The 57,671-nt window shown below is 63.2% G+C and carries 50 protein-coding genes, 1 pseudogene and 1 riboswitch (2 of these 52 only partly in view); of the genes and pseudogenes, 25 read left to right on the forward strand and 26 right to left on the reverse strand.

The genetic code is table 11. From position 1 onward, the window contains the following. The 3 genes from glmS to NLY33_RS22260 form a co-directional block, all read right to left on the reverse strand. On the reverse strand, positions 1–103 hold the start of the coding sequence (gene glmS / locus NLY33_RS22250; protein ID WP_023704552.1) for a glutamine--fructose-6-phosphate transaminase (isomerizing). It extends 1,721 nt beyond the left edge of the window; the window shows 103 of its 1,824 coding nt (coding positions 1–103); it begins with the start codon at positions 101–103; the stop codon falls past the left edge of the window. 195 nt (positions 104–298) lie between these two features. Beyond that, positions 299–1,672, reverse strand: coding sequence for a bifunctional UDP-N-acetylglucosamine diphosphorylase/glucosamine-1-phosphate N-acetyltransferase GlmU (gene glmU / locus NLY33_RS22255; protein WP_023704551.1), 1,374 nt, complete (start codon positions 1,670–1,672; stop codon positions 299–301). A gap of 122 nt (positions 1,673–1,794) precedes the next feature. After that, positions 1,795–2,544 (reverse strand): cytochrome c biogenesis CcdA family protein, encoded by a 750-nt coding sequence (locus NLY33_RS22260; protein WP_023704550.1) that lies wholly within the window; start codon positions 2,542–2,544, stop codon positions 1,795–1,797. A 218-nt stretch (positions 2,545–2,762) separates the two neighbouring features. Here NLY33_RS22260 and NLY33_RS22265 point away from each other — a divergent pair, with 218 nt between their 5' ends. From NLY33_RS22265 to rpmG, 8 genes are all read left to right on the forward strand, one after another. Continuing rightward, positions 2,763–3,140, forward strand: a complete 378-nt coding sequence (locus NLY33_RS22265) for a COG4315 family predicted lipoprotein (RefSeq protein WP_023704549.1) — start codon at positions 2,763–2,765, stop codon at positions 3,138–3,140. Between the two features lie 316 nt (positions 3,141–3,456). Further along, positions 3,457–6,123 (forward strand): type I DNA topoisomerase, encoded by a 2,667-nt coding sequence (gene topA / locus NLY33_RS22270; RefSeq protein WP_023704548.1) that lies wholly within the window; start codon positions 3,457–3,459, stop codon positions 6,121–6,123. A gap of 4 nt (positions 6,124–6,127) precedes the next feature. Beyond that, a complete protein-coding gene (gene rnr / locus NLY33_RS22275; protein ID WP_023704547.1) occupies positions 6,128–8,434 on the forward strand; it encodes a ribonuclease R in 2,307 nt (768 codons plus the stop codon). Beyond that, positions 8,434–8,886 (forward strand): DUF983 domain-containing protein, encoded by a 453-nt coding sequence (locus tag NLY33_RS22280; RefSeq protein WP_031196518.1) that lies wholly within the window; start codon positions 8,434–8,436, stop codon positions 8,884–8,886. The genes rnr and NLY33_RS22280 overlap by 1 nt, the downstream gene beginning before the upstream one ends. A gap of 87 nt (positions 8,887–8,973) precedes the next feature. Further along, a complete protein-coding gene (locus NLY33_RS22285; protein ID WP_023688314.1) occupies positions 8,974–9,714 on the forward strand; it encodes an NUDIX hydrolase in 741 nt (246 codons plus the stop codon). A 79-nt stretch (positions 9,715–9,793) separates the two neighbouring features. Then, positions 9,794–10,969 (forward strand): MFS transporter, encoded by a 1,176-nt coding sequence (locus NLY33_RS22290; protein ID WP_023704546.1) that lies wholly within the window; start codon positions 9,794–9,796, stop codon positions 10,967–10,969. Positions 10,970–11,084: 115 nt separating this feature from the next. After that, a complete protein-coding gene (locus NLY33_RS22295) occupies positions 11,085–11,540 on the forward strand; it encodes a YqfO family protein (RefSeq protein WP_023688312.1) in 456 nt (151 codons plus the stop codon). A gap of 323 nt (positions 11,541–11,863) precedes the next feature. After that, the gene (rpmG, locus tag NLY33_RS22300; protein ID WP_006201775.1) at positions 11,864–12,031 is read left to right on the forward strand and encodes a 50S ribosomal protein L33; all 168 of its coding nucleotides are present in this window, start codon (positions 11,864–11,866) and stop codon (positions 12,029–12,031) included. 409 nt (positions 12,032–12,440) lie between these two features. Here the strand turns inward: rpmG and NLY33_RS22305 are convergent, their stop codons facing one another. Beyond that, a complete protein-coding gene (locus NLY33_RS22305; RefSeq protein WP_023688311.1) occupies positions 12,441–13,814 on the reverse strand; it encodes a PleD family two-component system response regulator in 1,374 nt (457 codons plus the stop codon). A 31-nt stretch (positions 13,815–13,845) separates the two neighbouring features. Next, positions 13,846–14,217 carry a response regulator gene (locus tag NLY33_RS22310; protein WP_023667574.1) on the reverse strand — a complete coding sequence of 124 codons (372 nt, stop codon included), beginning with the start codon at positions 14,215–14,217 and terminating at the stop codon, positions 13,846–13,848. 239 nt (positions 14,218–14,456) lie between these two features. Here NLY33_RS22310 and NLY33_RS22315 point away from each other — a divergent pair, with 239 nt between their 5' ends. Both NLY33_RS22315 and NLY33_RS22320 read left to right on the forward strand, forming a co-directional pair. Continuing rightward, entirely contained in the window at positions 14,457–14,756 is a 300-nt protein-coding gene (locus NLY33_RS22315) for a DUF3572 domain-containing protein (protein WP_023688310.1), read from the forward strand. Then, positions 14,753–15,406: a hypothetical protein gene (locus tag NLY33_RS22320; RefSeq protein WP_023681574.1), complete on the forward strand. Its 654-nt coding sequence runs from the start codon at positions 14,753–14,755 to the stop codon at positions 15,404–15,406. The genes NLY33_RS22315 and NLY33_RS22320 overlap by 4 nt, the downstream gene beginning before the upstream one ends. Before the next feature lie 24 nt (positions 15,407–15,430). Here the strand turns inward: NLY33_RS22320 and NLY33_RS22325 are convergent, their stop codons facing one another. Next, positions 15,431–16,918 (reverse strand): hypothetical protein, encoded by a 1,488-nt coding sequence (locus NLY33_RS22325; RefSeq protein ID WP_023681575.1) that lies wholly within the window; start codon positions 16,916–16,918, stop codon positions 15,431–15,433. Positions 16,919–17,017: 99 nt separating this feature from the next. After that, complete coding sequence (locus tag NLY33_RS22330; RefSeq protein ID WP_023681576.1) at positions 17,018–17,593, reverse strand: GNAT family N-acetyltransferase; 576 nt, start codon at positions 17,591–17,593, stop codon at positions 17,018–17,020. Positions 17,594–17,660: 67 nt separating this feature from the next. On the opposite strand from NLY33_RS22330, the gene NLY33_RS22335 reads away from it, so the two are divergent. Further along, positions 17,661–18,989 (forward strand): DNA polymerase IV, encoded by a 1,329-nt coding sequence (locus NLY33_RS22335; protein WP_023704545.1) that lies wholly within the window; start codon positions 17,661–17,663, stop codon positions 18,987–18,989. A 6-nt stretch (positions 18,990–18,995) separates the two neighbouring features. Here the strand turns inward: NLY33_RS22335 and NLY33_RS22340 are convergent, their stop codons facing one another. After that, entirely contained in the window at positions 18,996–19,502 is a 507-nt protein-coding gene (locus NLY33_RS22340; RefSeq protein ID WP_023704544.1) for a hypothetical protein, read from the reverse strand. Positions 19,503–19,685: 183 nt separating this feature from the next. On the opposite strand from NLY33_RS22340, the gene NLY33_RS22345 reads away from it, so the two are divergent. Continuing rightward, positions 19,686–20,567 carry a DMT family transporter gene (locus tag NLY33_RS22345; RefSeq protein WP_023704543.1) on the forward strand — a complete coding sequence of 294 codons (882 nt, stop codon included), beginning with the start codon at positions 19,686–19,688 and terminating at the stop codon, positions 20,565–20,567. A 12-nt stretch (positions 20,568–20,579) separates the two neighbouring features. Here NLY33_RS22345 and NLY33_RS22350 read toward each other — a convergent pair whose 3' ends face one another. From NLY33_RS22350 to NLY33_RS22365, 4 genes are all read right to left on the reverse strand, one after another. After that, a complete protein-coding gene (locus tag NLY33_RS22350; protein ID WP_023704542.1) occupies positions 20,580–21,383 on the reverse strand; it encodes a potassium channel family protein in 804 nt (267 codons plus the stop codon). Between the two features lie 149 nt (positions 21,384–21,532). Beyond that, a complete protein-coding gene (locus NLY33_RS22355; protein ID WP_023667583.1) occupies positions 21,533–21,931 on the reverse strand; it encodes a nuclear transport factor 2 family protein in 399 nt (132 codons plus the stop codon). Between the two features lie 169 nt (positions 21,932–22,100). Continuing rightward, on the reverse strand, positions 22,101–25,628 hold the full coding sequence (dnaE, locus tag NLY33_RS22360; RefSeq protein ID WP_023704541.1) for a DNA polymerase III subunit alpha: 3,528 nt from the start codon (positions 25,626–25,628) through the stop codon (positions 22,101–22,103). 260 nt (positions 25,629–25,888) lie between these two features. Beyond that, positions 25,889–27,901, reverse strand: a complete 2,013-nt coding sequence (locus tag NLY33_RS22365) for an acetyl-CoA carboxylase biotin carboxylase subunit (protein ID WP_023704540.1) — start codon at positions 27,899–27,901, stop codon at positions 25,889–25,891. A gap of 238 nt (positions 27,902–28,139) precedes the next feature. Here NLY33_RS22365 and NLY33_RS22370 point away from each other — a divergent pair, with 238 nt between their 5' ends. From NLY33_RS22370 to NLY33_RS22395, 6 genes are all read left to right on the forward strand, one after another. Continuing rightward, positions 28,140–29,267 (forward strand): S-(hydroxymethyl)glutathione dehydrogenase/class III alcohol dehydrogenase, encoded by a 1,128-nt coding sequence (locus NLY33_RS22370; RefSeq protein WP_023704539.1) that lies wholly within the window; start codon positions 28,140–28,142, stop codon positions 29,265–29,267. Positions 29,268–29,334: 67 nt separating this feature from the next. Further along, entirely contained in the window at positions 29,335–29,904 is a 570-nt protein-coding gene (gene gfa / locus NLY33_RS22375) for an S-(hydroxymethyl)glutathione synthase (protein WP_023708465.1), read from the forward strand. Positions 29,905–29,967: 63 nt separating this feature from the next. Then, positions 29,968–30,441: a YaiI/YqxD family protein gene (locus NLY33_RS22380; protein ID WP_023695438.1), complete on the forward strand. Its 474-nt coding sequence runs from the start codon at positions 29,968–29,970 to the stop codon at positions 30,439–30,441. Between the two features lie 21 nt (positions 30,442–30,462). Further along, positions 30,463–31,155 carry a DUF1345 domain-containing protein gene (locus NLY33_RS22385; protein WP_023704537.1) on the forward strand — a complete coding sequence of 231 codons (693 nt, stop codon included), beginning with the start codon at positions 30,463–30,465 and terminating at the stop codon, positions 31,153–31,155. A 136-nt stretch (positions 31,156–31,291) separates the two neighbouring features. Continuing rightward, on the forward strand, positions 31,292–32,167 hold the full coding sequence (locus tag NLY33_RS22390; protein WP_023704536.1) for a cytochrome b/b6 domain-containing protein: 876 nt from the start codon (positions 31,292–31,294) through the stop codon (positions 32,165–32,167). Position 32,168: 1 nt separating this feature from the next. Beyond that, the gene (locus NLY33_RS22395) at positions 32,169–32,960 is read left to right on the forward strand and encodes a molybdopterin-binding protein (protein WP_023681588.1); all 792 of its coding nucleotides are present in this window, start codon (positions 32,169–32,171) and stop codon (positions 32,958–32,960) included. Positions 32,961–33,111: 151 nt separating this feature from the next. Here NLY33_RS22395 and NLY33_RS22400 read toward each other — a convergent pair whose 3' ends face one another. Continuing rightward, complete coding sequence (locus NLY33_RS22400; protein ID WP_023704535.1) at positions 33,112–34,113, reverse strand: hypothetical protein; 1,002 nt, start codon at positions 34,111–34,113, stop codon at positions 33,112–33,114. Positions 34,114–34,302: 189 nt separating this feature from the next. Next, positions 34,303–34,389, forward strand: a riboswitch (glycine riboswitch). Positions 34,390–34,538: 149 nt separating this feature from the next. Between NLY33_RS22400 and gcvT the strand changes: the two genes are divergently transcribed. Genes gcvT through gcvP form a run of 3 tightly spaced genes read left to right on the forward strand, consistent with a single transcriptional unit; the run spans position 34,539 to position 38,842 of the window. After that, positions 34,539–35,639: a glycine cleavage system aminomethyltransferase GcvT gene (gene gcvT, locus NLY33_RS22405; RefSeq protein WP_023704534.1), complete on the forward strand. Its 1,101-nt coding sequence runs from the start codon at positions 34,539–34,541 to the stop codon at positions 35,637–35,639. Between the two features lie 6 nt (positions 35,640–35,645). Further along, positions 35,646–36,014 (forward strand): glycine cleavage system protein GcvH, encoded by a 369-nt coding sequence (gcvH, locus tag NLY33_RS22410; RefSeq protein ID WP_023681591.1) that lies wholly within the window; start codon positions 35,646–35,648, stop codon positions 36,012–36,014. Positions 36,015–36,031: 17 nt separating this feature from the next. Beyond that, positions 36,032–38,842 carry an aminomethyl-transferring glycine dehydrogenase gene (gene gcvP / locus NLY33_RS22415; RefSeq protein ID WP_023708464.1) on the forward strand — a complete coding sequence of 937 codons (2,811 nt, stop codon included), beginning with the start codon at positions 36,032–36,034 and terminating at the stop codon, positions 38,840–38,842. Between the two features lie 12 nt (positions 38,843–38,854). On the opposite strand, the pseudogene NLY33_RS29545 reads toward gcvP, so the two are convergent. The 10 genes and pseudogenes from NLY33_RS29545 to cpaB all read right to left on the reverse strand — a co-directional run bounded on the left by NLY33_RS29545 (position 38,855) and on the right by cpaB (position 49,014). Next, positions 38,855–40,017: pseudogene (locus tag NLY33_RS29545) on the reverse strand (GGDEF domain-containing protein). Positions 40,018–40,178: 161 nt separating this feature from the next. Continuing rightward, positions 40,179–40,625 carry a hypothetical protein gene (locus tag NLY33_RS22425; protein ID WP_245261158.1) on the reverse strand — a complete coding sequence of 149 codons (447 nt, stop codon included), beginning with the start codon at positions 40,623–40,625 and terminating at the stop codon, positions 40,179–40,181. Positions 40,626–40,782: 157 nt separating this feature from the next. Further along, positions 40,783–41,613, reverse strand: coding sequence for a PA3715 family protein (locus NLY33_RS22430; RefSeq protein ID WP_031193122.1), 831 nt, complete (start codon positions 41,611–41,613; stop codon positions 40,783–40,785). A 131-nt stretch (positions 41,614–41,744) separates the two neighbouring features. Beyond that, a complete protein-coding gene (locus NLY33_RS22435) occupies positions 41,745–42,710 on the reverse strand; it encodes a type II secretion system F family protein (RefSeq protein WP_023681595.1) in 966 nt (321 codons plus the stop codon). 1 nt (position 42,711) lies between these two features. Beyond that, on the reverse strand, positions 42,712–43,677 hold the full coding sequence (locus NLY33_RS22440; RefSeq protein WP_023704530.1) for a type II secretion system F family protein: 966 nt from the start codon (positions 43,675–43,677) through the stop codon (positions 42,712–42,714). Positions 43,678–43,681: 4 nt separating this feature from the next. Then, positions 43,682–45,103 carry a TadA family conjugal transfer-associated ATPase gene (locus tag NLY33_RS22445; protein ID WP_023667600.1) on the reverse strand — a complete coding sequence of 474 codons (1,422 nt, stop codon included), beginning with the start codon at positions 45,101–45,103 and terminating at the stop codon, positions 43,682–43,684. Further along, positions 45,100–46,314: a CpaE/TadZ family protein gene (locus NLY33_RS22450; protein WP_023667601.1), complete on the reverse strand. Its 1,215-nt coding sequence runs from the start codon at positions 46,312–46,314 to the stop codon at positions 45,100–45,102. Before NLY33_RS22450 ends, NLY33_RS22445 begins: the two co-directional genes overlap by 4 nt. Before the next feature lie 44 nt (positions 46,315–46,358). Next, a complete protein-coding gene (locus NLY33_RS22455; protein WP_023667602.1) occupies positions 46,359–46,625 on the reverse strand; it encodes a hypothetical protein in 267 nt (88 codons plus the stop codon). 4 nt (positions 46,626–46,629) lie between these two features. Further along, complete coding sequence (locus NLY33_RS22460; RefSeq protein WP_031197419.1) at positions 46,630–48,030, reverse strand: type II and III secretion system protein family protein; 1,401 nt, start codon at positions 48,028–48,030, stop codon at positions 46,630–46,632. Between the two features lie 78 nt (positions 48,031–48,108). Continuing rightward, positions 48,109–49,014 carry a Flp pilus assembly protein CpaB gene (gene cpaB / locus NLY33_RS22465; protein WP_023688289.1) on the reverse strand — a complete coding sequence of 302 codons (906 nt, stop codon included), beginning with the start codon at positions 49,012–49,014 and terminating at the stop codon, positions 48,109–48,111. Positions 49,015–49,270: 256 nt separating this feature from the next. On the opposite strand from cpaB, the gene parE reads away from it, so the two are divergent. Then, entirely contained in the window at positions 49,271–51,325 is a 2,055-nt protein-coding gene (gene parE / locus NLY33_RS22470; protein WP_023691142.1) for a DNA topoisomerase IV subunit B, read from the forward strand. Positions 51,326–51,427: 102 nt separating this feature from the next. Beyond that, positions 51,428–53,497 carry an FUSC family protein gene (locus tag NLY33_RS22475; protein WP_023708461.1) on the forward strand — a complete coding sequence of 690 codons (2,070 nt, stop codon included), beginning with the start codon at positions 51,428–51,430 and terminating at the stop codon, positions 53,495–53,497. A 4-nt stretch (positions 53,498–53,501) separates the two neighbouring features. On the opposite strand, the gene NLY33_RS22480 is transcribed toward NLY33_RS22475, so the two are convergent. After that, positions 53,502–54,623, reverse strand: a complete 1,122-nt coding sequence (locus NLY33_RS22480) for a DUF2336 domain-containing protein (RefSeq protein ID WP_023704529.1) — start codon at positions 54,621–54,623, stop codon at positions 53,502–53,504. A gap of 80 nt (positions 54,624–54,703) precedes the next feature. On the opposite strand from NLY33_RS22480, the gene NLY33_RS22485 reads away from it, so the two are divergent. Together NLY33_RS22485 and NLY33_RS22490 are read left to right on the forward strand one after the other, a co-directional pair. Beyond that, a complete protein-coding gene (locus NLY33_RS22485) occupies positions 54,704–55,288 on the forward strand; it encodes a MaoC family dehydratase (protein WP_488505109.1) in 585 nt (194 codons plus the stop codon). Next, positions 55,288–56,163, forward strand: a complete 876-nt coding sequence (locus NLY33_RS22490) for an HpcH/HpaI aldolase/citrate lyase family protein (RefSeq protein WP_023704527.1) — start codon at positions 55,288–55,290, stop codon at positions 56,161–56,163. Before NLY33_RS22485 ends, NLY33_RS22490 begins: the two co-directional genes overlap by 1 nt. On the opposite strand, the gene NLY33_RS22495 is transcribed toward NLY33_RS22490, so the two are convergent. Next, positions 56,160–57,428 (reverse strand): CASTOR/POLLUX-related putative ion channel, encoded by a 1,269-nt coding sequence (locus NLY33_RS22495; protein ID WP_245261157.1) that lies wholly within the window; start codon positions 57,426–57,428, stop codon positions 56,160–56,162. The two genes, NLY33_RS22490 and NLY33_RS22495, sit on opposite strands and share 4 nt — an antisense overlap. A gap of 12 nt (positions 57,429–57,440) precedes the next feature. Further along, on the reverse strand, positions 57,441–57,671 hold the final stretch of the coding sequence (locus NLY33_RS29690; RefSeq protein WP_245261150.1) for a hypothetical protein. It continues 390 nt past the right edge of the window; the window shows 231 of its 621 coding nt (coding positions 391–621); the start codon falls outside the window, past its right edge — the gene reads right to left on this strand; the stop codon is at positions 57,441–57,443.

Below are 57,671 nucleotides of genomic sequence, written 5' to 3' on the forward strand. Positions count from 1 at the left end.
CGACACCGGCCGAGTCATAGCCGCGATATTCCAGCCGCTTCAGCGCATCGACGATGAGCGGCGCGACCTGGCTCTGGCCGACAATTCCGACGATACCGCACATATGCCTGCCCCCAATTCCCGCTGGAAAACCAGTCCCGATGGAAAACCAGCGCTATCTAGGGATTGCCGGCCCGCCGCGAAAGTCACTTTGCGTTTCGTCTGCTGTAACGGAACGCTTCTCAACCCGATGCACTATGACACACCGCTCTTGCAATCCGGTTACCGCAATTCCTCGGTTGTTCAATTGCTTCGGCGGTTAATGGTCGGTGCCGGCCTTTTTCTTCGCCGCTGCGGCAGACGCGAAGCGCTCGCGCAATTCCTTGCCCTTGCCGGGAATGGTCTTCTGGCGGGCGCGGCCGAAGGCCAGCGCATCGTCCGGCACGCTTTCGGTTATGACGCTACCCGAGGCGATGTAGCCGCCCTTGCCGATCGTAACCGGCGCCACCAGCGACGAGTTCGAACCGATGAAGGCGCCCTCGCCGATGTCGGTGAAAAACTTCGAGTAGCCGTCATAGTTGCAGGTAATGGTGCCGGCGCCGATATTGGCCCCCGCGCCCACACGGGCATCGCCGATATAAGTCAGATGATTGACCTTGGCGCCTTCCTCGATGACCGCCTGCTTGACCTCGCAGAAATTGCCGACCTTCGCCTTGTTGCGAAGATCGGCACCCGGCCGCAGCCGCGCGAACGGCCCGACAACGCAGTTGGAGGCAATGGTGGCGCCTTCGATGTGGCTGAAAGCGTGGATCTTGGCGCCGGTTGCAATTTTCACGCCCGGTCCGAACCAGACATTGGGCTCGACGATCGTATCGGCGCCGATTTCGGTGTCATGCGAGAAATACACGGTTTCCGGCGCGATCAGCGTTACGCCCGACCGCATGGCCTCGTAGCGCCGGCGCACCTGCCAGATGCCTTCGGCCTGCGCCAGTTCGGCTCGGTTGTTGATGCCGAGCGCACTCTCGAAGCTGGTTTCGGTGGCAACGACATCGAGCCCTTTCGCACTGGCGATCTCGACGATGTCGGTGAGATAGAACTCGCCCTTGGCGTTCTTGTTGCCAACCAGGTCGAGCAGGTCGAGCGCATGCTTGCCCGCCACCGCCATCATGCCGGCATTACAGAAGCCGATCTTCTTTTCCTCGGCGGAGCAGTCCTTCTCCTCGCGGATGGCGGTGAGCTTGCCGCCCTTTTCGATCAGCCGGCCATAGCCGGTCTGGCTGGGCGGGCGGAAGCCGATCACCACAACAGCCGCGCCATCGGCAAGCTTTTGCCGCGCGGTCACCAGGGCTTCAGCGTCGATCAGCGGCGTGTCGCCGAACATCACGAGAATATCGTCATAACCCTTTGATATCGCATCGCGCGCAGCCAGCACGGCATGCGCAGTGCCGAGCCGCTTCTCCTGCACGAAGGTCTCGGCCTTGGGCGCGAATTTCGCCGCCGCCTTGCGCATATCATCGGCGCCATGGCCGATCACCAGCGCCTGGCTGCGGGCGCCGGCGGCCTCGGCCGCTTTCACCACATGGGCGACCATCGGCAGTCCGGCGATCTGGTGCAGCACCTTCGGCATCGCGCTCTTCATGCGCGTGCCTTCGCCGGCGGCGAGAATGACGGACAAGCAGGATCTCTGGCTCATGGAAGGACAACCGTATGAATGGGATCAGGAATCGCAGAGTGGTAGCATCTGGCGCCATGCTGCACCAATGGGGTTAAATTCCGGTGAGGTGATGAGGCAGTTCACTCTCGATCAGCGGATCTCTACCCCAGCCGGCCCAGCACCGGAACATTCTCCAGCAGCCAGTAGGACACCGTCTGCACGCCGCCGGTGAGGAAGAACACGCCGGCGACGACCAGCAGCGCGCCGATGGCTTTTTCGACGCGGCCGAGATGGACGCGGAACCTGCCGAGGAAGCGCATGAAGGCGCCGGAGAACAGGGCAGCGATCAGGAACGGAATGCCGAGGCCAAGCGAATAGGCGGCGAGCAGCAGCGCCCCCTCGCCCACCGTCTCGCGGCCGCCGGCCAAGGTCAGGATCGGCCCCAGCACCGGGCCGATGCACGGCGTCCAGCCAAAGGCGAAGGCCAGCCCCATGACATAGGCGGCGACCATGCTGGCAGGCTTGCCCTGCGACTGAAAGCGCGCCTCGCGCGACAGAAGTGGTATGCGCAGGATGCCGAGGAAATTCAGCCCCATCAGGATGATCAGCACCCCGGCCGCCATCGCCAGCGGCTCCTGCCAGACGCGCAGCCAGTGGCCGATGGTCGAGGCGCCGGCGCCAAGCGCCACGAACACGGTGGAGAAACCGAGTACGAAGGCGAGCGAGGAATAGATGAGCGCGCCGCGGGCGCCGGCCTTGGCCGTGACGCCGGCATCGTCACCGCGAAAATCGTCGACCGACACGCCGGCCATGTAGCAGAGATAGGGAGGCACCAGCGGCAGCACGCAAGGCGACAGGAACGAGATCGCCCCCGCTCCGACCGCGCTGACATAGCCGATGTCCAATGGCATTCCAGAACTCCAGATTCCTTGGCGCCGGTATAGCGGTGGAAAACCGTGTTCGCCAATCACCATCGTGTGGCATTTGGCTACACATACGGTCCGGCCGGACGAATTGTTACCGACCAATCCCAAGTTGACCAAGTCGGGGAAGAAATGCCCCTCGCCGAGCGTTCACACAGCGAAGCCGCGATTTCTGCGCGCTTCGTCGGATCACCAGGGAGATTTCCATGAAAAGCATCACTGTCGGCCTGGCCGCCCTTCTGCTCAGCACCGCCGCATCCTTCGCCGCCGAAGCGTGGAAGGAAGCCGATGTCGGTGGCACCAAGATCTACACCGATGCCAATGGCATGACGCTCTATACCTATGACAAGGACGAGAAGGGCAAGACCAACTGCTACGACAAATGCGCCACCAACTGGCCGCCGCTGAAGGCCGAGGACGGCGCCAAGGCGGACGACGAATGGACCATCGTCGACCGCACCGACGGCACCAAGATGTGGGCCTATGACGGCAAGCCGGTCTACACCTTCATCAAGGACAAGAAGGCCGGTGACATCACCGGCGACGGCGTCGGCGAAGTCTGGCACATCGTCAAGGCCGACTGATCGTCCGAACCTCTATCCCGCACCCCATCGGCGGGACTCGGCTGGCCGCCGGCTCCAAGCGACCCGGCGACCAGTTCGGCATTTACGCGCAGCACGAACTAGTCGCGGCGCCTTTCCCGGTGGCTCGAAACACGAACCGTCCCAGACAGAAATTTTGTGATCTTCTCCATACACTCTAAGAGTGTATTGCGGCACACGCCTCCGCATTTTGGCCGCTTGCCCTTGACCGATCGCAAAAGCGCGGCCATGTGAGCGACCAATTGAATGCGTCACGCAGCGGAATTCTTCTGCCGCCCCACAGCTGATATGAGACCTCATGGACGTCGTCGTCGTCGAATCGCCGGCCAAGGCAAAGACAATCAACAAGTATCTCGGCAAGAACTTCAAGGTTCTGGCCTCGTTCGGCCATGTCCGCGATCTGCCGGCCAAGGATGGTTCGGTGCGTCCCGACGAGGATTTCGCCATGTCCTGGGCGGTCGACACCGCGTCCGGAAAGCGTCTCACCGACATCGCCAACGCGGTCAAGGATGCCGATGGCTTGATCCTCGCCACGGATCCGGATCGCGAGGGCGAAGCCATTTCCTGGCACGTGCTGGAGGTGCTCAAGCAGAAGCGCGTGTTGAAGGACAAGCCGGTCAGCCGCGTCGTCTTCAATGCCATAACCAAGTCGTCGGTGCTGGAAGCGATGGCCAATCCGCGCCAGATCGATGCACCATTGGTCGATGCCTATCTGGCTCGCCGCGCACTCGATTATCTCGTCGGCTTCACGCTGTCGCCGGTGCTGTGGCGCAAATTGCCGGGCGCCCGTTCGGCCGGCCGCGTCCAGTCGGTGGCGCTGCGCCTGGTCTGCGACCGCGAATCCGAGATCGAGCGCTTCATCCGCGAGGAATACTGGCAGATCGCTGCCCTCCTCGGCACGCCACGTAACGACAGCTTCGAGGCGCGGCTGACCGCGTTCGAGCGCAAGAAGCTGCAGAAGCTCGACATCGCCAGCAAGGCGCAGGCCGACGATATCAAGGGCATGCTCGAAGGCGCGACCTTCAAGGCTCTGTCGGTGGAAGCCAAACCGACAAGGCGCAATCCTGGCCCGCCCTTCACCACTTCGACGCTGCAGCAGGCGGCATCGTCGGGCCTCGGCTTTTCGGCGACGCGCACCATGCAGGTGGCGCAGCGCCTCTATGAAGGCATGGAGATCGGCGGCGAGACCACCGGCCTGATCACCTATATGCGAACCGACGGCGTGCAGATGGCGCCGGAGGCGATCGACGCCGCCCGCGACACCATCGCCAAGGAATTCGGCCCACGATACCTCCCGGAAAAGCCGCGCCAGTACACAGCCAAGGCTAAGAATGCCCAGGAAGCGCACGAGGCGGTCCGCCCGACCGATTTCATGCGCACGCCGGCTTCGGTCAGGCAGTATCTCGATTCCGACCAGCTGCGGCTTTACGAATTGATCTGGAAGCGCGCCATCGCCAGCCAGATGCAGTCGGCCGAGATCGAGCGTACCACGGTCGAAATCGAGGCGGTCAATGGCGCTCGCACCGCGGAGCTTCGCGCCGTCGGTTCCGTCGTTCGCTTCGACGGCTTCATCGCCGCCTACACCGACCAGAAGGACGACGACGCCGAAGACGAGGAAAACCGTCGTCTGCCCGAGATCCGTGCCGGCGAGCAGCTGGCCCGTCAGGCGATCAATGCCACCCAGCACACCACCGAGCCGCCGCCGCGCTACTCCGAGGCGTCGCTGATCAAGAAGCTGGAAGAGCTCGGCATCGGCCGTCCGTCGACCTACACCGCGATCCTGAAGACGTTGGAAGACCGCGACTACGTCACCATCGACAAGCGCCGGCTGGTGCCGCAGGCCAAGGGCCGGCTGCTGTCGGCTTTCCTCGAAAGCTTCTTCGAGCGCTATGTCGAATACGACTTTACGGCCTCACTCGAGGAAAAGCTTGACGAGATTTCCGACGGCAAGCTCGCCTGGAAGGACGTGCTGCGCGACTTCTGGAAAGACTTTTCCGGCGCCGTCGCCGACATCAAGGAACTGCGCGTCACCGACGTGCTCGATGCGCTGAACGAGGAACTGGCGCCGCTGGTGTTCCCCGCGCGGGAGGATGGCTCGAATCCCCGCATCTGCCCAAAATGCGGCTCCGGCAATCTGTCGCTGAAACTCGGCAAGTTCGGCGCCTTCGTCGGCTGCTCCAATTATCCGGAATGTTCCTTTACCCGCCAACTCGGCGATGCCGCCAACCCGAATGGCGAGAATGGCGGCGGCGAGGACGCCACCAAGGTGCTCGGCAACGATCCCTACACAGCAGAGGAAATCACGCTGCGCTCAGGCCGCTTCGGTCCTTATATCCAGCGCGGCGACGGCAAGGAAGCCAAGCGCTCCAGCCTGCCCAAGGGCTGGACGCCCGACTCGATCGACCATGAAAAGGCCTTGGCGCTGCTGTCGCTGCCGCGCGATATCGGCAAGCATCCTGAATCCGGCAAGATGATCTCCGCCGGGCTTGGCCGCTATGGTCCGTTCGTTTTGCATGATGGCACCTATGCCAATGTCGACAGCATAGAGGATGTGTTCTCGATCGGCCTCAACCGCGCTGTCACCGTGATCGCCGAGAAGCAGCTGAAGGGCAAGGGCGGCCGCAATGGCGGCACTGCTGCCGCGCTGAAGGAACTCGGCGACCATCCCGATGGCGGCGGCAAGATCGTCGTGCGCGATGGCAAATACGGGCCCTATGTCAACTACGGCAAGGTCAACGCGACACTGCCCAAGGGCAAGGATCCGCAGTCGGTGACCGTCGAGGACGCGGTGGCGCTGATTGCCGAGAAGGAAGCCAAGGGCGGCGGCGGCAAGAAGCCGTTCCGCAAGGCGGCAGCCGCCAAGGCCCCCGCAGCCAAGACAACCACTGGCAAGACAACCACTGGCAAGAAAACCACAGCCAAGAAATCGGCGACCAAGAAGCCGGCGGCGAAGAAAAAGGGATAGCAGCGTGGCGCGCAGGATCACCGGTAGAAGCCACGGCGATCCGCGCACCGCCGATACCCGCGCCAAGGTCAAGGACGACTATCGCCCGTCGCGTGACGAAATCCTGCGCTACATCGCCGAGAACCCCGACCGCGCGGGAAAACGCGACATCGCCAAGGCGTTTGCCTTGCGCGGCGACGACCGCATTTGGCTGAAGGACATCCTGCGCGACCTGCAGGACGAAGGCATCCTGACCAAGGAGCGCAAACGGCTGGCCCGTGTCGGCGCCTTGTCGCATGTCGCCGTACTCGACATTTTTGGCCGCGATGGCGACGGCATCCTGCTGGCGCATCCTGCCGAGCCCGTAGGCACCGGCGAACCGCCCGTCGTCTCGATCCGCGTCTCGCGCGGCGGCAATGGCCCGCAGCCGGGCATTGGCGATCGTGTGCTGGCCAAGACCTTCCCGACCGACGAGGCGACCGGGCCTGCCTATACGGGCCGCGTAATGAAGATTTTCGAGAAGCGGACAGATGCCGTGCTGGGCGTCTTCCGTATCCTGAGGGACGGCACCTTCCGAATCGAGCCGGTCGAACGTCGCCAGCCCGAACTGATCGTCGACAAGGAATTCCAGAACGGCGCCAGGAACGGCGACCTTGTCGAGGTCGAGCCGGCGCGGGCCTCCCGGTATGGTTTGCCGCGCGCAAAAGTGCTGGCGGTGCTGGGCTCGCTGACCAGCGAAAAGGCGGTCTCGATGATCGCCATCCACGCGCACGACATTCCGCATATCTTCCCGGCCGACGTCATCGCCGAATCCGAGGCTGTAAAGCCGGCGACGCTTGCTCACCGCGAGGACTGGCGCGACCTGCCGCTGGTGACCATCGACCCGGCCGACGCCAAGGACCATGACGACGCCGTCTTCGCCACGCCCGACCTCGATGAGAAGAACCCCGGCGGCGTGATCGCCACAGTGGCGATCGCCGATGTTGCGACCTATGTCCGCTATGGCACCGCACTCGATCGCGAGGCGCTGAAACGCGGCAATTCTGTCTATTTCCCCGACCGCGTCGTGCCGATGCTGCCAGAGCGCATCTCCAACGACCTGTGCTCGCTGCGCGAAGGCCAGGACCGTCCCGCGCTTGCCGTGCGCATGATTTTTGCCGCCGATGGCCGCAAGCTGCGTCACACCTTCCACCGCGTCATGATGAAATCGGCGGCAAAGCTCGCCTATCCGCAGGCCCAGGCCGCGATAGACGGCCTTCCTGACGACAAGACCGGCCCGATCCTCGATACGGTGCTGAAGCCGCTGTGGGACGCCTACGCCATCCTGAAGCGCGGCCGCGATGGCCGCCAGCCGCTCGAGCTTGATCTGCCGGAGCGCAAGATCCTGCTCAAGCCGGACGGCACCGTCGACCGCGTCATCGTCCCGGAGCGGCTCGACGCCCACAAGCTGATCGAAGAATTCATGATCCAGGCCAATGTCGCCGCCGCCGAAACGCTGGAAGCGAAGAAGCAGGCGCTGGTCTACCGGGTCCACGATGCGCCGTCGCTGGCCAAGCAGGAATCGCTGCGCGAGTTCCTGCAGACGCTCGGCCTGTCGCTGGCGCGTGGCGCGCAGATGCGACCCGCCCAGTTCAACGGCATTCTCGAGCGCGTGCGTGGCGCCGACAATGAGGGGCTGGTCAACGAAGTGGTGCTGCGCTCGCAGAGTCAGGCCGAATATTCGCCCAAGAACATCGGCCATTTCGGCCTCAACCTGAAGCGCTACGCGCATTTCACCTCGCCGATCCGCCGCTATGCCGATCTGATCGTGCATCGCGGGCTGATTGCCGCACTTGGGCTCGGCCCTGGCGGGCTGACGCAGGACGAAGAGACGCGGCTGGAAGACGTCGCGGTGCTGATCTCCGGCACCGAGCGCCGCGCCATGGCGGCCGAGCGCGACACCGTCGACCGGCTGATCGCTGCCTACCTCGCCGAGCGCATCGACGACCGCTTCGACGCCCGCATTTCGGGCGTCACCAAATCGGGACTATTTGTCCAATTGCCGCAGTTTGGCGCAGATGGCTTCATCCCGGTGTCAAGTCTGGATGGCGATTACTATATATATGACGAAACCGCGCGATCGCTGTTCGGAGAACGCACCGGCAAGGGCTATCAGCTTGCCGACCGCGTCGAGGTTCGCCTGATCGAGGTGGCGCCTATGGCCGGCGCGATGCGTTTCGAGATGCTGACCGACCCGAAGCCCCTGCCCGGCTCCAAACGGTCGTTTCACAAGGCAAAAGGCCGCGCCCGCGCGTCGCAATCGCGCCCGGGGTCGCGCGGCAGGAGACGATAATGGCAAGCGAAATGGGAATCCAGAAGCAGGTTTTCGGCGGCGAACATCATTCGGGCCGAGTCGCCCGCCCGCTGTGGACGGCGATGAAGCGCGGCGCCCTTGGCCGCTGCCCGTATTGCGGCGAAGGCAGGTTATTCGCCGGCTTCACCAAAAGCGTCGACAAATGCGCCGCGTGCGGTGAGGAGTTCCACCACCACCGCGCCGACGACCTGCCCGCTTATCTCGTCATCGTCATCGTCGGCCACATCGTTCTCGGCGCCTTCATGGGCGTCGAGGCGACGTCGACGCTCTCCATGTGGCAGCACATCGCCATTTGGGTGCCGTTGACCATCGTGCTGTCGGTCGCTCTGCTGCAACCGGTCAAGGGCGCCGTCATCGGACTGCAATGGGCGCTCTATATGCACGGCTTCGGCGGCGAAAAAGACGGCACCGAGCCGCATCCCGGAACCTAGTTTGCGTCAGGGCAATGTCGCCTGGCGCAACATGCCGACCGTGAAAGGCCACTTTCGTTTGCCAGAAGTTTCCGCTAGGTCCTGCGCATGGAAGGTATGACCAAGGCGGAAGTCAGCAGGATGGACCGTGGCGCAGCCGCCCACAGCGGCCTGCCCATACGCCCGCGCGATGCCGCCACCCTGATCCTGCTCGACCGCGAGGGCGACGAGATTCTGGTGCTGATGGGCCGGCGCCATGCAGGCCACGCCTTCATGCCCGGCAAGTTCGTCTTTCCCGGCGGCCGCACCGATTCGGCCGACAGCCGCATTGCCGTTGCCACCCCATTGCTTCCGGAGGAAGAAGCCAGGCTGACCGCCGGCGTCGGCCGCATCAGCCCGTCGCGGGCCCGTGCCATCGCGCTCTCGGCCATCCGCGAGACTTATGAGGAAGCCGGCCTGCTCATCGGCCACAAAGGCTCGTTCGCAACCGACAAACGCGACTGGCAGGGCTTTGTCGAGCACGGCGTCCAGCCTTCGCTGGCGCCGCTGCGCTTCATTGCCCGCGCCATCACCCCGCCCAATCGCGTGCGTCGTTTCGACACCCGCTTCTTCAGCGCCTGGCGCAGCGATGTCGCCGTGGAACTGCCGGGTGGCGGCCCGACCAATGAGCTGGAAGAACTGGTCTGGCTGCCGCTCGCCAAGGCTAGAGAGGCCGATATCCCCGACATCACCCGAACGATCTTGCAGGAGCTGGAGACGCGGCTTGCCGGCGATCCGCGCCTGCGACCCGGTGGGTCCGTGCCGTTCTACCGGCTTGTCCGCAACCGCTTCGTTCGCGAAATTCTTTAGAGCAATTCCAGGAAAAGTGTGACGCGGTTTTCCGTCCGGAATTACGCAATATCAAACAGACAGAGTATTCAGGCATCACATGACGGTCGATACCCAGCAAGAGGGCGACGAGCGCGTACATTGGCTACCGATGATCGCCGCGATCTCGTCGATCAGCGTCGTCGGCATCGCCATAGGCCTCGGCATGCCGCTGCTCAGCGTTATTCTCGAGAGCCGCGGCCACTCGGCATCGATGATCGGCCTCAACACCGCGGTCGCCGGCCTCGCCTCGATCGCCGGCGCCCCGCTGGCCACGCCGCTGGCGATGCGCTTCGGCGTCGCCTGGACGATGATCGCCATGATCGCCGCCGGCGCGCTCGCCTTTGTCGGCTTCCACTTCGCGCCGGACTTCTGGATGTGGTTCCCACTACGCATCGTGCTGCACATCGCGCTGACGGTGCTGTTCATCCTGTCGGAATTCTGGATCAGCACCTCGGCGCCGCCGCGACGGCGCGGCCTGGTGCTCGGCATCTACGCCACCGTGCTGTCGCTCGGCTTCGCCGCCGGGCCATGGATCTTCGCCTATATCGGCAGCACCGGCTTCTTGCCGTTCGGCGTCATCATCGTCCTGGTCGCGCTGGCCGCAATCCCGGTGCTGGCCGCACGGAATGAAAGTCCCACAATCGTGGTTGACGGCGAAACCAGCAACTTCCTGCGCTATATCTGGCTGGTGCCGACAGCTACCGCCGCCGTGCTGGTGTTCGGCGCTGTCGAGACCGGCGGCTTTGCGCTGTTCCCCGTCTATGGCAACCGCATCGGCTATTCCGAGGCGGATGCAGCCCTCCTGCTCACCATGATCGGCCTCGGCAACGTGCTGTTGCAGATCCCTATCGGTATGATCAGCGACCGCGTCTCAGACCGCCGCTATCTGCTTTTGGCCTGCGCCACGGTCGGACTTGCCGGCACCATCTTCATGCCGTTCTTCGCCGGCAATTGGCACCTGATGGCGGCGCTTCTGTTCGTCTGGGGCGGCGTGGTGGCCGCCATGTACACGATCGGCCTTGCCCATCTGGGCTCGCAGCTCTCCGGCCATGAACTGGCCTCGGCCAACGCCGCCTTCGTGCTCTGCTACGGCGTCGGCATGGTGCTTGGCCCGCAGGCGATCGGCATCGGCATGGATGCCTTCGGGCCCTCCGGCTTCGGCTGGTCGCTCGGCCTGTTCTTTGCCGCCTATATCGCCTTGGTCAGCGCCAGGCTGATCCGCAAGATCTGGTAGCCTGTCCGCCGCAGCCTGCGCAATCCTGACCGGATGTCGCCCCTGCTGACAGAACCGTGTCAGGAGACCTCAGCTAAAAGGGTGTCCCAAAAAACCCGAGTTTGAGGATACGGCGATGATCGACAGCGGCTTTGAAACCACATCTCTGCGCATGACGCTTCTGCTGCTTGTCAGCTTCCAGGCCCCGGCAGCCGATGTCGACCGCATCATGGACGCCGTGGTCGCGATCGCGCCGCTGGCAATGGGCAAATACGACCGCAACGCCTATCAAACGGCGCACGGCATCGAACGCTACCGACCGCTGGAAGGTGCAGCCGCCGGGGTCGAAACCGAACTGCGCCGCCGCCCCGGCACCGTCGAGGTCTCGTTCGAGTTGCCCGACGACCAGGTGCTCGCCGCCCGCGTCGTCGAGGCAATTTTCCAGGCGCATTCCTACCAGGAGCCGGTGATCCGCATCCAGCCAATCCTCGCCAGCCGCTCCAAGGGCCTGGACGACCGCGCCAATCCGAATCGCTGGTGGAACACGACCGGGGACTGGAAGAAAGCGCTTCCAGTTAAGGAAGAAGCCTAGAAATCCGGCCCCGCTGAGGGCGAGCAACAGCGACCTTACCTTCTCTCCTTGTGGGGTGAGAAGCGGCCTCGTAGCGGACGAAAAGCCAATTGCTTGGCTTTTCAAGATTCGAACGCCCTGAGCCTCAGCCTCCATCGAGCCGGTGATAAAACCGGACAACCATGTGCTACCTAATCCGGACAACTCATGTGCTTACGACACAGGCAAGGCGTTGGGCTTGACTTTCCGGGCACGTTCTTTATGTGTCGCGCCAAGTTTCCCGCGTCCGGGTGTTTTCCCCCGCTCCAGCGGCCAAAACCCCACGAACATAACGGACTGATACAATGGCCAAAGCCGCAAACATCAAGATCAAGCTTCTGTCGACCGCCGACACCGGTTTCTTCTACGTGACCAGCAAGAACAGCCGTACCAAGACCGACAAGCTGTCGTTCCGCAAATACGACCCGGTCGCCAAGAAGCATGTCGAGTTCAAGGAAACCAAGATCAAGTAATCTGGTTTTCATACGCTCTGTCAAAAGCGCCGCCCCTTCGGGCGGCGTTTTTGATTCAAGGCCCCGAAAAGCCAGAACCCTCCGCTGTTTGGCGCGAAGTGCTCATCTCATTTTTTGGCAAAAAAGGGGGCCGGTCGGCGTATGGCAGCGGTACGAGGAGGCCACTATGTGCCAGCGCCGGCCGGCCGACCCCACGGACCCAGGAGATGCGGCGGACCTGAGCATCATGGGGTATTCGGCGAAGCGATGCGGCTGTCTACCCTCGTGCCCGCATCGCCCTTGTTCTTGCACCGCACATTTGCGCAACAATGTTTGAAAATCAATAGTTTCTTAACCAAGCCTGCCGAATCGCTTGGATTAAGGTAAATTCCTAACCCTGTCCGATTGACTGCATAATCGGTGGCCTAGCCTACGCTGCCTTGGCGACGACCCGGTTGCGGCCGCCACTTTTGGCTTCGTAGAGCGCCACGTCGGCACGTTTCATCAACGCCGCGACCGTGTCCGCGCCCTTCAGAACCGATGACACGCCGACGCTGACCGTGACTTCGATCGCCTTGCCTTCAGGGCCGATGGCAAAGGGCAGCTGGGCGATTTCGGCGCGAATGCGCTCGGCAACCTTCTCCGCCACCGCGCCGTCCGTGTCCGGCATCACAACGACGAATTCCTCGCCGCCGAAGCGGCAGGCAAGGTCGATGCCCCTGACGTTCTTGCGCAGCCGCCTTGCGAACTCGCGCAACACATCGTCGCCGCCATCATGGCCATGCGAGTCATTGACGGTCTTGAAGCGGTCCAGATCGGTGATCATCACAGACAGAGGCCGCCGCCGCGCCACGGCGCGGTCGAACAGCGTCTGCAAATGGCTGTCGAGGTAGCGGCGGTTGTGCAGCCCGGTCAATGCGTCGGTCACCGCCATCTCTATGGTCTGGGTGACGCTGGCGCGCAGCTGGTCATTGTAGCGCTTGCGGCGCACCTGCGTGCGCAGCCGCGCCGTCAGCTCCTGCTGGTCGATCGGCCGCATCAGATAGTCGTTGATGCCGAGTTCGAGGCCTCTGATGATGCGGCCCTCCTCGCCTTCGTCGGCAATCAGGATGATCGGCAGGAAGCGGGTGCGGTCGAGCGAACGCAATTGCGAACACAACCGCAGCGGATCGAAATCGGTAAAACCGGTCGAGATCAGCACGCACTCATAGGGCGCCTCGGCGGCCTGGAAGAAGCCGGCATGCGGATCGGTGGCAATGTCGAGCTCGGCGCTGCCGCGCAGCATGTTCTGGATGCGCTCAACCGACGATTTGCGCTCGTCGATCAACAGCACCTTCGGCGTGGCGTCCTCCGACGCGAAGCTGCGGCTCAACAGCGCCTCGATGCCGATGTTGCGGGTGGTCGATGCGCGCAGCCGCAGCTCGTCGGTCAGCGACTTCAGCCTGACCAGGCTCTTCACCCGCGTCATCAGTTGCAGATCGTTGACCGGCTTGGTGAGAAAGTCGTCGGCGCCTGCCTCGAGGCCGCGCACCCGGTCGGCAACATGGCCCAGCGCGGTCACCATGACCACCGGTATATGCGCGGTCGCCGGATCGCTTTTCAGCCGCTTGCAGACCTCGAACCCGTCCATGCCGGGCATCATCACGTCGAGCAGCACGACATCGACCTTGCCGTTTTCGCAGGCCTCGATCGCGTCCGGCCCGTTGGAGGCCGTCAACACCTCGAAATATTCGGCCAGCAGCCGAACCTCGAGAAGTTTGACATTGGCAGGGATGTCGTCGACGACGAGGATCCGCGCGGTCATGTCACAAGGCTCCGGCTGAAGGCATCAGGCATCAGGCATCACCGAGATAGGATTTGATGGTCTCGATGAAACGCGGCACCGAGATCGGCTTGGAGATGTAGGCCTCGCAACCGCCCTGGCGAATGCGTTCCTCGTCGCCCTTCATGGCGAAGGCGGTGACGGCGATGACCGGAATGGAATGGAGGTCGTCGTCCTCCTTCAGCCATTTCGTCACTTCCAGCCCCGACACTTCGGGCAGCTGGATGTCCATCAGGATCAGGTCGGGCCTGTGCTGGCGCGCCAGATCGAGCGCCTCGAGCCCGTTGCGCGTGCGCACCGTTTCATAACCGCTGGCTTCGATGAGGTCGCGAAAGAGCTTCATATTGAGCTCGTTGTCCTCGACGATCATGACCTTCTTAGGCATCGATTTCCCGTCCCGGCCAGGCTTCTGCCCGAAGCCCTGCCGCTATGCGCCTTTGTCGAAGCACACCAAACCCTCGCTCACTCTTAAGGCAATATGATTGACGAAATGCAAACCCGAAGCGGCAAAAGCCATTCGGATTCCACCTCGAAAACCACATTGGATCGGGGCTGTGGCTTGCCGCAGGCGACGCTTGCGATTACTGCGGAAAAGAGACTCATTTCCGCAACGAGAAAGTAGTGATGGCAAACGCAGCGTCAATGCGCGAGGAAGCGGAAACCATTGCCGTGAAGGCACTGGGCTTCGTCGCCGCCGACCCCGAACTCCTGCCGCGCTTCCTGGCCATCACCGGCATCGAGGCGTCCGCCATCCGCCGCGCCGCGGCCGAACCGGGATTCCTTGCCGGCGTGCTGCAGTTCATCCTCGCCCACGAGCCGACCTTGCTGCGCTTTGCTGAGGAAACCGACACTCCGCCGGCCTCAGTCGGCAAGGCGTTGCGCGCGCTGCCTCTTGGCGGCGACGACCATGAGCATTCGATATGAGCGACGATCCCGAGACGGCACGCCAGATCGCCGAACTTGCAGCCGACGACCGGCCTCTGCTGATCCTCGATGTCGACGATGTTGTGCTCGAATTCATCCGGCCGTTTCCGCATTTCCTGAAATCGCGCGGCTTCGGCCTGACGCTGGCCTCCTTCCGCCTCACCGGCAACATTGCCGAAACGGCGAGCGGCCGGCTGATCGAACAGCCGGAGGTGACGGCACTTCTCGGAGATTTCTTCGATACGCAGGCCGACTGGCAGAGCGTTACCGACGGTGCCGAACAAGCGCTTGCCAGCCTCAGCGACCGCGTCGAGATCGTCCTTTTGACCGCCATGCCGCACCGGCATCGCGCCGCCCGCCGCGCCCATCTCGATGCGCTCGGTCTGCCCTATCCGCTATTGACCACCGAAATGGCCAAGGGACCAGCGGTGGCCAAATTGCGTGGTAGCAGAGGCCGGCCGGTAGCCTTTGTCGACGACCAGCCCGCCAACCTCATCTCGGCACGCAACTCGGTTGCCGACGCCCATCTCTTCCACCTGATGGCCGACAATTCGCTGCGCGCCTTCCTGCCGCCGGTGCCGGACGACATCATCTCCGTCGAGGACTGGCACGAGGCCGCGCCAAAGATTGCTAGCGCGCTGGGACTCTGAGTTAGCCGCCCCCGAGGTCAGTGCTCAAGGCTTCGTTGCTGTCCCAGGGATCGCATCCGGATCGGCGTTGTCTTCCCCGACCGGATCAGGCCCCTTCAGCATCGCGCCGTTGACCGTCACCGACCCATCATGCCTGGCGTTGATCACCCATTCGATACGGCCGTCCGGCAGCGTCTTGGCGAATCCCTTAATCGCAAGCGCCCCTGTGAAAGCCTGCGAGGCCTCCGGGTCAGATTTAGCCGCCGCCTGCAAGGTTTCAACGATCTTGTCGTAGCCGGTTACGTTGACGGTCACGCTCGCATCCGGCTTCTTGCCGGGGAACGTCATTTCGCCCTCCATGGCGACCTCGATGTCGCCGTTCTTCACCGTGCTGTGCCCGAGAACGAATTTTGGTATCTTGGCCAGGAAATTGGCGGAAATCTCGTCGCCGAAATCTGGCGGCAGCGGTGGATCCTTGCTGAAATCGAGGGTGTCGATGGTTTTCCTGGCCATACTGTCGAGATCGATGTTGGCGCCGCCGAAATTCAGGTCGAGATCCGTCGGCAGCAACGCAACGGTCCAACTGGGCAGCATCTGCTGCGGTATTGTCAGGCCGGAAACCTTGAATGCGTAGCTGATCTTGCCGTCCTTGCTGATGCCGTCCATGCCGACAACGGTGTTCAGCTGCGCCGCGCCGAAATTGCCGGCATATGTTTCAATGGCAAGGTTTTTGAATGCGTAGGTCCCATCGATCCGTTCCCATAGCGGCAGCGCACCGAGCAGAAGCGTTTTGAACTCTGCTTGATCGGCCTTCAGCCGGGCCTCGTCCTCATGGGCGACGGCGAACGCCAAAAGATCCAGAAGCGGCTTGGTCTGAATGGCCTTAGCGGTCACGTTCACAGCGAGCTCCGGTGCCCGGAGCGCTGCGATTGACCGGTCATCGATTTTGACCGTTTCGACGAAGTCCGCCATCGCCTGTGTGAAATTAAGATCGACGCCGCCGTTGGCCGACTTCCTGGCGTCAATTTTGGAAGAGCCCAGCCCCACGCTCAAATCGGTCAATTGACTGACTTGGCGCGACGTCATCGTCATGCCCGCAATCGAACTGGTGCCGCTGGTAAATGCCGCCAGTTCCGGGTCATAGACGCCCGTGAACTTGCCATCCTTGACAACGATTTGCCCGGTGTTCAGGCCATTTGGGCCATTTACCTCGATGGACCCAGTCGTAGAGAAATCCGAGGCGACATCCCAGCCTCCGTCGCTGCGCGGTTTGACCCGCAGCGTGACGGGCGGGAAATCGAACCGCTTCAGATCCTGCTTCGGCATCTTCGCCACAAGCGCCTTCACATCGAAGGTGATCTTGTAGGCACCCTCCTCGGCTGAGATCTTCAAAATGCCTTCATTGAGCGCCTGTTTGCCGACATAGCGAGAGAGCTCATCGGAAAGTTGCTTGGCACCTTGGGCATCGACAGCCTGGCCAAAGGCAGGAGCGCTGAGGGCGAGAAGGAAAGCAAGCGGCAAGACACGGTTCACAAAATTCTCCATTTGACCAAAAAGGAACGCTTCGTTCGTCTGCTATGACACCAACCTACAGCTTCCACAGGACATCAACAAACGCCGACGGGTAATTGACTACAACACCAGCCGCATCAGCGGCCGTCCGGCCTTGCGTTCGACAAGCCGCTCGAAGCCGGCCTTTTCAAACACACGAGACGAGCCGACGAACAGCCCGATCGAACGCGAATCGCGCGACACGTCGATCGGACACGCCTCGACCAGCCGCGCCTTGTTCTGGCGGGCAAAAGCGATGCCGCCCTCGACCAGGCGGTGGCTGACGCCCCGGCCGCGCGCGCTGGCGCGGATGAAGAAGCAGGAGATGGCCCAGACGCCGGGATCTACGGCGTCGGTTGGATCGACCGGCGCCGAGCCCCGGCCCCGATTGTTCCATTCGGGCACGTCGGCGCGTGGACCGATCTGCATCCAGCCGACCGCCTGGCCGTCCTCGAAGGCCAAAAGCCCCGGCGGCGGCCCGGCCTCGATACGCGCCTTGATATGATCCTTGTTGCGCTGCTTGTCGCTGGCCCGTCGGACCGCCGGCGCCATCCGGAAATGCGTGCACCAGCAGCCGTAACAGGCGCCCTGCTTGCCGAAAAGATCCTCGAAATCCGCCCATAGGTCAGGCGCCAGCGGCGCTATGGTGGTGCTCATGAGTTCTCTCCCGGCTAACCGCTTGTGGCGGCTTCCGTCCTGACGTACCATTGCATCTGTTCTCTTTATGTTCGCAGCGATGGCGGCCCCTGTCAACAATCCCGAGCACGGTTTTTGCCGCGACTGCCTGACCCTTCAGCGCAGCGATACCAGGCGCTGTGAGCGTTGCGGCAGCCCTCGACTCACCCGCCATCCCGAGCTCTACCAGCTGCATCTGGCGCATATCGATTGCGACGCCTTCTATGCGGCGATCGAAAAGCGCGACAATCCGGCGCTGAAGGACAAGCCGCTGATCATCGGCGGCGGCAAGCGCGGCGTCGTCTCCACCGCCTGCTACATCGCCCGCATCAAGGGGGTGCGCTCGGCAATGCCGATGTTCAAGGCGCTCGAAGCCTGTCCGGAAGCGGTCGTCATCCCGCCCAATATGGAGAAATACGTCCGCGTCGGCCGCGATGTCCGCGCCTTGATGCAGGCGCTCACGCCGCTGGTCGAACCGCTCTCCATCGATGAGGCGTTTCTCGACCTTGCCGGCACCGAGCGCCTGCACGGCATGCCGCCGGCGGTGGTGCTGGCGCGCTTTGCGCAGACCGTCGAAAAGGAAATCGGCATCACCGTTTCGGCCGGCCTTTCCTACTGCAAGTTCCTGGCCAAGGTTGCCTCCGATTTCCGCAAGCCGCGCGGCTTTTCGGTGATCGGCGAAGCCGAGGCGCTGGGTTTCCTGGCCGAACAGCCAGTGACGTTGATCTGGGGCGTAGGCAAGGCTTTTGCCGCAACGCTCGAACGCGACGGCATCCGCAGCATCGCCCAGTTGCAGCGCATGGAGCGCGCCGATCTTATGCGCCGCTATGGCGTGATGGGCACCCGGCTCTACCATCTCTCGCGCGGCCAGGACGACCGCCGTGTCGATCCCGACCAGGATGCGAAAAGTGTGTCGGCCGAAACCACTTTCGACACCGACATAGCTGAAATGGGCGAACTGGTTCCAGTGCTGAGGGGATTGTCGGAAAAGGTCTCGGCGCGGCTGAAGAAGTCAGGCATTGCCGGGCGCACCGTGGTGCTGAAGCTGAAGACGCAGGATTTCAAGCTGCGTACCCGCAACCGCCAGCTCGGCGATCCGACCCGGCTGGCCGACCGCATTTTCCAGACCGGGCTCGAGCTGTTGCGCAAGGAGGCGGACGGGACAAAGTACCGGCTGCTCGGCATCGGTGTCAGCGATCTCTCGGATGACGAGAAGGCCGATCCGCCCGATCTCGTCGACGTCGGCTCGCGCAAGCGCGCCATGGCCGAAAGCGCCATCGATACGCTGCGCGACAAGTTCGGCAAGAAGGCGGTGGAAACCGGCTACACCTTCGGTAAAGGCCGCAACGCCAACCCGCCGGAGCCGATCGAGGAGTGAGACGGCTTAGATACGCTTGAGATCGATGCGGCTCGTCACCACGTTCTTGCCGGTTTTCGGATCGACGTCGGTAACGGTCAACCGCATTCCGTCGCCGCTGGTTTTCTCCACCGTCAACCACGCCTTGCGATCGCCATTGACCTCCGCCGCCCAGCGAATGCCGAGACTGATCGCGTTCCCGGAACGGCTGCCGGCGAGCTGTGCCGGCCCGGTGCGCGACCCGACATAGACGCCAGTATACTTCGCCCCGCGGGCCTTCAGATTGGCGCTGATGGCGCGCGTCACCACGACAAGACCACGGCAATTGCCGTCAAGCGACAATGAACTCGAGGTCGCGTCGGAATTGAAGGTGCAGGACACATTCACCGTCGGTGCGTCGGTGGTGACCTTGACTGTCCCCTTGCCGGAGAAATTCCCTTGCAAGGAGCTGAGAAAATTCGCCTCGTCGGCATGGGCCGCGGCGCTTGCAGTTAGCAGGCAGCCGGCTAGCAGAAACCGCGCGAATGATTTCATCGGAATCTCTCCCCCGTTGATGTTTAAGAAACGATGCGTCCAGCAATTGGCCAATACCGGGAACCAACGCCTGCCGTTGCGTCAGGTTCCACTTCCAGCATGGCTGTTTTGCAACGGGTCTGGCCCAGTCGAATGCGTCGCCTAGCGGTTGCGATGGAAGCCCCGGCTTGCGACATAGCGCCTATGGCACCTTCCCCATCGATCCCCAAAGCCGCGTTCTGGATGGCGCTGTCGATCGCCTCGTTCCTGGCGATGTCGGTCGCCGGCCGCGCCACGACCGCGGAGCTCAACGTGTTCCAGGTGCTGGAACTGCGCTCGGTGATCGGCTTTTTCATCCTGCTGCCGCTGGTGATTGTGAGCGGCGGCTTTGCGGCGATGCGCACGCAGCGCCCCGTCGCCCATCTCGCCCGCAATGTCATCCACTATACCGGCCAGGCGGCATGGCTTTACGCATTGACACTGATCCCGCTGGCCGTGCTGATTTCGATCGAATTCACGACGCCGATCTGGACGGCCCTGCTGGCGGTGGCCTTCCTCGGCGAAAGGCTCTCCCGACCCAAGCTGGCGGCGATCGCGCTGGGGCTGATCGGCGTGGTGATCATCGTGCGGCCCGGCGTTGGCGCCGTCGATCCGGGGCACCTGATCGTGCTCGGCGCCGCTGTCTGCTTCGGCATTTCGGTGGTCATGGTCAAGTCGCTGACACGCACCGACAGCGTCGTGCGCATCATCTTCTGGATGCTGATCATCCAGTCGGTAGTCGGCTTGATCCCGGCGCTCTACGAATGGCGCAACCCGCCACTGGAACTCTGGCCGTGGATCGTCCTGATCGCCTTCACCGGCATGTCTTCGCATTTCTGCATGGCCCGCGCACTCGCCTATGCCGACGCGACCGTCATCTCGCCGATGGACTTCTTGCGCGTGCCTTTATCGGCGCTGATCGGCTGGCTGCTCTATAGCGAGCAGATCGACGCCTTCACCGCCGGCGGCGCCCTGCTGATCCTGCTGGGCAACCTGCTCAACCTGCAGCGCAAGGCGCCGCAACCAGCGGAAGTGGCTACGTCATAGCACCGCCGCCAATCAGCTTCCTTCGTCGGGGATGTTGAGGAGATGCCCGCAGGCCTTGCAATGCACGGCGTCCGGTTCGTGCCGCTGCAGGCCGCATTGTGGACAGGGAAAGAGCACCTTGGCCGGTCGGAAGATCGCTGTCGCCAGCCTGACGAACAGCGAGATGCCGATGATCATGGTGACGATTGCGGTCAGCTTGCCGGCAATTCCCGGCAGCACGATGTCGCCGAAACCGGTCGTCGTCACCGTGGCAACGGTGAAATAAAGCGCATCGACATAGTTTTCGAGGCCGGCGCCGAAGCGGAAGAAGAAGGTGTAGACGAAACCGGTGATGACGAAGAGAAACGTCAAAAGGTTGATGACCGCCTGGCTCGCCTCGCGCCATGGCCTTAGCCCGCGCATCTCGAAATGCCGCCACAGCGAGCCGCTGCGCGACAGCGACCACAGCCGCAGGATGCGCAGGAACGCCAGATTTGCCAGCGCCGTCGGCATCAGCAGCGTCAGAAGGATGAAGACATCGACCCAGGATGTCGGCTGTTTCATCAGCCGCAGCATGTCGTTGGAGGCTAACAGCCGGGCAATCAGGTCGGCGGCGACCAATGCGGCGACGGTATAGTCGAGCCACAGGAATGACGGCTTGTCCTGGAGCACCGGCGTGGCAACGAAGAAGGCGATGATGGCGAGGTCGATGATGACCGCCACCAGCTGAAACCGGAACGCCGCCGGCGTGCGTCCGTGATAGAGCTTGCGCAGCCGGTCACGCAGCCGCGCCATCGCTGAGCTTTGCTGCAATCCGTCCTTCTCGGCTGCTTTCATCACCAAGTGCGTAACTGTCCCAGCCGGGGCCGTCTAGAGCATGATCCCAAAAAGTGGGTGCCGGTTTTTGGAAAAGATCATGCTCCAACAAAGGGTTAGATCATGATGAGATTTCAACCAAATCTCATCATGATCTGACCCGGTGATCGTCACCCCTCCACCACCTTGCCGTCCGGCCCGACGAGGCGCCAGGCCGAGGCGGTGTCGTAGACGAACCGCTCCTCCGCAATCCGGTCACCACGCCAGCGCTGCAGGGCCACCTCTTCCAGCCGGCGCACGGTGCCGGCCTTGTCGACACGGTCGAAGGTCCAGCGGATGGCGACATTGTCGCCATCGACCAGGAATGTCTGGACAGGATGGGTGTGCATCTTCTCGATCCGATCGAGTGCTGCCTGCTCATGCGCCATCAGTGTTTCCTTGCCGCGCCGCGGGACGCCGAGATTTTCCTGCATGGTGGCATCGTCATGGTAGAAGTCGGCGATCGCTTTGACGTGGCTGCCTTCGACCACCTCCTTGAGGAAGGCTTCGACGCGTTCGCGGCTGGGCATGATTGTGCGTTCCTTTGAAGTTTCTGCTCAACGCATGTGGTTCAAAGGAAGGTCAGGTCAACCACGCCCCGCACGCTGGCCCTATCGGCTGCAATGTCAGGCCCAGAGCATCTTTATGCCGTCATGCACTGGCCGACGTCGATGCGATTGCCGTGTATATCAGCGCAGCCTAGACGAGCTCGACTTCGACCACACCCGGCACCGCGCGCATGGCCGACGCGATCTGCGGCGAGATGCGGTAGCGGTTGGGCAATTCGATCTCGATCTCGCCCTGCGCCTCTTCTTTGATGACGATAATGCTTACCTGACTTTCCCCACGCTGGGTAAGCTGCGATTGAATCGCCGACGCAGGCCCGTCATTTCGAACGAAGATGCGCAGCGCCTTCTGGATACGGCTGGCCTCATCCTCCAGCGACTGCACCGTCTGGATGCGCAGATTGACCCCTTCGGGCCTATCCTCGGCCGAAACGGTGATCACCACCGAACGTCCGGGCTCGAGCAGATCGCGATACTGCGCCAACCCTTCCGAAAACAGCACGGCTTCATATTGGCCAGATGTGTCGGAAAAGGCGATGACGCCCATCTTGTTGCCGGTTCGGGTCTTGCGCTCCTGCTTGGTGGTGACGGTGCCGGCGAGCCGGCCCGCGGCGGCACCGCGTTTGACCGCAGCCGAGAACTCGCCCCAGTTCTGCACGCGCATCTTCTGCAGGGCCGCCTTGTACTCGTCGAGCGGATGCGCCGAAAGATAGAAGCCGACGACCTGGAATTCACGGTGCAGCCGGTCGGCGGCAAGCCACGGATCGGTCTGCGGCAAATTGAGCGCCTGCTGCTGCGCGCCGAGCGACGCGCCGAAAATGTCGTGCTGGCCCGAAATGGCATTCTGCTGCGCCAGAGAAGCCAGCCCCATCATCCGTTCGACGCCGGCCATCATCTGGGCGCGGTCGTGGCCGAAGCAGTCGAGCGCGCCGGCCATGATCAGGCTTTCGAAGACGCGCTTGCCGACGATCTTGGGATCGACCCTTTCACAGAAATCGGCGAGATTCTTGAACGGCTTTTCGCCGCGCATGGCGACGATGTGCTCGACCGCAGCGTCGCCGACGCCCTTGAGGGCCGCCAGCGAATAGTAAATGCGGTTCTCGCCGACCTCGAAATTGCGGAAGCTGGTCATCACCGACGGCGCCACCACCTCGATGCCGAGACGCAGCGCATCCTGGCGGAAATCGGCGAGTTTGTCGGTATTGCCCATGTCGAGCGTCATCGACGCCGCCAGGAACTCGACGGGGTAATGCGCCTTGAGATAGGCGGTCTGGTAGGACACGACGGCGTAGGCGGCCGCGTGCGATTTGTTGAAGCCGTAGTCGGCGAACTTGGCCAGAAGGTCGAAGATGAAGTCGGCCTGCGGCTTGCCGACGCCGCGTTCGACCGCACCGGTGACGAAACGCTCGCGCTGCTTGTCCATTTCGGCGCGGATCTTCTTGCCCATCGCGCGACGCAGCAGATCGGCTTCGCCGAGCGAATAGCCCGACAGTTCCTGCGCGATCTGCATCACCTGTTCCTGGTAGACGATGACGCCTTGCGTCTCCTTCACCAGATGGTCGATCTTGGGATGGATCGATGCCATCTCCTCTTCGCCATGCTTTCTGGCGTTGTAGGTCGGGATGTTCTCCATCGGGCCGGGACGGTAGAGCGCCACCAGCGCGATGATGTCCTCGATGCAGTCGGGCCGCATGCCGATCAGCGCCTTGCGCATGCCGGCACTTTCCACCTGGAACACACCGACCACTTCGCCGCGCGACAGCATGGCGTAGGTTTCAGGATCGTCGAGCGGGATCGTCGCCAGGTCGATCTCGATGCCGCGCCGGCGGATCAGCTTCACCGCCGTCTCCAGCACCGTCAGCGTCTTCAGGCCGAGGAAGTCGAATTTTACGAGCCCGGCCTGCTCGACATATTTCATGTTGAACTGGGTGACCGGCATGTCGGAGCGCGGATCGCGGTACATCGGCACCAGTTCCGACAAGGGCCGGTCGCCGATGACGATGCCGGCGGCGTGCGTCGAAGCGTGGCGGTAGAGCCCTTCCAGCTTTTGCGCCATATCGAGCAGCGTCTGCACGATCGGCTCCTTCTCGGCCTCCTCGGCAAAGCGCGGCTCGTTGGCGATGGCATCCGCCAGCTTGACCGGATTGGCCGGGTTCTGCGGCACCATTTTGGAGAGCTTGTCGACTTGGCCGTAAGGCATTTGCAGCACGCGGCCGACGTCGCGCAGCACCGCGCGCGCCTGCAGCGTACCGAAGGTGATGATTTGTCCCACCTGGTCGCGGCCATATTTCTGCTGGACGTAGCGGATGACCTCTTCGCGCCGATCCTGGCAGAAGTCGATGTCGAAGTCGGGCATCGACACGCGGTCCGGATTGAGGAAGCGCTCGAACAGCAGCGAGAAGCGCAGCGGATCGATATCGGTGATGGTGGTGGAGTAAGCGACCAGCGATCCGGCGCCCGAACCACGGCCCGGCCCGACCGGAATGCCTTGCGCCTTCGCCCATTTGATGAAGTCGGCCACGATCAGGAAGTAACCGGGAAATTTCATCTTCTCGATGATGGAGAGCTCGAAATCGAGCCGCTCGCGGTATTGTTCGACCGTGTAGCCGGCGGTGGGTCCATGCGCCGCCAGCCGGGCGTCGAGACCTTCATGGGCCTGCCGGCGCAGTTCATCGGCCTCCGCTTTCAGCGCCACCTCATTGTCGGCGACATCGCCGCCGGTAAAGCGTGGCAGGATCGGATTGCGGGTCTTGGGATAGTAGGAACAGCGCAGCGCGATCTCGACGGTGTTGTCGATCGCTTCCGGCAGGTCGGCGAACAGCCGCGCCATATCCGCCTGGCTGCGCAGGAAATTGTCCGAAGTCAGCCGGCGACGGTTGTCGGCGGCAACGACGGACCCCTCGGCAATGGCGATCAGCGCGTCATGCGCTTCATAGTCGTCGCGGGCGGCGAAGAACGCCTCATTCGTGGCGACCAGCGGCAGATCATGGATATAGGCAAGGTCGACCGATGATTTCTCGATAGCGCGGTCATAACCGGAAACACGGTCCAGCTCGACATAGAGCCGGTCGCCGAACAGCGCCTTGAGTGCCAGAAGCCGCGTCTCGGCAAGATCTCGGCGATCCTCCTTCAGCGCCCGGCCGATCGGGCCGCGCGGCCCGCCGCTGAGGCAGATCAGGCCATCGCTATGGCCTTCCAGCATTGCTGACGTCAGATGCACGGGCTCGCCCGGCGGCGTCTCCAGATAGACCTGGCTGACCAGCCTGACGAGGTTGCTGTAGCCGGCCTCGGTGGCGGCGAGCAGCACCACGGCGTGCATCTCCGGACCATGGCGGCGGCGGTCGCGCTGCGCGTCGCTGGTCTCGCCGGAAAAGGCGAGATCGATCTGGCAACCGATAATCGGCTGGATGCCTTCCTTCACCGCCTTCTGGGCAAATTCCAGCGCGCCGAACAGATTGTTTGTGTCGGTGACTGCGATTGCCGGGCACTCGTCCTTGACTGCATGACCGACAACGGCGGCGACCTGCAAGGCGCCCTCGAGCAGCGAATACGCCGAATGCACGCGCAGATGGATGAACGGCCGCGCCGGCGCCTCCGGGCGCGCAGCAGCGAGCGCTGCTTCGCGCCTCAGGGGATCGCGTGGAAGTTTGTCATCCGCCATGATGTTTCAAATTGCTCGAAGGGCTTTGAGTCGATGGAGATGTATTGTCCCGGACCGGGCGATGCCAGTCCAGCACAAATGACCACCGACCACAGGCTTCCGTACCCAGCCGCACGGCTCAGAGATTGTTCGAAATTCGCTCTGGCGAGTCATATGATGGTGGTTTCGAGAACCGGAGCGCAGCGGCCATTGGTCCGTGAGCACGGGAAGCGCAGAAACCACCTTCAGATGGCCGCCGGAGTAGAATTTCCAAACAATCTCTAGGCGAACTCCATGATCACCGCATCGACAGCCAGGCTGTCACCCGGCTTGGCGTTGAGCTTCGACACGACAAGATCGCGGTCGGCGCGCAGCACGTTTTCCATCTTCATCGCCTCGACCACGGCCAGCGTCTCGCCGGCCTTGACCTCCTGCCCCTCGGCAACCGCGATCGACACGACCAGGCCCGGCATCGGGCAAAGCAGCATCTTGGACGTGTCCGGCGCCACCTTCTCCGGCATCAGCCTTTCCAGCTCCGCCGTGCGCGGCAGCATGGCGCGCGCCGTCACCGACATGCCTTTCCAGGCAATGCGCAGGCCGTTCGGCGCCGGCCTGATCTGCGCCGTGACCTTGCGGGCACCGACAGTGCCGCGCCAGATGAGGTCGCCCGGCCGCCAGTCGGACGCCACGGTCAGCGCTTTGCCGCCATCGACCGACAGATCGATTTCCATCGGAATGGAGATCATGCCCTCGATGATCGAAGCCTGGAGATAGTCGTCGCCGAGCTTCACCACCCAATCGCGCTTGAGTGCGCCCGAATGCGGCGCCAGCCGCCCGCCCAGCCGGTCAAGCCGATCGCGGCGCAGAAGCTCGACCGCGGTGGCGATCGCCGCCAGCACTGCCTTTTCATCGCCATTGGGCACGATCGGCGCGAAGCCGTCAGGATATTCCTCGGCGATGAAGCCCGTCGATATCCGCCCCTCGCGCCAGCGCGGATGCTGCATCAGCGCCGCCAGGAACGGGATGTTGTGCTCGATGCCGTCGACGACGAAACTGTCCAGCGCTTCCGACATGGCATCGATGGCCTCGATACGCGTGGGCGCCCAGGTGCAGAGTTTTGCCACCATCGGATCATAGAACATCGAAATCTCGGAGCCTTCGGTGACGCCGGTGTCGTTGCGGATGAAGACATCGCCGAACTTGCCCTCCTCCGGCGGCCGGTAGCGCGTCAACCGGCCGATCGAGGGCAGGAAATTGCGACAGGGATCCTCGGCATAGAGCCGGCTTTCCACCGCCCAGCCGTTCAGCTTGACGTCGCTCTGCTCGATCGCCAGCTTCTCGCCGGCGGCGACACGGATCATCTGCTCGACCAGGTCGATGCCGGTAACAAGCTCCGTCACCGGATGCTCGACCTGCAATCGTGTATTCATTTCAAGGAAATAGAAGTTCTTTTCAGCATCGACGATGAACTCGACGGTGCCGGCGCTCTGGTAGTCGACCGCCTTGGCCAGCGCCACGGCCTGCTCGCCCATGGCCTTGCGCGTCCTGGCATCGAGGAATGGCGACGGCGCCTCTTCCGCAACCTTCTGGTTCCGGCGCTGGATCGAGCATTCGCGCTCGCCGAGATAGAGGGCGGTGCCATGCGCGTCGGCCAGCACCTGGATTTCGATATGACGCGGATCGACGACGAACTTTTCGATGAAGACTCGGTCGTCGCCGAACGAGCTTTTCGCCTCCGAGCGCGCCCGGTCGAAGCCGTCGCGCACTTCCGACTGGCTCCAGGCAATGCGCATGCCTTTACCGCCGCCGCCGGCCGAGGCCTTGATCATCACGGGATAACCGATCTCGCCGGCGATCTTTTCGGCATGGTCGGCATTTTCGATGACACCAAGCCAGCCGGGAACCGTCGACACCTCAGCGGCCTTGGCGAACTTCTTCGATTCGATCTTGTCGCCCATCGCCTTGATAGCCTTGGGTTTCGGACCGATGAAGACAATGCCCTCAGCCTCAAGCGCTTCGCAGAAGGCGGCCCGCTCCGACAGAAAACCGTAGCCGGGATGCACGGCCTGCGCGCCCGTCTCCTTGCAGGCAGCGATGATCTTTTCAGGCAGGAGATAGCTTTGCGCGGCAGGCGATGGCCCGATATGCACGGCTTCGTCGGCCATTTCGACGTGCACGGCGTCGCGATCGGCGTCGGAATAGACCGCTACGGTGGCAATCCCCATCCTGCGCGCCGTCTTGATGACGCGGCAAGCAATCTCGCCGCGATTGGCGATCAGGATTTTCGTGAACATCGAAGGCGTTTCCTCGGGTCTTTCGTCCTTCTTATGGGCTTCGGCAGCCGGGCTCAAGCACCGCCGGCAGCGCACCCATCAAGACACTCCCTCCCCGCCAGGCCCGTGCCGAGAGGCGAAGATCGGGCTCGCCGACGACTGGGCCAAGATTTGCGCCATATTTGGTCGCCAAATCGGGTTGAAACAGTATAAAAACCCTGAAAGCCTGAAGACCAATCGCCTTGGGAGGAATTGCCTGATGAAAACCCGCGCCGCTGTCGCTGTCGCCGCCGGAAAGCCGTTGGTAATCATGGAGGTCGACCTCGACGGACCGCGCGAAGGCGAGGTGCTGGTCGAGATCAAGGCGACCGGCATCTGCCACACCGACGAGTTCACCCTGTCGGGCGCCGATCCCGAAGGCCTGTTTCCGGCAATCCTCGGCCATGAAGGCGCTGGCGTTGTCGTCGATGTCGGCAAGGGCGTCACCTCGGTCAAGAAGGGCGACCACGTCATCCCGCTCTACACGCCGGAATGCCGGCAGTGCCCATCCTGCCTGTCGCGCAAGACCAATTTGTGCACCGCCATCCGCGCCACGCAGGGCCAAGGCTTGATGCCCGATGGCTCCTCGCGCTTCTCGATCGGCAAGGACAAGATCTTCCACTATATGGGCTGCTCGACCTTCTCCAATTTCACCGTTTTGCCCGAGATCGCCGTCGCCAAGGTCAACCCGGACGCGCCCTTCGACAAGATCTGCTACATTGGTTGCGGCGTCACCACCGGCATCGGCGCGGTCATCAACACCGCGAAGGTCGAGCAAGGCGCGACTGCTGTCGTCTTTGGTCTCGGTGGCATCGGCCTCAACGTCATCCAGGGCCTGAAGCTCGCCGGCGCTGACATGATCATCGGTGTCGACCTCAACAACGACAAGAAGGCATGGGGCGAGCGCTTCGGCATGACGCATTTCGTCAATCCGAAGGAGATCGACGGCGACATCGTTCCTCACCTCGTCAACTTGACCAAGCGCGGCGCCGACCAGATCGGCGGCGCCGACTACACATTCGACTGCACCGGCAACACCAAGGTGATGCGCCAGGCGCTGGAAGCCTCGCATCGCGGCTGGGGCAAGTCGGTCGTCATCGGCGTGGCCGGCGCCGGCCAGGAGATTTCGACCCGGCCGTTCCAGCTGGTCACCGGCCGCACCTGGATGGGCACCGCCTTCGGCGGCGCACGCGGCCGCACCGACGTGCCAAAAATCGTCGACTGGTACATGGACGGCAAGATACAGATCGACCCGATGATCACCCATTTGCTGAAGCTTGAGGACATCAACAAGGGCTTCGACCTCATGCATGAGGGCAAGTCGATCAGGAGCGTCGTCGTTTATTGAGGAGAAGAAGCCGCCGACCGAAGGGCCAGCGACTGAAGTTGCACGGGTTCAACAAGGGAGGAATAAAATGCCTGAGAAACTGCATCCCAAAATCGACAATGGCTTGCCAAAGGAGAGCGCAAGCTTTGCCGGCGGCACGCTTGTCTGCGCCTGCACCAGCAAGCCGGTGAAGGTGAAGGTCAAGGGCCAGATCGCGCACAACCATGCCTGCGGCTGCACCAAATGCTGGAAGCCTGACGGCGCGGTGTTCTCGGTCGTGGCGGTCGCCGGCACGGGCGACGTCACTGTCACCGAGAATGGCGACAAGCTGAAAGTGGTCGATCCCTCGGCACTCATCCAGCGTCACGCCTGCACCGGCTGCGGCGTCCACATGCACGGGCCGGTCGAGCGCGACCATCCGTTCAAGGGCCTGTCCTTCATCCATCCCGAACGCTTCGAGGAAGACGGCTGGTCGCCGCCAGGCTTCACCGCCTTCGTGTCGTCGATCATCGAATCCGGTGTTGCCCCCAAGCGCATGGACGGCATTCGCGGCCAGTTGAAGTCGATGGGCCTCGAGCCCTATGACTGTCTCAACCCCGGCCTGATGGATTACATTGCCACCTGGACGGCGAAGAAGTCGGGCGCGCGGCCGGCCTGACAGTACGAGATTTCTGCCATGGGGCCGGGTAACATGCCGGCCCCATGTTCGTTTGGAGAGACAATGCCGGCACCCGCCATCTACGTCGACGCCGACGCCTGCCCGGTGAAAGCCGAGGTCGAGAAGGTCGCCGAGCGCCATGGCGTGGTCGTCACCTACGTCTCCAATGGCGGGCTGCGTCCGTCGCGCGATCCTATGATCCGCAACGTCGTCGTCTCTAAAAGCGCCGATGCCGCTGACGATTGGATCGTCGAGAACGCAAAACCCAACGACATCGTGATCACCGCCGACATCCCGCTTGCCGCTCGCACCGTGGCGCTCGGCGCGCATGTGCTTGGGCCAACCGGCCGGCCGTTCACGCCGGAGACCATCGGCATGGCGGTTGCAATGCGCGATTTGAAGCAGCATCTGCGCGAAACCGGCGAGAGCAAGGGCTACAATGCCAGCTTTGCGCCACAGGATCGCTCGCGTTTCCTGGGTGAGCTCGACCGTATCTTGCGGCGGGCTCTGAAATCCGTCACACCCGACCAGACGTGAAGCATCATCCGAGGTCGGGCTATGGCCGACACATCGCCGAATAACCCCTTGCAGCGGCACAAGCAGTTCTTTGTGTCGCTAGCCGTCGGTCTGGTCGTATTTGCCGCGGTATTGCCTTTGATTGGATCGCTCCCCGTCTCCACGCGGCTTGCTTATTCGATCTCGATTGCCGCCGATGCGTTCTTCGTCGTCTTCATCGCGCTCGTCATCGCCAAGATGCCGCTGCTGTCCGGCCGCTATCTCAGCAAGAACGCGCGCGAACTGGACCTCCCAGTGCTGGGCATCTTTGCCATCACGCTCGGCATCGTCGCCATGGCCATCGTCCTGCTGTTCCTTTTGATCAATCACAAGGATCGCGACCCCATCGAACTCGGCTTCGCCATGCTGTCGATCCCGCTTGGCTGGTTCACCATCCATGCCATGGCCGCCCTCCACTATGCGCATGTCTACTGGATGGACGGCGACGCGATCGATGCCGAAACCAAGAAGAAGATACCGGTCGGCGGCCTCGATTTTCCCGGCAGCAAACGGCCGGATGGTTGGGACTTTCTCTATTTCGCGACGGTGATCGGCATGACCGCGCAGACCGCCGACACGGCGATCACGACCTCGCATATGCGCCGCGTGGTGCTTGTCCATTCGATCCTGTCGTTCTTCTTCAACACCGTCATCGTCGCCGCCGTCGTCAATCTCGCGGTCAGCCTCGGCAATTGAGTATCCGTGCCCGCGATAAACCCGTGCCCGTAATAAAAACGTGATCGCATGAAACATCGCTTTCGATAGCGACGTATTGGGAGGACAAGGACGAGCGCGGCCATCCCAGGATCGCGCAGCCGGAGGCGAGGAAAAGATGGAAACCATTACCATGAGTCAGCCCGGCGCAGGCGTCGATGCCGCCTCAACGAAGGATGCGACGCTGATCTACCGGCAATCGCGCTGGACCCGCCTGACGCACTGGCTGTGGGCGATCTCGCTGTTCTTCTTGCTTTTGTCCGGCCTGCAGATCTTCAATGCCCGGCCGCAGCTCTACATCGGCAAGCAATCCGGCTTCGAGTACAACAACACCGTCTTTGCCATCGGCGCCGAAAACACCGCCACCGGCCCGCGCGGCTATACCGAAATCTTCGGCCATCGCTTCGACACCACAGGCGTGCTCGGCTGGTCGGGCCCGGCCCGGCAGCAAACGTCGCGTGCCTTCCCGTCCTGGGCGACAATCCCGTCCTATTACGATCTCGGCACCGCCCGCGTCGTGCATTTCTTCTTCGCCTGGATACTGACAACCACCTTGGTCGTCTGGCTGGTCGCCAGCCTGGTCAACGGCCATCTGCGCCGCGATCTGGCGCCGCGCCTTGACGATCTCAAGCGGCTGCCGCAGGACATCATCGAGCACGCCAAGCTCAGGTTCCACCACACACGCGAATACAACACGCTGCAGAAAATGGCCTATGGCGGCGTACTGTTCGTGCTGTTGCCACTCATTATCATCACCGGCCTTGCCATGTCGCCGAGCATGAACTCGGTGCTGCCCTGGCTCAACGAACTGCTCGGCGGAAGGCAGACGGCGCGCACCATCCATTTCACGGTGATGGTGCTGCTGGTCGGCTTTTTCATCGTCCATATGCTGATGATCCTCGCCGCCGGCCCGATCAACGAACTGCGCTCGATCATCACCGGCTGGTACCGCACCGATCCGCCAAGGCATGGCGACACCGAGAGGAGTGCGTGAGATGGCCAAATTCCAGATCAGCCGCCGAAAGTTCCTGACGGGCGCCGGCCTCGGCGTTTCCGGCATCATGTTGTCGGGCTGCGATGCCTTCGACAGCCAGCTCGGCATGGGCGATGGCCTGCGCAGTTTCCTCGAAAACGCCAATGGCCTGACCTACCGCGCGCAACGCTGGCTTGCCGGCCGCGATGCTCTGGCGCCGGAATTCACCGAGGCCGACATCCGCCAGCCGCAGCGGCCGAACGGCGTCACCGCGCCCGACGATGACACCTACAAGGGCCTGCTCGCCAACAATTTCGCCGACTGGCGGCTGGAGGTAACGGGCCTGGTCGAAAAGCCGCTGTCGCTCAGCCGCGAGCAGTTGGAGAACATGCCGAGCCGCACGCAGATCACCCGCCACGACTGTGTCGAAGGCTGGAGCTGCATCGCCAAATGGACCGGCACCCCGCTGTCGCTGGTGCTCGACCAGGCTGTGGTCAAGCCGCAGGCCCGCTATGTCATGTTCCACTGCCTCGATACGATCGATCGCAGCCTCTCCGGGGAAATCAAATATTACGGCACCATCGACCTGATCGATGCCCGCCACCCGCAGACGATCCTGGCCTACGGCCTCAACGGCAAGCCGCTGCCGGTCGAAAACGGCGCGCCGCTGCGCGTGCGCGTCGAACGACAGCTCGGCTACAAGATGCCGAAGTATCTCTACAAGATCGAGCTCGTCGACAGTTTTGCCAATATTGGCGGCGGCCGCGGCGGCTATTGGGAAGACAATGGCTATGACTGGTATGGCGGGATTTGATGGCCTCGCATTCTGACCGAGCACGATCTGACTCCGACCGAACCGAGCTTGCCTGAGGAAGCCGGTTTCGAGCGCGTGGCCGAACTTGGCGATTGGCCTGAAGACACTCCAATATCGTCCTCTGCAAAACGGTCGCAGAAAACGGCGCGGCTTAAGCAACCTTGTCGAGCAGTGGCTTGAGCGCCGGATGTATCTCCGGCGAGGCGAGTTTGATCAGCGTCAGCAGCGCGCGTTCATTGTCACGCAGCGGGCGGTCGGTGCCGATGCGATCGGCCAGCCATTTCGCCTCGCTGGCGTCGATCGTCTCGGCGCGGCGCGCGAGTGCCTCGGCGGCACGGTTCTTCGACTCCCATTCGGCCTCGATATCGCCGGGCGAACGATAGGCTTCCATGATGCCGGCCAGTCCGCCCGACACCATGCGGCTGAAGAAGCCACCAATTTCGGGCTCGGCCTGGTCCAAGAAACTGTCACGACGCAGCGCCACATCGCGCGTCGGCGCTTCGTAGCCGGCCGAACACATGACGAAATTGGCGAGCGCCTTGACGAACAGGTCGTTCCAGGACGGGTCGTTGTGGGCCGCTGCGGTCTGCTCGTTGATCTGGAACAGCACCTCGGCCTCAACCCGTGTGATGGCGATGTTGCCGTCGCCGCCATAGGCATGGAGAATGCGGCGCAACAGATCGACCTCTGCCTTGGCGACCAGCCCGGGAACCAGCGCGCCGCCGAGCATCAGTGGTCCCTTGCCGTCGACCACCGCGTTGGCGACCTGCTCGAGCGCATAGGCGGAGAGCCGGCCGGGCGACGATTTCGCCCTTTCCAGCACATGCACCAGCAGCTCCAGCTCGGTGAGGCTGTCGACCATGCCGTCGCGCGAGATCGTTCTGATCAGCCAGTCGGCATTGTCCTCTGAGATATAGCCGGCCGGCTTTTCCTGATGGACGATGTAGTCGGCAACCGCCTCGACGAAGAATTCAGGCCATTCCTGGCACCTGTCCGTCGCTGTCGCATCGAGCGCAAACAGTGCTTCGGCCTCGCCGCGCGTCACCACGCCGTCGGCGAACACTTCGCGACGCAGCATGACGACATCTTCCGCCGTGATGCGGTCCTTCGAGGCCAGCCCCGCCACCGGCGCGCTCCCGATCCGTTCGCCCATCTGTCAATCCCCATCCGCCGTGCCCAACGCAATTGCCGGCCAAACAATCGGCCCAGAATATCGGCATTGTCTTGAAAAACCGGCAAACGGCGTGGTTAGCGAAGACTTGTCAGGAAGATGTCGCGGGCAGGTGACAAGGTGTCGCCGACAAGCTATGGATGGCGCGTCGAGGGCTCAAGTTTTGAGTCCTACCTGTTTGCGGGAGAGAGCAGCGCGAGCTGTCGCCGAAGGGGAAATCGCCCGAAATCTCTCAGGCAAAAGAACCGTAGACGGGAAAGACACTCTGGAAAGTCGGGGCTTGCCCCCGCGCCGAAGGTGTAAGCGTCGCCGACAGAGTTCCGGTTGCGCGAGTCTCTCAGGCTTCAGACAGAGGGGCACGGACTGGTCGCCAGCAGCGGCCGATTGCGTGCGACTCTGGAGATGACATGACGGGCGACGACACCAAACACCTACCCCTCGAAGATCTGCACACCGCCGCCGGCGCGCGCTTTGGCGCCTTCGCCGGCTGGTCGATGCCGCTGACCTATCCGGCCGGCGTGATGAAGGAGCACCTTCACACCCGCGAACATGCCGGCCTGTTCGACATTTCGCATATGAAGCTGTTCGCGGTCAGCGGGCCGGGCGCTGCGGCACTTCTGAACCGCGCCTGCCCGCTCGATGCCGGCGCGCTCGACATTTCGCAGTCCAAATATACTTTCTTCCTCAACGAGGCCGCCGGCATCATCGACGATCTGATCGTCACCCGACTCGGCGATACCAGGTTCATGGTTGTCGCCAATGCCGGCAATGCGGTCGAGGACGAGAAGCATCTGCGCGCGCTGGCGACCGATTTCGATGTGAAAGTCGATGCGCTCGATCGCGTCTTCCTGGCGATCCAGGGACCCGAAGCCTGGGCCGCTCTGTCCCGCGCCGGCATCGAGACCGGCTCACTCTTGTTCATGCATGGCATCGAGCCGAAGCAAAACTGGTTCATGAGCCGCTCCGGCTATACCGGCGAGGACGGCTTCGAGATTGGCCTGCCGGAGGCGGATGCGCGGGCTCTGGTCGCCAAACTGCTCGAGGACGAGCGTGTGTTGTGGATCGGCCTTGCCGCCCGCGACTCGCTGCGGTTGGAAGCCGGCCTCTGCCTGCACGGCCAGGACATCACGCCGGAGATCGATCCGGCCAGTGCCGGCCTGATGTGGGCGATCCCCAAAGATCTCCGCGCCAGCGGATCCTTCATCGGCGCTGACGCGTTGCGTTCGATCCTTGAGCGCGGACCGTCGCAAAAGCGCGTCGGCCTGAAGCCGGACGGCCGCCAGCCGGTGCGCGCCGGTGCCGCCCTGTTCGATGCCGACGGCGATCCGGCCGGCCACGTCACTTCAGGCGGCTTCGGCCCTTCGGCCGGCCATCCCGTCGCCATAGGCTACGCCACAACCGCCCTGGCCAAGCCGGGCACGAAACTCTTCGCCGACGTTCGCGGGACGAAAATCCCGATCGATATCAGTTCCTTGCCCTTCACTCCTCATCGCTACCGCAAAGGATAAATTCCGATGGCAAAAACCTATTTCACACAAGATCACGAATGGCTGAGCGTCGAGGGAGGCATCGCCACCGTCGGGATAACCGACTATGCGCAGGAACAGCTTGGCGATCTCGTCTTCGTCGAACTGCCTCAAATCGGCACCAAACTCAGTAAGGGCGACACCGCCGTGGTCGTCGAATCCGTCAAGGCGGCATCCGATGTTTATGCGCCGGTTGATGGCGAGATCACCGACGCCAACGGCGCGCTGTCCTCGGACCCGTCGCTGGTCAACTCCGCTGCGACCGGCGACGGCTGGCTGTGGAAGATGAAGCTCGCCGACGAAGGCCAACTCGCAGGCCTCATGAATGAGGCCGCCTACAAAGCCCATATCGGTTGACATCAGGACCTATTGCCATGAGCGCAGCACTTACCCCCTTCTCGGCCCGCCACATCGGTCCTGATGTAAACGACGTCAGAGCCATGCTTGCCGTGATCGGCGTTCCCTCCGTCGAGACGCTGATCAGCCAGGCCGTGCCGCAGTCGATCCGCCTCGATCTGCCGCTAGCCCTTCCCGCGCCGGCGAGCGAAGCCGAAGCGCTGGCCGAATTGTCGGCGATCATGGCAAAAAACAGGGTGCTGAAGAGCTTCATCGGCGCCGGCTATCACGGCGTCCATGTGCCGCCGGTCATCCAGCGCAACCTGTTCGAGAACCCGGCCTGGTACACCGCCTATACGCCCTACCAGGCCGAGATCAGCCAGGGCCGCCTGGAAATGCTGTTCAACTTCCAGACCTTGGTCACCGAATTGACCGGCCTGCCGGTGGCTTCGGCCTCCCTGCTCGACGAAGCGACGGCGGTGGCCGAAGCGGTCGGCATCGCGCTGCGCCATCACCGCGACAAGCGCACCAAGGTGGCGCTGGCCGGCACGCCGCATCCGCAGACGCTGGACGTCGTGCGCACCCGGGCCGAGCCGCTCGGCATCGAGATCGATGGCGAGACCATCGACGACAACACCGCCGCCCTGCTGGTCTCCTGGCCGGACACGTTTGGCGTCTATGGCGACCACAAGGCGGCGATCGAGAAGGCTCGCGCCACCGGCGCCGTGGTCGTCTTCATCGCCGATCCGCTTGCGCTCACGCTGACCGAAGCGCCGGCCAGGCTTGGCGCCGACATCGCCGTCGGCCCGATGCAGCGCTTTGGCGTGCCGATGGGCTTTGGCGGCCCGCACGCCGCCTATTGCGCCGTCTCCGACAAGCTGACCCGGCTGATGCCCGGCCGCCTCGTCGGCCAGTCGATCGACAGCAAGGGCCGTCCCGGCTATCGCCTCGCCCTGCAGACGCGCGAACAGCATATCCGCCGCGACAAGGCGACCTCCAACATCTGCACCGCGCAGGCGCTGCTTGCCAACATGGCGACCGCATACGCGATCTGGCACGGGCCTACTGGTTTGCAGGCGATCGCAGCCCGAATTCATGAGCTCGCCAACGGCCTCGCAGCAGGCCTGAAAACCGCTGGTGTTTCCGTGCTCGGCTCAAGCCGTTTCGACACGGTGACGGCCGAAGTGAAGGGCAAGGCAGCTTCGATCGCCGCTGCCGCTGAAAAAGGTGGCCGGCTGCTGCGCGTCATCGATGCCGACCGCATCAGCATCGCCTTCGACGAAACCTCGACCGAGGCGGATCTCGAGGCTATCGCCGCCCTGTTCGGCGCCAAGTCCGGCGCTACTGAGGCCGGCGCGATGCCCGGCAAGCCGCGCGGCAAGGAGTTTCTGACCCAGCCGGTTTTCCGCGAAAACCACTCCGAGACCGACATGATGCGCCTGCTGCGCAGGCTAGCCGACAAGGATTTGGCGCTCGACCGCACCATGATCCCGTTGGGCTCCTGCACCATGAAGCTCAACGCGGCGGCCGAAATGATGCCGGTCAGCTGGCCTGTTGTCGCCAACCTCCATCCCTTCGCGCCGGCCAGCCATTCGGCCGGCTATCGCGCCATGGTCGGCGAGCTGGAAGGCTGGCTGGCGGAGATCACCGGCTTCGACGCCGTCAGCCTGCAGCCCAATGCCGGCAGCCAAGGCGAATATGCCGGCCTGCTCGCCATCCGCGCCTATCACCGTTCGCGTGGCGAAGGCCATCGCACCATCTGCCTGATCCCCCAGTCCGCGCATGGCACCAATCCGGCGAGTGCGGCGATGGCCGGCATGAGCGTCGTCGTCGTGCGTTGCCTGGAGGACGGCAATATCGACATGGACGATATGCGGGCCAAGGCCAACGAGCATTCGAAGAATCTCGCAGCCCTGATGTTCACCTATCCCTCGACGCACGGCGTCTACGAGGAAGGCGCGCGCCACCTGTGCGCTCTCATTCACGAGCATGGCGGCCAGGTCTATTTCGACGGCGCCAACCTTAACGCCCTGGTTGCTTTGGCGCGGCCCGCCGATATCGGCGCCGATGTCTGCCACATGAACCTGCACAAGACCTTCTGCATCCCGCATGGCGGCGGCGGTCCGGGCGTCGGTCCGATCGGCGTCAGGGCGCATCTGAAACCCTATCTGCCGGGTCATGTCACCGAAGGTTCGGCGCATGCCGTGTCCGCTGCCCCGTTCGGCAGCGCTTCCATCCTGCCGATCACCTGGATGTACATCCGCATGATGGGCGCCGCCGGCCTGAAGCAGGCGACGGAGACGGCGATCATCTCGGCCAATTATGTGGCGACGCGGCTCGCGCCGCACTTCCCGCTTCTCTACAAGGGCAGGCACGATCGCATCGCGCATGAATGCATCCTCGACACGCGCGTCCTCAAGGAGAGCGCCGGCATCAGCGTCGATGATATCGCCAAGCGGCTGATCGACTACGGCTTTCACGCGCCGACCATGTCGTTCCCTGTCGCCGGCACGCTGATGGTCGAGCCCACAGAGTCCGAGCCCAAGCGCGAACTCGACCGGTTCTGCGAGGCGATGATTGCCATCGCCGGCGAGGCAGCGAAAGTGGCGAAGGGCGAATGGCCGCTCGAGGACAACCCGCTGGTCAATGCCCCGCACACGGCGGCCGAAACCCTTGCCGGCCAGTGGACTCACCCCTATTCGCGGCTGGAAGCGGCCTACCCCGCTGGCGATGTCGATACGGCGGCCAAATACTGGCCGCCGGTCTCGCGCATCGACAATGTCGCCGGCGACCGCAACCTCGTCTGCTCCTGCCCGCCGTTGTCGGAATATCTCGGCGCCGCCGAATAACACTCTGGCCTGTCAGGCTGAACGCAAGGCCGGTCCGTCGGCCTTGCCGTTGAGGACAAGCACGCGATTTCGCCCGTCGTTCTTGGCCGCGTAGAGCGCCCGGTCGGCCTCGGCCAGCACTTCATCCAGGCTGCTGCCGTCTTCCTTGCCAAAGCCAATGCCGCCGCTGACGCTGCTGCGCAACGGCCCGCGCGGCGTCGGCACCACTTCCGTGCCGAAGGCGACGCCGATCCTGCTGGCGAGATCGTAGGCCTTGTCTTCGGTCATCCGAGACATGACCACGCGAACTCCTCGCCGCCCAGCCGGAAGGCGTCGACGCCAACCCTGTCATACTTCTTGATGACTGCGGCGAAACGGCAAAGCACCCGGTCGCCGACGGGATGGCCATAGATGTCGTTGGTCCGCTTGAAGTGGTCGAGGTCGAACATGGCGACCGACATGAACGGGCCGAAGACGCGCTCGCCATAAAGCGAGTTCAAAGCCCGCCGGTTCATGAGACCGGTCAACGGGTCGGTCAAGGTCTCGGCCTTCAGTTCGATCTGTGCCTGCAGATGATGCAGCGACAGCGTCAGCGCGCCGAGCGCCGTCATGCAGGCGACTGCCACGACCGAATTCAACCGCTCGGCCCAATTGTCGGGTGCGACGCCGAGCACCCACTGGCCCTTGACCAGAAGCACGGCGCCGCAGAGCCCGAAGGATACGCCGCAGACGCCGCTTAGCGCCGAAACGACCAGCAGAATGCCGCGATCCTGACTGCCCTTGATCCAGAACATCACCCCGATCGAGGCGAGCAGCACTGTTACCGTCGTATAGGTGAGGATGAAGCCGACACCATCGAAACCGAGATAGGTCACGCCGGCGCAGACAGCCATCGCAAGCATGGCCGGCAGGACAGCGCGGCTGTAATTTCGCACACCAAGATATTGCATGGCCGAAAGTGAAAGCGCCAGGAAACCGAGGCTGAGCAGCGCCAGCGCCGCCTGGCAAAGCAAGGGACTGGGCTCCCTCGTGTAGCGCCAGAAGACGATGACGTGGGCGACAAGGACGAGAATGCCGCACGCCACCGTCAGCACGAAGCGTGCACGCGGCGCCGTGAACCAGATCACAAACATGGTGACGCTCAGGCATGTGCCCGACAGCGCGGCCGCCAGCAATAGCGAACTGAAATCCAGCATGGATGAGCGGCAACCTTTGGGATCTTCGATTTGTGGCGCATCATAGGCATGCAACCGGCCGGAGATACCGTTTTCGGCCGGTTTTCAAAGCAACCTGCCGACAGGGTTTACAAAGCGTCGACTGCCGTCCCGCGAAGCTCGGCACGCGAGTGTCCCTAGTCTCAGCCCTTGTTGAGCAGCGCCAGATTGGCGTTGATCACGCTCGGGTCGGCCATGCCGGCCCTTGCTTCCATGAGCAGCGCTCTCGCCTTGTTCTTGTTGCCGCGCAGCAGCTGCGAATAGCCCATATTGTTGACAATCTGCGGCTTGCGCCCGGCAACCTTCAAAAGCTGGTCGTAGGCGCGGTCGGCGAAGTCGAAGCGGCCGAGTTCGTCATAGGAGGCGGCAAGCCCCATCCATCCCTCGGCACTGTCGGCCTTCAGTTCCACGGCCTTGCGGAAATGCTGTTCGGCAAGGCCGTAATTGGCCTCGCGGAACTGCGCCTTGCCTTGCGCAAGGTCGGAGGTGCTGACGTCTTTTGCCACCGGTTGGATCGATGTGGTCTTGGTTTTGTCGACGTTGTCGGTCGTGCAGCCGCCGACCATCAAGACGGCCGCTAGCGCGGCCATTACCGTGAAACTTCTGTGACGCATGCCCCTGGCCCCAATCGCCCGATTTACCGGGTCGTTCTCTGAGGAAGCAGACTACAACAGGGCGATTAAACTTCAGTGCTGAAACGCCCCTAAAATTTGGTTTCGGGCACACCAGCCATTAACCAGCCGAGGGCTAGTCCGGCTCCATCGACTTGAGCCCCGCCGGAAACTGATACCGGCTGCCGTCATAGCGCAGCCGGTAGGTTCGTTTCATGGACCTTCCGGGATGGGACTGGCACTCGCCATTCTTGTCGACAGACGGATTGTCGGTGTCCAACCGCTCGAACACTGTGATGTCGTGATAGCCGTGATGTCTCGCCGGGCTCATCGCCAGGCTGACCCGGCTGGATTGAAAGGATCCTGCGCAATTGGTGTCGCCTTCGCCGCCAAAGCCGGCCACGATGATGCCGTCGAGCACCAGGCGCAGATCACCGCCGTCAAGGGCATAGAGCCGCAGGTCGGTTTCGCTGAAGGGATTGGGCCGCGAATGGCTCGCCATTTGGATGCGCAGGCCAAAGCCGGTGACACCGGGCGCCAGGCCATAGCGGCCGGTATCGAATTCGACCTTGTTGATGGCGATGGCATCATCGGTCATCAGCCCGGGCTGGAGCAGGCGCTGGCGCACCTGCCGGGTCTTCCTGTCGACGACCAGAAGGTCGACATCGCCGACATGCCCGTCGTCGCTGGATTGGCTGCTGTCGATGAGCGGCACCGCGACCAGCAACAGATCGTCATGGGCAGGCCATATCTTGCAGACGAGGCCAAACGGCGTATCCGGGAGCGTCACGGCGATGCTGGTATGGGGTTCGAGCGTGAACGAGGCGCCGTCTGCGCTCTTTTGGGCCCTGGGATAGGCCTGTTGCACCAGGGCGGCAGCATCGCCGCAATCGTCGGCCGCGGCCGAGGCCGGCGACAGACTGGTGGCGGCCAGGCCGAGGAAAGCGGTGCACAAGACTATTCGCATGGACGGCTCACTCATTTTGCTTTGCGGATTTTGCCGAAGGAGAGCGACCGAACCGGCCGGGTTTCGACATCCAGATGAAGCGTAGTTGGAGTGAGTAACCGCAAGAAGCCGCCGGGCAATCCCCTAGGTATCTACTGAACCGCCGTCATTTTGACGATGATCGGGATGACGGCGATCATCAGCACCACCGGCAGGATGCACACCACCACCGGCACCGACATCTTGGCCGGCAAGGCATGTGCCTTCTCCTCGGCCAGCGACATGCGCTTGTGGCGCATTTCGTCGGAGAACACGCGCAGCGCCCCGGCAAGGCTGGTGCCGAGTTCCTTCGACTGCTGCAAAAGCGTGGCGAAGGAGCGCACCTCGTCCAAGCTGAGGCGGTCGGCAAGCGCCTTCAAGGCATCGTCGAGGCTGCGGCCGGCCCTGAGTTCCAGCGACACCAGCTGCAGGTTTTGGCTCAGCGACGGATAGGTCTTGGCCAGTTCCTTCGAGACCCGCTCGATGCCTGCCTCCATGCTCATGCCCGCATCGGAGCAGACGATCATCAAATCCATGAAGTCGGGAAAGCCGTTGCGGTATTCGCGCATCTTTTCCCGCACCTTCTGGCTGAGCACCAGGCCGGGCACGAAATAGCCGGCGGCTCCCGACAGGATGATGAAGGTCCAGCGGCTGGTCGCGGTGGAATCGGCGCTGCCCATCCAATGGTTGACCAGGAACGCGCCGATCGTTGCGCCCACCAGGCAGGCGAAGCGGATCAGGAAGAATGTGCCGATCGCGCGCGGCTCCATATAGCCCGCCTGGATCAGCTTCATACGCAACCGGGCGACATTTTCCGGATCGCTCTTGGCGTAGAATTCCTGCGCCCGCTTCACCGCCTTCTCGCGCACGACGCTCTGGTTCTTCTTCGGCGCCGCCTCGGCCTGTTGGGGAGTCTTGCTGTCGTCGATCTTGAGCCGGCGCTTGAGATCGTTGCGGTCGCCTTTGGCTACCACGAGCGGCCATGCCACCGCGCTGCCACCCAACACCAGCAGCAGCGCGGCTACCGGCATCAGCGACGTCGGCGCCAGCGATGCAAGAAACTGGATCATCTGCTCCATCTCAGAACCGGAAGTTCGACATCTTGAACATGATGATGTTGCCCAGCATCAGCCATGTCACGGAACCGCCCAGCAGATACCACGTCTTCGGTACATCCCAGACGCTCTGATAGAATTGCGGCATCATCACCATAATGGTGGCGAACAGCAGTGCCGGCACCGCCGTCAGGATATAGGCCGACATACGACCCTCAGTCGAAATGGCGCGCACCTTGCGGCGCAGCTTGCCGCGTTCGCGGATCGTCGTCGACAGCCCGTCGAGGATCTCGCGCAGATTGCCGCCCGAACTCGTCTGGATGGAAACCGCGGTGACGAACAGCGGCAGATCCTCCTGGCCGACGCGGTCGAACAGTGAATTCAGCGCAGAAACCAGGTCGGAACCATAAGTCACCTCGTCGGAGATAACGCCGAATTCGGTGCCGATCGGATCGGACATCTCGCGCGACACCATCGAGATCGCCACCGGAACCGGATGCCCGGCCTTCAAGCCGCGCGTGATCAATTCCAGCGCCTCCGGCAACTGCACGCCGAAACGCTTCACCCGCCGGGCACGCTTGGAACGCAGCACAATCACCGGCAGCAGCGCTGTCAGCACCACAAACAGCAAAATGGCGAGCAACAGCGGCAGGCCGTACCAGAGCGCGACGAGCATCATGGCCAGCGCCACGCCCGTCGTCATCGTCAGGAATTTCGGCAACGGCATCACCATGCCAGACTGCGTGCGCAGCGCGCGAAAACGGTCGGGCGAGAAGAATGACGTGCCGGAATCGAGGCCGCGTTCCTTGCGCAGCTGAATCAGCACCTGTTCCTGGCTGATCTTGTTTTCCTGCAGCCTCATGCGCCGGTTGATGGCCAGGCGCTTGTCGCTGCGGCCGGCATAGAGCAGATAGCAGCCTTCGGCGATCATGATGCCGGTCAGCGCTGCCGCGGCATAAACGACATAGATCGGGCTGAAATTCTCGAACACCCGGCTACTCCTGCGGCCGGCCGGGTTCGAAATATTTGCCGGGGAATTCAATGCCCATATTGCGCAGGTCCTCGAGGAAACGCGGGCGAATGCCGGTCGCCTCGTAGTGACCGAGGATCTTGCCGTCGGCCTCCATGCCAGTGCGCACGAAGCGGAATATCTCCTGCATCTGGATGACGTCCCCTTCCATGCCGGTCACCTCGGCGACGCTGGTCACCTTGCGCTTGCCGTCCGACAGTCGCGTCAGCTGGACGATAAGGTCGAGCGCGCTGGCGATCTGACTGCGGATCGACTGCACCGTCATCGGCATGCCGGTCATGCCCAGCATCTGCTCGAGGCGTGAAATGGCGTCGCGCGGCGTGTTGGCGTGGATGGTCGCCATCGAGCCTTCATGTCCGGTGTTCATCGCCTGCAGCATGTCGAAGGCCTCCTCGCCGCGGCACTCGCCGAGGATGACGCGGTCAGGGCGCATGCGCAGCGCGTTCTTGACCAGGTCGCGCTGCTTCAGCTCGCCATGACCTTCGATGTTGGCGGGGCGCGTTTCCATGCGCGCGACATGCGGCTGCTGCAGCTGCAGTTCGGCCGCGTCCTCGATGGTGATCAACCGTTCGTCTTCCGGAATGAAGGCTGACAATGCGTTGAGCATCGTCGTCTTGCCGGTGCCGGTGCCGCCCGAGATGATGGTCGTCTTGCGGGCGTGGACTGCCGCCGCCAGCACCTCGGCCATATTCTGGGTGATGGCGCCGAACTCGACCAGCTTGTGCAGGCCGAGCTTGTTCTTTGAAAACTTGCGGATCGACACCAGCGGCCCGTCGACGGCGACCGGGCGAATGGCGGCGTTGAAGCGCGAGCCGTCGAGCATGCGGGCATCGACCATCGGTTGCGATTCGTCGACCCGGCGGCCGACGGCGGCGACGATCTTGTTGACGATGCGCAACAGATGCGCCTCGTCCTTGAACGGGATATGGACCTGCTGCAGCTTGCCCCGTTTTTCGACGAAGCAGTTCTGGTGGCCGTTGATCAGGATGTCGTTGATGTCGGGGTCCTTGAGCAGCGGTTCCAGCGGGCCGAGGCCGACCATCTCATCGACGATGTCATCGACCAGCGCTTCAAGTTCGACGGTGTTGATCGCCATACGCTCCTGGCGGGTCTTTTCCGACACGAACTCCTGCACCTGCCGGCGCATCTCATCCTTGGGCAGGCGCTCCAGCGCGACCAGGTTGATTTCCTCGAGCAGCAGCCGGTGGATGCGCACGCGGGCATCGAGCACCTTGTTGGCGCTTTTTCCCGGTGTTGTCTCCGGCTTCGGCGGCAAGGCCTTGCGGTTCGTCGGGATGACCACGGCGTGATGCGCGACCGGCGCCGCCTCGGCCGGCTTCAGCGCGCGGACGTCACGGTTCTGCAGGGTCGAGAAGCGGCTGGTCATCCGGCTTTCCTCTTCAGGAGGCCCCTGCCGATGCCGAACAGCGAGCGCGATTTCTCCGGCGTCACCACGGCTTCTTCCGGCAGGATGATCCTCTTCAGATCGTTGACGACATTGGCGTTCGGGTCGATCTCATGCAGCGGCACGCCGCGGTCGACCGCTTCACGCACAAGCCGGTAATTGTTGGAGATGCCGCCGACGAAATGCTCGCCCAGGATTTCCTGGACATCCGCCTGCTTGATGCCGTTGTCGAACATCTTCTGCTCGAAACGATTGACGATGACGTTCGGCTTCACTTCCTTGCCGGCCGTCTCGTAGACCGCCTGGATCAGCCGCTGCGTGTGGCGCAGGCATGGCACCGTCATTTCGGCGACGATGTAGAGCTTGTTGGAGCCGAGCAGCACCGTCTCCGTCCACGGAAACCAGGTGCGCGGCATGTCGATGACGACGTTGTCGAAATAGGCCGAGACGAGATCGAGCATGCGCACCACGACATCGGTCTTGAACGAGCGCATTTCCGACGGATGCGTTGGCGCCGCCAGCACGCAGAGCCCGCTCGCATGCTTGGACAGCATCACATCCAGCAGCTGACGGTCGAGGCGCTCGGGCTGGTTCTCGATTTCGGTGATGTCGAAGCGCGGCTCGAGGTCGAGATATTCGGCGCAGGCGCCTTGCTGGAAATTGAGGTCGACCACGCAGGTCGACGCGCCGCGCGTCACCGAATGATGCAGCTGGAAGGCGGTCTGCAGCGCCAGCGTCGTGGTGCCGACGCCGCCGGCGGCCGGCATGAAGGTATAGATCTGCGACTCGGTGTTTTCCTCGCGCCCCGGCCCTTGCAGCGCGCGCACGACCGACCGCACCAGATCGGCGGTGGTGATCGGCTTGACCAGGAAATCGGCGACCTGGAGCTGCACCAGGATACGCACTGCGGCTGCGTTGAATTCCTGGGTGACGACGACCACCGGAACGCGGCCTTCAAGCCGGCGCATGATGCGCTGCAGCGACTCGATCTCTTCCAGCTTTGCCGCATCCATGTCGACGATGAGCGCGCCGAAATCGGCTTCCTGGACCTCGCCGCGCAGTTCGGTAATGTTCTTCTCGACGGTCGAAAGCTGGATCACCTCCGAGGCCGCGAACGCGGTGCGCGTATCCTGCGCAAAGGTCCGGTCGCTGGACACCAGCAGGATCTTCTTGGTCTTGATGCCGCTTGCCATTTTGTCAGCCTGTCAGGTCATTCCCGGTCAAATCACCGGGCAAATCAATCGGTTGTCGCTGTCGGTTGCACGGCCTTGGCAGCAGCAGCCTGGTCGGCGGCGTTGACTGCCGCCTCACTGCGCTGCGCCGGCACCAGCAGCCTGGTGTTCTGGACGCCGTATTTCCAGGGATCGACCATCTGCATGGCCGTATTGGCGGCCTGTGCGTTGCCGGCGGCAATCGTCGGTCCCTCGGAGCGGACATAGTCGTCGCTGGTGCAGCCGCCGGCGAGGCCGGCGATCAGCAGGGCGATGCATGATTCCACGCGCATGGCTTCAATCCTTCGGCAGGTCGAGGAAATGCCCGACGGTGGTGACCGCGGCCGGCTGTGCCGTACTGCCGCTGGCCATTGCCACTGCACGATTGGCTTCGGACGATTTCACTTCCTCGGTGTTGTTGAGGAAATAGTCGACATTGCTGGCTGGCTGCGTGCCGTCGGTCGGCTCGAGCAGCTTCTTCGACGGATCGACCGGCTTGACCAGATAGGGGGTGACGATGATCACCAGATCGGTCTCGCGCCGCTGATAGGATTTGGAGGAGAACAGCGAGCCGAGCACCGGCAGCTTGCCGAGGCCGGGAAGACGCGATGTGGTAATGTCGTTCTGTGACTGCAGCAGGCCGGCGATCATGAAGCTCTGGCCATTCTTCAGGTCGACGGATGTTTTGGCGCGGCGCACGATAAAGCCCGGGACCGAGATATTGCCGATATTGTAGGAGGCCGAAGCGTCGATCGAGGACACTTCCGGCGCGATGTCGAGGCTCACCAGCCCGTCCTTGAGAACCGTCGGCGTGAAGTCGAGGCTGACGCCGTATTTCTTGTAGCTGACGGAAATCTTGCCATTGTCCTCGGAGACCGGGATCGGGAACTCGCCGCCGGCGAGGAAGCTTGCCGTCTGGCCCGAGCGGGCGATCAGGTTCGGCTCGGCCAGCCGCCTGGCGAGACCACGTTCCTCCAGCGCCTTGATGGCGACGTCGATCGACAGGCCGTTGGACAGCAGCCGGCCGATGATCTCGCCATTGCCGGCTCCCGGCACCGTGCCAGGATCGAGGGTGACGTCGCGCCCGCCAATGCCGTAAGCGAAATTGGCGCTGTATTTGGCGCCGAGATCCTGTCCGGCCTGGCGATTGATCTCGACGAAGCGGACGTTGAGCTGAACCTGCTGCGAGGACGAGATGTTGACCGAATTGATCACTTCCTCATTGCCGGAGAAGCGGCTGGCGATCTTGCTTGCCTTCTCGGCGGCGACCGCGTCATCGGCCTCGCCCGACAGCACGACGCGGCCATTGGCCGAGCCGACCTTGATCTTGGCGTCCGGCACGCTGGCGCGAATGGTGCTGGCCAGCTGGTCGGTGTCCAGCGTCACCTCGATGTCTACGGTGCCGACCAGCTGCTTGTTCTCGTCGAACAGCGCGATGCCGGTGGTGCCGAGATTGTTGCCCAGCACATAGAAGGATTTGTCGGTCAGCGGATTGACGTTGGCGATCTCCGGATCGCCGATGACGATCTGGTAGAAGGCGGCATTGGTCATGACCGTCTTCGGCTTGCCCTTGGCCACCTTGATCGACGCATTCGTTGTCGACGAGACATGGACTATATCGTTGTCGGCCTTGGCTGGCGCGCTGAGGCCGAGCATTGCGGCCGCGGCCAGGCAAGCCCCCACCGCAAGCGCCCGCATTGGGCGCAGCCCTTTCGTAGTTCGAAATGCATGAAGTCCCGACATCTGTCCCGTCCCTCGCCCGGTCCCCACCGGCAGTTATTGCTGGTCCCGCGCAGGAACCTGGTATTCTTCGACCTGCGTGCCGCGCGTCACGATGATCGTCTTGAATTTCGGCTTCTCAGGCTCCTTGGTCGCGGCAGTGAACAGCGCGCCGGCAGCGGCCTGGACGCCGGAGGCGACCGATCCGCCGAAGGACGAGATGGTGGTGACGCCGTCCTTGGCGGCCCCTCCGTCTGCGGCCGAGCGGAGCGACAGCGACAAGGTGCCGACGGTGCGGGCAAGCGCCACTTTCTGCGCGCCTTCGGTCGTCACCTCGATGGTGACGGAATTGGCGATCTGCGGTGTGGTCTGGCGCTCGTCGGCGCCCTGCCCCACGGTCAGCACCTTGGCGTCGGAGACGACGATCTCGGAGGTAACGGTCGATCCGGCAGCGCCCTGCGCGTTCTTGGCCACTTCCTGGATTTCGCCCGCATCGCGTGTCAGCACCACGTCGACCCGGTCGCCCGGCATGACGAAGCCGCCGACACCGGCGATCTCGTCGGTGCGGATTGTCACCGCCCGCATGCCGGGCGTCATCATGTTTGATAGCGTCGCGCGGCCGTTCGGCCCCGACAATTTGCTGATCAGCACCGGCTCGTTGACCTCGATCGGCGACAATACCACGCGGCTGCCTTCGGCGAGCAATGCATTGACTGTGGTGAACGCGCCCTGCGGCACCGAATCCTCGGACCATGGGATTTCGCTGAGCTGCGCCCGGTCAAGCTCCATGCCGTAACGCAGCGGCGCGTTGGCCACCACTATGGTCTTGAAGACGACCTTGGGGACGGCGGGCGCCGGGATCGACGCCGTTTTCTCTTCGGCATCGGCCTTGGCCTGGCTTTTCACCCAGAAATCCGCGGCAAAGATTGAAATCGCGCCGAAGACGGCAGCGATGCCAATCATCGTTATGGCCTTGCCCCTCACAACCAACCCCTGACATTCGTGGTCTTTTGTTTTGTTGGAGCGACGCTAGGCCGCTTTGTTAAAGATTCAGGAATCGCGGCCGCTCCGCACGGACCTATTTCCGCCGGCTTGGTTATCGAAAGGTTTTAGGATAAGAAGGGTTTAATCCCCGAACGTAACAGGAACTTCCGTCGCTTGGCGCCGAAAAGCGTGGCAGTATCGACGGGTGATTCGCGGCACGGATTCTATGGTAGGCATGGACGACAACAACGATCTTTTCGGCAATCTGGAAAAGCAGCCCCAACCGGCTCGGACACCTTCGCGCCCGGCCGACCCGCTGGTGCAGGCCACGAAGCGTCCTGCCGCGACCAAGGACGGCAGCGAGGGCTATAGCGCCGCCGACATCGAGGTGCTGGAGGGGCTGGAGCCGGTGCGGCGCCGTCCCGGCATGTATATTGGCGGCACCGACGACAAGGCGATGCACCATCTGTTTGCCGAGGTCATCGATAATTCGATGGACGAGGCGGTCGCCGGCCATGCCACCTTCATCGATGTCGAGCTGTCGGCCGACGGATTTCTGACCGTCACCGACAATGGCCGCGGCATTCCGGTCGATCCGCATCCGAAATTCAAGAAACCGGCGCTCGAAGTCATCATGACGACGCTGCATTCGGGCGGCAAGTTCGATAGCAAGGTCTATGAGACCTCCGGCGGTCTGCACGGTGTCGGCGTCTCGGTCGTCAATGCGCTGTCGGACCATCTCGAAGTCGAGGTCGCGCGCGGTCGCCAGCTTTACCGCCAAAGGTTCTCGCGCGGCGTTCCGGTGAGCGGGCTGGAGCAGCTCGGCGAAGTGCACAACCGGCGCGGCACCAAAATCCGCTTCCATCCCGACGAGCAGATTTTCGGCAAGGGCGCCGCCTTCGAGCCGGCGCGGCTCTATCGCATGACCCGCTCGAAAGCCTATCTGTTCGGCGGCGTCGAGATCCGCTGGAGCTGCGACCCATCGCTGATCAAGGAAAAGGACCAGACGCCGGCCAAGGCGGAGTTCCATTTCCCCGGCGGCTTGAAGGACTATCTCAAGGCATCGCTCGGCGATGATTTCCAGGTGACCCGCGAAATCTTCGCCGGCAAGAGCGAGAAGCAGGGCGGCCACGGTTCGCTGGAATGGGCGGTGACCTGGTTCGGCGGTGACGGCTTCGTCAACTCCTACTGCAACACCATCCCGACCGGCGAAGGCGGCACGCATGAGGCCGGCTTTCGCAATGTGCTGACGCGCGGGCTTCGGGCCTATGCCGACCTGGTCGGCAACAAGCGCGCCTCGATCGTCACCTCCGAAGACGTGATGATCTCGGCGGCAGGCATGCTGTCGGTGTTTATTCGCGAGCCGGAATTCGTCGGCCAGACCAAGGACAGGCTGGCAACGATCGAAGCCATTCGCATTGTCGAGACCGCCATCCGCGATCCCTTCGACCACTGGCTGGCCGACAATCCGCAGGAAGCCTCCAAGCTGCTGGAATGGGTGATTGCGCGCGCCGACGAGCGGGTGCGCCGGCGCCAGGAAAAGGAGGTGTCGCGCAAGAGCGCGGTGCGCAAGCTGCGCCTTCCCGGCAAGCTCGCCGACTGCACGCAGAACGCCGCCGCGGGCGCCGAACTGTTCATCGTCGAAGGCGACTCGGCCGGCGGCTCGGCCAAGCAGGCGCGCGACCGCGCCAGCCAGGCGGTGCTGCCGCTGCGCGGAAAAATCCTCAACGTCGCCAGCGCCGGCAACGACAAGCTCGCCGCCAACCAGCAGATTTCGGACCTGATTCAGGCGCTCGGCTGCGGCACGCGCTCGAAATACCGCGACGAGGATTTGCGCTACGACCGCGTGATCATCATGACCGACGCCGACGTCGACGGCGCTCACATAGCCTCGCTGCTGATCACCTTCTTCTACCAGGAAATGCCGAACCTGGTGAATGGCGGCCATCTCTATCTGGCGGTGCCGCCGCTCTATTCGATCCGGCAAGGCGGCAAGGTTGCCTATGCCAGGGACGATGCGCACAAGGACGAGCTGTTGCGCACCGAATTCACCGGCCGCGCCAAGGTCGAGATCGGCCGCTTCAAGGGCCTGGGCGAGATGATGGCCGCGCAGCTCAAGGAAACCACCATGGACCCGAGGAAGCGCACGCTGCTCAGGGTCGATGTCATCGACGCCGTGGCGGCGACCAAGGATGCTGTCGACGCGCTGATGGGCACCAAGCCGGAAGCCCGCTTCCGCTTCATCCAGGAACGCGCCGAATTCGCCGCGACGGAAGTGCTGGATATCTGAGCGCCGGCCAACTCTTCGTTTTGACGCAGTTCCGGGCGGAAAACCGTTTCACACTTTTCCTGGAACTGCTCTAGCCTGCGCTTCCGATACGGAGACCAGCTTGTGATCCGGGCGCGGCTGAAGAGCTACTTCGAAACTAGTTTGGCGGGCCTGACGCAGCCGACGCGCTCGGATTGGATTTTCGCCCTGCGCACGGTTTCGGCCGGTCTGATCGCGCTTCTCGCTGCTTACGCGCTAAAACTCGACCACCCGCAATGGGCGATGATGACGGTCTTCATCGTCGCCCAGCCGGTCGCCGGCATGGTGCTGGCGAAAGGTTTTTACCGGCTGCTCGGCACGCTGGCCGGTGGACTTGCGGCGATCGGCATCACCTCGGTTTTCGGCACCAATCCCTGGCTGCTGGTCACGGCGCTATCCGTCTGGATTGGGCTGTGCACGCTGGTTTCGTCGCTGCTGCGCAATCCGGAAGCCTATGGCGCCGCACTTGCCGGCTATACCGCGATGATCATTGGGCTGCCGGCTTTCGGCCAGCCGCACGTGGTCGTCGATCTCGCTGTCGCGCGCTGCGCCGAGATCGTGCTCGGCATCGTCTGCGCCGGCCTGACCAGCCGGCTGATCCTGCCCAAGCTGGCCGCTGACGCCATCATCTCCAGGCTGAAGCGCAGCATCCTCGACCTTGCAACCTATGCAGGCGGCGCTTTTTCCGGTGGCGACCCGGCGACGCTGGCCGGCCTGCACCGCAAGCTGATCACCGACGCCCAGATGCTGGCCGAGATGCGCGCCTATGCCCGGCTCGAAGCACCGAGCTTCGCCACCCGCGCCCATCCGGTCCGGCTAACCATCGGTCAGCTTCTCTCGGCGCTGTCGGCGGCGCGCGCGCTGCATTCGCATGCCGCGCCGAAAAACGCAGCGCTCATTCCGGTACGCTCCGAACTGCAGTCGATGGTCAGCGAGCTGGCAGCGACGCCCGAGGCGCTGGACGACACGTCGCCCTGGGTGACGCGGCTCGACGCGATTGCCGGCAAGGCCCGGCAAATGCCCGACGCCTCGACCGATCAGGGCGACGACAGGGTCGGCACCATAACCCGCCTCACCATCGCCGCCGATTTCGCCGAAGCCTTCAAGCAGGTGCTGCGCGGCCTCGACGCCCTGCGCGCACCGGTGACGGGCCCCAGCCGGAGCAACAGGCAGCTGCCTGCGCTGGTGGTGCACCGCGATTATCCCGGGGCTTCGCGCAATGCCATACGCGCCGGCCTTGCCACGTTGGCGGTCGCCGCCTTCTGGCTGACGACGAAATGGTCCGACGCGGCCGGCACCGTCATCCTCGTTGCCGTCGTCTCCAGTCTTTTCGCCGCGCGGCCTGACCCGGTGCGGGTGTCCTGGGGCTTCTTCAAGGGAACGCTGCTGGCTTTGCCCTTTGCCTTCCTTGTCGGCCAGGTCGCGCTGCCTGCTTTGCCCGGCTTCGGCTGGTTCACGCTGTTTGTCGTGCCGATCCTGGTACCGACGGCGCTGGGCATGGCCAATCCGCGCACCGTCGGCGTGGCGACGGCGTTTGCAATCAATTTCCTCGCCTTCCTCAGCCCGCATCAGGCGATGACCTATGCCCCAGGCCCGTTCTTCGCCGGCTCGGCGTCGGTGCTGGTCGGCATCCTGCTGGCCATCGGCGTCTTCATCGTGGTGCTGCCGGTCGATCCATGGCGCGCGGCCAACCGCATCGTGCGCGCCATGCGCGAGGATCTGGCGCGGCTGTGTCTGCACGAGCGGGTACCGCGGCGTTCGGCCTTCGAGAGCCTGGCCTATGACCGCATCAACCAGCTGATGCCGCTCTTGCAGAATGCCGGCAGGAAAGGCGATGCGATCCTGGGCGGCGGGGTCGCCGCCGTTACCGTCGGCCTCGAAATCCTGCGCCTGCGCGCCGCGCAGCAGAGGCCGTCCACTCCTACCGACACCGCGCTCTCGATCGCCAATTTCCTGCGCGGCCTCGCGCGTGAACTGCTCTTTCGCGCACCAGGCGAGCCCCAGACGGCGACCATCACTGTGGCCCGGCAATATGCAGCCGGCCTCTCAGAGCGCAGCGGTAGTGCCGACACGCTGCAGATCGCAGCCTCGCTGCGCATCATCGCCGCCGCGATCGAGGATTTCCCGGATTTCTTCACCAGGGACCGTGGCTAGGGCGTCAGGCCGCGGCTATCGCCAGCGCATGCCCGCGCGCGTTTTCCCGCAGCGCGTCGAGATGGATCGACTTGACCAGGCCGGCGAGATCGCCCTCGGTGGCATGACCGCCGAGCTCCTTCAGCATCAGCCAGCTGACCTCCTGCACGCCGGCGAGGCGCTTGCCGTTGGCGACTTCGCGCCAGATTTTGAGCGCGCGCAGGATGATGCCATGGGTGGAAGCGGCAAGGCCGGCGCCGCGGAACAGCGCCTGCAACGCAACGTCCTGGCCGCCTGCGAGCAAGGCCCGCACCCGCTGCTCCGACTGCTGGCTGAGCGCAACCAGGGCCGAGCCGAAAAAGTCGACCTTGCCGTGGGCAATGGCACGGATGATGAAACTTGCGGTCAGGTCGCCGCGCAGGCGCAGATGTTCGATAAGTGCCGCATGTTCCTCCGCGCGCGTGCCTTCGACCAGCCGCACCGAAGCCTTGACGCAAGCATCGCGCGTGACGCGCTCGGCTCTGGCCGCCCCCATCAGCGCCATCACCAGCGGCGAAGCCTTCAGCGTTTCGCCGAGCTTGACCAGTAGCATGTGCCGGCAGTCGGCCGGCAGCCGCACATCCGTGACCATTGCCTCGCGCAAATGAGCGATATGGCCATGCCGCTCGGCGATGCGGCGGAAGGAGAGCGAGGCTATGTCGGCGCCGTCATTGGCGAGCAGCGCCGCACACGCTTCCGGTTCGCCGATCTCGGCGATCGCCGCGGCAACCGCCATCGAAACGACCGGCCGGTCGGCGATCAGTTTTTGCGTCGCCTTGTGCCCGGCCGCGACGCGGTCGATCAGGTCGGCGTCCGTCAGCAGCGGGGAGCGCGCCAGCACCAGGGCTGCCACTTCCGGCTGATCGGAGGCAAGCGCGCTGATGATCTGCAGCGGCGCGTGATGGCTCATCGACAGCGCTTCGGCCATAGCCAGCCGCACCTTCGACGAGGCGTCGTCGAGCAGCAGCGTCAGCGCCGCTTCGGCCGCGCAACGGTCTTCGAAAGGCAGGTCGGAATTGACGTAGGCGCGGGCCAGCGCGCTTGCCGCCGCGGCGCGCTCCGAAACTCTCGCGGTGTAGATCCATTTGAGAAAATGCGAGACAACCATACTGCCTGCTACGCCCCTTGCCGGAAAGCTTCCGGCCCCAGGAATGACCCTAGGCAGAAATGGTTTACGAACGGTTCACCATGTTTGTTAATGCATGTCGCTCGAAAGTGGCCCCGGTTTCGAGGCAACCACATGCATCAAAACAAAGACTTAAAACTTGCGGGTGGCATGGGCAGCGCCTATCAACCGTCAGGCAGCGGAGGAGAAAAACGATGCCCGGGCTTTATCTCGAAGAGTTCGTCGTCGGACATGTCTTTCGGCACACGCTGCGCAAGACCGTCACCGAAAGCGATAACATGCTGTTCTCGGTGATGACGCTGAACCCGCAGCCGCTGCACATCGACTTCGACTTCGCCGCCAAGAGCGAATGGGGCAGACCGCTGGTCAATTCGCTGTTCACGCTCGGCCTGATGATCGGCATTTCCGTCAATGACATCACCGTCGGCACCACAATTGCCAATCTCGGCATGAAGGAGACGGTGTTTCCGCACCCGGTCTTCCATGGCGACACCATCCGTGTCGAAACGACTGTGATCTCGGTCAGGGAATCGAAATCCAAGCCGGACCGCGGCATCGTCGAGTTCGAGCATCGCGCCTACAATCAGAACGATGTGCTCGTCGCCAAATGCACGCGCCAGGCGATGATGATGAAAAAGGCGGCCTGATGCGCTCGCTGCTGTTTGTGCCCGGCGATTCCGAAAAGAAGCTGGACAAAGGCTTTGGCGCCGGCGCCGACGTGGTCATCGTCGACCTTGAGGATTCCGTGGCGCCACAAAACAAGCCGTCGGCACGCGACATCGCGGCACGCTTTATCGGCGGCAACCGGCAGCAGACAAGCTCCGCCATCTATATCCGCGTCAACGATCTCTCGACCGGGTTGACCGACGACGATCTGGCCGCCCTGGTTCCGGTCAAACCCGACGGCATCATGCTGCCGAAGTCGAACAGCGGCCAGGATGTCCAGCAGCTATCCGTAAAGCTCCGCGTACATGAGGCCGAAAACGGATTGCCGGATGGCGCGATCAAGATCCTGCCGATCATTACCGAGACCGCTGCTGGGTTGCTGGCCGCCGCGACCTATGCCGGGGCAAGCGCCCGGCTTGCCGGCCTCACCTGGGGTGCCGAAGATCTGTCCGCGGCGATCGGTGCGCGGGCTGCGCGCGACGACAACGGTCGATACACCGATGTCTTCCGCCTTGCCCGCACCATGACCATCCTCGCCGCCGGCGCAGCCGAAGTCGCGGCGATCGACACGGTCTTCCCTGCCTTTCGCGACATGGCCGCCTTCGAAGCCGAATGCACGGAGGCCGAGCGTGACGGCTTTACCGGCAAGATGGCAATCCATCCGGCGCAAGTGCCGGTCATCAACGCCGCCTTCACGCCATCGGCGGAGGCAGTGCAACGCTCGCAGGCCATCGTCGCGGCCTTCGAGGCGGCCGGAAATCCCGGCGTGGTCGGCATTGACGGCAAGATGTATGACCGGCCGCATCTCAGGCTCGCCGAACGGCTTCTGGCTCGCGCCAAGGCAGCCGGGGTTTAGTCCCGCGCCAGCACGATGACCCGGTCCTCCGGCAGGTAGGCCAGCGCTTGCGACTTCAACGGGTTGACGGTGACGCCGCCCAGAGCCCGCTCATCATTCTGCGCAGCGCGAACGCGCCTATGCCCGATGGCGATCTCGCCGCGCAGACGCGCCGATTCCGCGATCGTCCAGAACGTCACCGGATGGTCGATGGCGACATAGTCGCCGACCGGACGCATGTAGATTTCGGAGCCCTCCTCGTCGAGCAGATCATCGAAGATCGCGGCGAGATGCTGGTTCTCCGATGCCTGCGCCAGCATCAGGCTGACCAGCCGGTTGCTGACGACGAAATCATCGGCCTTAGTCACCGCCGCCAGCTCGCGGTTGCGCACGTCGATCATCTCGCTGACGATCGAGATGTGCGTGCCGGCATCGTCTGCGATTTTGCGCAGATGCAGCAGCGTCACCAGCGTGCGCGTATCGGCGGGCTGCGCTGCCATGGTCTCGCTGTAGCCAAGGACGAGCACGTGGTCGTAGGAAGGCACGTCCAGGCTTGCCAGTGCTGTGCTGCTCGACGTGTCGGTGATGCGGCAGGAAACCGACAGATTGTCGCCGACGACCGGCAGGCCGGCAACTTCCTGCTCGAGGCCTGGCGTATCGGCGGCGATGGTCAGGATCGAACCCGGCGCGACGTAGCGCGACAGTTCATAGGTGATGATCGGACCGCGCCGGTTCCAGCCAAGGATCAGCGTGCGCTCCGGCTTCGCCTCGACAAGCTGATGGCGAAGGATTGCCGCGGTATCGATCTTGGCCCCCGCGCCTCCCAGCTTGATAGCGGCATCGTCCTCGGCAATGATGATGGCGCGCATGTCCTTGCCGATCACCAGATCCGACGGCGGGTTGAGATTGACGCGCCCGGTTTGGTCGCAGAGCCCGATCAGCGTGCAATGCTCATACGCCATCACCGCCTCGCCGAAGGTCTTGCCGGTGAGATCAGGCTGCTCGGTCGTGTAGATTTCGCAGCCGTCGAAATCGAGCAGTTCCGAATAGACGCCGCTGAGACCCGACTGCCGGCTCGAATGCACGACGATGCGCGAGATCAGCTGGTCGGCCAGCACAAGCTGCACCTCGGCCCCGCCGACGACGCGGGCGACCTCGGCGTTCTTGCCGTCGCGGATCTCGGCGGCGATGTTGTAGGCCGCCGTGCGCCGGTTCGGGTCGTTGGCCAGCGCGAGCACTGTCTTGATGACCTGCGAATCCGGGTCGTCGCCCTCCGGCGACAGCACGATGATCGAGCGCTAGGTCTGCGGGTTGACGATGGCCAGATCGTAGAGGTCGGTCGGGTCGCCGCTGCGGCAGATGATGCGCGTATTGCCCAGTCTGCCGACTTTGGCGGCGATCTCGTCCTCCATCGCCACCTTGTCCATATTGGCCATGACGACAATGCGCGGATGGCGGCGGCTGGCATTGGCAATGACGAGTTCGGAGATGACGTCGAAGACCGACGGCGACCAGTTGAGGATGATGGT

The organism is Mesorhizobium sp. C432A, from assembly GCF_030323145.1.
Classification (GTDB): Bacteria; Pseudomonadota; Alphaproteobacteria; order Rhizobiales; family Rhizobiaceae; genus Mesorhizobium.

Bases quoted from the DNA above. Each gene is read 5' to 3' on its own strand.
- glmU (WP_023704551.1), bottom strand. From the start codon at position 1,672: ATGAGCCAGAGATCCTGCTTGTCCGTCATTCTCGCCGCCGGCGAAGGC.
- NLY33_RS22260 (WP_023704550.1), bottom strand. From the start codon at position 2,544: ATGCCATTGGACATCGGCTATGTCAGCGCGGTCGGAGCGGGGGCGATC.
- NLY33_RS22265 (WP_023704549.1), top strand. From the start codon at position 2,763: ATGAAAAGCATCACTGTCGGCCTGGCCGCCCTTCTGCTCAGCACCGCC.
- topA (WP_023704548.1), top strand. From the start codon at position 3,457: ATGGACGTCGTCGTCGTCGAATCGCCGGCCAAGGCAAAGACAATCAAC.
- NLY33_RS22280 (WP_031196518.1), top strand. From the start codon at position 8,434: ATGGCAAGCGAAATGGGAATCCAGAAGCAGGTTTTCGGCGGCGAACAT.
- NLY33_RS22285 (WP_023688314.1), top strand. From the start codon at position 8,974: ATGGAAGGTATGACCAAGGCGGAAGTCAGCAGGATGGACCGTGGCGCA.
- NLY33_RS22290 (WP_023704546.1), top strand. From the start codon at position 9,794: ATGACGGTCGATACCCAGCAAGAGGGCGACGAGCGCGTACATTGGCTA.
- NLY33_RS22295 (WP_023688312.1), top strand. From the start codon at position 11,085: ATGATCGACAGCGGCTTTGAAACCACATCTCTGCGCATGACGCTTCTG.
- rpmG (WP_006201775.1), top strand. From the start codon at position 11,864: ATGGCCAAAGCCGCAAACATCAAGATCAAGCTTCTGTCGACCGCCGAC.
- NLY33_RS22305 (WP_023688311.1), bottom strand. From the start codon at position 13,814: ATGACCGCGCGGATCCTCGTCGTCGACGACATCCCTGCCAATGTCAAA.
- NLY33_RS22310 (WP_023667574.1), bottom strand. From the start codon at position 14,217: ATGCCTAAGAAGGTCATGATCGTCGAGGACAACGAGCTCAATATGAAG.
- NLY33_RS22315 (WP_023688310.1), top strand. From the start codon at position 14,457: ATGGCAAACGCAGCGTCAATGCGCGAGGAAGCGGAAACCATTGCCGTG.
- NLY33_RS22320 (WP_023681574.1), top strand. From the start codon at position 14,753: ATGAGCGACGATCCCGAGACGGCACGCCAGATCGCCGAACTTGCAGCC.
- NLY33_RS22330 (WP_023681576.1), bottom strand. From the start codon at position 17,593: ATGAGCACCACCATAGCGCCGCTGGCGCCTGACCTATGGGCGGATTTC.
- NLY33_RS22335 (WP_023704545.1), top strand. From the start codon at position 17,661: ATGTTCGCAGCGATGGCGGCCCCTGTCAACAATCCCGAGCACGGTTTT.
- NLY33_RS22340 (WP_023704544.1), bottom strand. From the start codon at position 19,502: ATGAAATCATTCGCGCGGTTTCTGCTAGCCGGCTGCCTGCTAACTGCA.
- NLY33_RS22345 (WP_023704543.1), top strand. From the start codon at position 19,686: ATGGCACCTTCCCCATCGATCCCCAAAGCCGCGTTCTGGATGGCGCTG.
- NLY33_RS22350 (WP_023704542.1), bottom strand. From the start codon at position 21,383: ATGAAAGCAGCCGAGAAGGACGGATTGCAGCAAAGCTCAGCGATGGCG.
- NLY33_RS22355 (WP_023667583.1), bottom strand. From the start codon at position 21,931: ATGCCCAGCCGCGAACGCGTCGAAGCCTTCCTCAAGGAGGTGGTCGAA.
- dnaE (WP_023704541.1), bottom strand. From the start codon at position 25,628: ATGGCGGATGACAAACTTCCACGCGATCCCCTGAGGCGCGAAGCAGCG.
- NLY33_RS22365 (WP_023704540.1), bottom strand. From the start codon at position 27,901: ATGTTCACGAAAATCCTGATCGCCAATCGCGGCGAGATTGCTTGCCGC.
- NLY33_RS22370 (WP_023704539.1), top strand. From the start codon at position 28,140: ATGAAAACCCGCGCCGCTGTCGCTGTCGCCGCCGGAAAGCCGTTGGTA.
- gfa (WP_023708465.1), top strand. From the start codon at position 29,335: ATGCCTGAGAAACTGCATCCCAAAATCGACAATGGCTTGCCAAAGGAG.
- NLY33_RS22380 (WP_023695438.1), top strand. From the start codon at position 29,968: ATGCCGGCACCCGCCATCTACGTCGACGCCGACGCCTGCCCGGTGAAA.
- NLY33_RS22385 (WP_023704537.1), top strand. From the start codon at position 30,463: ATGGCCGACACATCGCCGAATAACCCCTTGCAGCGGCACAAGCAGTTC.
- NLY33_RS22390 (WP_023704536.1), top strand. From the start codon at position 31,292: ATGGAAACCATTACCATGAGTCAGCCCGGCGCAGGCGTCGATGCCGCC.
- NLY33_RS22395 (WP_023681588.1), top strand. From the start codon at position 32,169: ATGGCCAAATTCCAGATCAGCCGCCGAAAGTTCCTGACGGGCGCCGGC.
- NLY33_RS22400 (WP_023704535.1), bottom strand. From the start codon at position 34,113: ATGGGCGAACGGATCGGGAGCGCGCCGGTGGCGGGGCTGGCCTCGAAG.
- gcvT (WP_023704534.1), top strand. From the start codon at position 34,539: ATGACGGGCGACGACACCAAACACCTACCCCTCGAAGATCTGCACACC.
- gcvH (WP_023681591.1), top strand. From the start codon at position 35,646: ATGGCAAAAACCTATTTCACACAAGATCACGAATGGCTGAGCGTCGAG.
- gcvP (WP_023708464.1), top strand. From the start codon at position 36,032: ATGAGCGCAGCACTTACCCCCTTCTCGGCCCGCCACATCGGTCCTGAT.
- NLY33_RS22425 (WP_245261158.1), bottom strand. From the start codon at position 40,625: ATGGCCGCGCTAGCGGCCGTCTTGATGGTCGGCGGCTGCACGACCGAC.
- NLY33_RS22430 (WP_031193122.1), bottom strand. From the start codon at position 41,613: ATGCGAATAGTCTTGTGCACCGCTTTCCTCGGCCTGGCCGCCACCAGT.
- NLY33_RS22435 (WP_023681595.1), bottom strand. From the start codon at position 42,710: ATGGAGCAGATGATCCAGTTTCTTGCATCGCTGGCGCCGACGTCGCTG.
- NLY33_RS22445 (WP_023667600.1), bottom strand. From the start codon at position 45,103: ATGACCAGCCGCTTCTCGACCCTGCAGAACCGTGACGTCCGCGCGCTG.
- NLY33_RS22450 (WP_023667601.1), bottom strand. From the start codon at position 46,314: ATGGCAAGCGGCATCAAGACCAAGAAGATCCTGCTGGTGTCCAGCGAC.
- NLY33_RS22455 (WP_023667602.1), bottom strand. From the start codon at position 46,625: ATGCGCGTGGAATCATGCATCGCCCTGCTGATCGCCGGCCTCGCCGGC.
- NLY33_RS22460 (WP_031197419.1), bottom strand. From the start codon at position 48,030: ATGCGGGCGCTTGCGGTGGGGGCTTGCCTGGCCGCGGCCGCAATGCTC.
- cpaB (WP_023688289.1), bottom strand. From the start codon at position 49,014: ATGATTGGCATCGCTGCCGTCTTCGGCGCGATTTCAATCTTTGCCGCG.
- parE (WP_023691142.1), top strand. From the start codon at position 49,271: ATGGACGACAACAACGATCTTTTCGGCAATCTGGAAAAGCAGCCCCAA.
- NLY33_RS22480 (WP_023704529.1), bottom strand. From the start codon at position 54,623: ATGGTTGTCTCGCATTTTCTCAAATGGATCTACACCGCGAGAGTTTCG.
- NLY33_RS22485 (WP_488505109.1), top strand. From the start codon at position 54,704: ATGTTTGTTAATGCATGTCGCTCGAAAGTGGCCCCGGTTTCGAGGCAA.
- NLY33_RS22490 (WP_023704527.1), top strand. From the start codon at position 55,288: ATGCGCTCGCTGCTGTTTGTGCCCGGCGATTCCGAAAAGAAGCTGGAC.